The organism is Bacillus sp. 37MA, from assembly GCF_000372765.1.
Classification (GTDB): Bacteria; Bacillota; Bacilli; order Bacillales; family Domibacillaceae; genus Domibacillus; species Domibacillus aminovorans.
In genome coordinates this window covers 3539425-3597095 of sequence record NZ_KB889752.1, presented here as the reverse complement: position 1 = coordinate 3597095, position 57671 = coordinate 3539425, and the positions used below count along the sequence as shown (strand labels likewise).

At 41.3% G+C, this 57671-nt stretch carries 53 protein-coding genes, 2 tRNA genes, 1 rRNA gene, 3 pseudogenes, 1 riboswitch and 2 other annotated features (1 of these 62 running past the window's edge); of the genes and pseudogenes, 9 read left to right on the top strand and 50 right to left on the bottom strand.

Translation table 11 applies throughout. The annotated features are described in order from the left end of the window. The 27 genes and pseudogenes from zupT to nadE all read right to left on the bottom strand — a co-directional run. Positions 1 to 511: the 5' portion of a zinc transporter ZupT gene (zupT, locus tag A3M5_RS0119825; RefSeq protein ID WP_018395513.1), read on the bottom strand. It extends 299 nt beyond the left edge of the window; only the first 511 of its 810 coding nucleotides appear in the window; it begins with the start codon at positions 509 to 511; the stop codon falls past the left edge of the window. Positions 512 to 632: 121 nt separating this feature from the next. Beyond that, the gene (locus tag A3M5_RS0119820) at positions 633 to 1802 is read right to left on the bottom strand and encodes a CamS family sex pheromone protein (RefSeq protein WP_018395512.1); all 1170 of its coding nucleotides are present in this window, start codon (positions 1800 to 1802) and stop codon (positions 633 to 635) included. 12 nt (positions 1803 to 1814) lie between these two features. Further along, positions 1815 to 3824, bottom strand: a complete 2010-nt coding sequence (gene ligA, locus A3M5_RS0119815) for an NAD-dependent DNA ligase LigA (RefSeq protein ID WP_018395511.1) — start codon at positions 3822 to 3824, stop codon at positions 1815 to 1817. A 17-nt stretch (positions 3825 to 3841) separates the two neighbouring features. Continuing rightward, positions 3842 to 6031, bottom strand: a complete 2190-nt coding sequence (gene pcrA / locus A3M5_RS0119810) for a DNA helicase PcrA (protein ID WP_018395510.1) — start codon at positions 6029 to 6031, stop codon at positions 3842 to 3844. A gap of 40 nt (positions 6032 to 6071) precedes the next feature. Then, positions 6072 to 6764 (bottom strand): heptaprenylglyceryl phosphate synthase, encoded by a 693-nt coding sequence (pcrB, locus tag A3M5_RS0119805; RefSeq protein ID WP_018395509.1) that lies wholly within the window; start codon positions 6762 to 6764, stop codon positions 6072 to 6074. 191 nt (positions 6765 to 6955) lie between these two features. Next, on the bottom strand, positions 6956 to 7252 hold the full coding sequence (locus A3M5_RS0119800) for a YerC/YecD family TrpR-related protein (RefSeq protein ID WP_026221837.1): 297 nt from the start codon (positions 7250 to 7252) through the stop codon (positions 6956 to 6958). A gap of 2 nt (positions 7253 to 7254) precedes the next feature. Further along, the gene (locus A3M5_RS0119795) at positions 7255 to 8235 is read right to left on the bottom strand and encodes a DUF3048 domain-containing protein (RefSeq protein WP_018395507.1); all 981 of its coding nucleotides are present in this window, start codon (positions 8233 to 8235) and stop codon (positions 7255 to 7257) included. A gap of 35 nt (positions 8236 to 8270) precedes the next feature. After that, positions 8271 to 10007 (bottom strand): adenine deaminase C-terminal domain-containing protein, encoded by a 1737-nt coding sequence (locus tag A3M5_RS0119790; protein WP_026221836.1) that lies wholly within the window; start codon positions 10005 to 10007, stop codon positions 8271 to 8273. A gap of 229 nt (positions 10008 to 10236) precedes the next feature. Beyond that, positions 10237 to 11505 (bottom strand): phosphoribosylamine--glycine ligase, encoded by a 1269-nt coding sequence (gene purD / locus A3M5_RS0119785; RefSeq protein WP_018395505.1) that lies wholly within the window; start codon positions 11503 to 11505, stop codon positions 10237 to 10239. A 16-nt stretch (positions 11506 to 11521) separates the two neighbouring features. Beyond that, positions 11522 to 13057, bottom strand: a complete 1536-nt coding sequence (purH, locus tag A3M5_RS0119780; protein WP_018395504.1) for a bifunctional phosphoribosylaminoimidazolecarboxamide formyltransferase/IMP cyclohydrolase — start codon at positions 13055 to 13057, stop codon at positions 11522 to 11524. Then, positions 13054 to 13641, bottom strand: coding sequence for a phosphoribosylglycinamide formyltransferase (purN, locus tag A3M5_RS0119775; protein WP_018395503.1), 588 nt, complete (start codon positions 13639 to 13641; stop codon positions 13054 to 13056). The genes purH and purN overlap by 4 nt, the downstream gene beginning before the upstream one ends. After that, positions 13638 to 14663: a phosphoribosylformylglycinamidine cyclo-ligase gene (gene purM, locus A3M5_RS0119770; protein ID WP_018395502.1), complete on the bottom strand. Its 1026-nt coding sequence runs from the start codon at positions 14661 to 14663 to the stop codon at positions 13638 to 13640. Before purM ends, purN begins: the two co-directional genes overlap by 4 nt. Before the next feature lie 29 nt (positions 14664 to 14692). Then, a complete protein-coding gene (gene purF, locus A3M5_RS0119765; protein ID WP_026221855.1) occupies positions 14693 to 16105 on the bottom strand; it encodes an amidophosphoribosyltransferase in 1413 nt (470 codons plus the stop codon). Beyond that, the gene (purL, locus tag A3M5_RS0119760) at positions 16081 to 18309 is read right to left on the bottom strand and encodes a phosphoribosylformylglycinamidine synthase subunit PurL (protein WP_018395500.1); all 2229 of its coding nucleotides are present in this window, start codon (positions 18307 to 18309) and stop codon (positions 16081 to 16083) included. The genes purF and purL overlap by 25 nt, the downstream gene beginning before the upstream one ends. Further along, positions 18293 to 18976 carry a phosphoribosylformylglycinamidine synthase subunit PurQ gene (gene purQ / locus A3M5_RS0119755; RefSeq protein WP_018395499.1) on the bottom strand — a complete coding sequence of 228 codons (684 nt, stop codon included), beginning with the start codon at positions 18974 to 18976 and terminating at the stop codon, positions 18293 to 18295. The genes purL and purQ overlap by 17 nt, the downstream gene beginning before the upstream one ends. Further along, positions 18973 to 19227 (bottom strand): phosphoribosylformylglycinamidine synthase subunit PurS, encoded by a 255-nt coding sequence (gene purS / locus A3M5_RS0119750; RefSeq protein WP_018395498.1) that lies wholly within the window; start codon positions 19225 to 19227, stop codon positions 18973 to 18975. The genes purQ and purS overlap by 4 nt, the downstream gene beginning before the upstream one ends. Then, on the bottom strand, positions 19227 to 19940 hold the full coding sequence (gene purC, locus A3M5_RS0119745) for a phosphoribosylaminoimidazolesuccinocarboxamide synthase (RefSeq protein WP_018395497.1): 714 nt from the start codon (positions 19938 to 19940) through the stop codon (positions 19227 to 19229). Before purC ends, purS begins: the two co-directional genes overlap by 1 nt. Before the next feature lie 30 nt (positions 19941 to 19970). Continuing rightward, positions 19971 to 21266, bottom strand: a complete 1296-nt coding sequence (gene purB / locus A3M5_RS0119740) for an adenylosuccinate lyase (protein ID WP_018395496.1) — start codon at positions 21264 to 21266, stop codon at positions 19971 to 19973. 27 nt (positions 21267 to 21293) lie between these two features. Continuing rightward, positions 21294 to 22421, bottom strand: a complete 1128-nt coding sequence (purK, locus tag A3M5_RS0119735; protein ID WP_018395495.1) for a 5-(carboxyamino)imidazole ribonucleotide synthase — start codon at positions 22419 to 22421, stop codon at positions 21294 to 21296. Continuing rightward, entirely contained in the window at positions 22414 to 22902 is a 489-nt protein-coding gene (gene purE, locus A3M5_RS0119730; protein ID WP_018395494.1) for a 5-(carboxyamino)imidazole ribonucleotide mutase, read from the bottom strand. Before purE ends, purK begins: the two co-directional genes overlap by 8 nt. A gap of 96 nt (positions 22903 to 22998) precedes the next feature. Next, a riboswitch (purine riboswitch) is annotated at positions 22999 to 23098 on the bottom strand. A 75-nt stretch (positions 23099 to 23173) separates the two neighbouring features. Beyond that, entirely contained in the window at positions 23174 to 23368 is a 195-nt protein-coding gene (locus A3M5_RS0119725) for an NETI motif-containing protein (RefSeq protein WP_018395493.1), read from the bottom strand. After that, the gene (locus A3M5_RS0119720) at positions 23365 to 23907 is read right to left on the bottom strand and encodes a DUF2179 domain-containing protein (RefSeq protein ID WP_018395492.1); all 543 of its coding nucleotides are present in this window, start codon (positions 23905 to 23907) and stop codon (positions 23365 to 23367) included. Before A3M5_RS0119720 ends, A3M5_RS0119725 begins: the two co-directional genes overlap by 4 nt. A 98-nt stretch (positions 23908 to 24005) precedes the next feature. Beyond that, positions 24006 to 26072, bottom strand: a complete 2067-nt coding sequence (ptsG, locus tag A3M5_RS0119715) for a glucose-specific PTS transporter subunit IIBC (RefSeq protein ID WP_018395491.1) — start codon at positions 26070 to 26072, stop codon at positions 24006 to 24008. Between the two features lie 176 nt (positions 26073 to 26248). Continuing rightward, the gene (glcT, locus tag A3M5_RS0119710) at positions 26249 to 27091 is read right to left on the bottom strand and encodes a glucose PTS transporter transcription antiterminator GlcT (RefSeq protein ID WP_018395490.1); all 843 of its coding nucleotides are present in this window, start codon (positions 27089 to 27091) and stop codon (positions 26249 to 26251) included. 93 nt (positions 27092 to 27184) lie between these two features. Further along, a pseudogene (locus A3M5_RS26910) lies at positions 27185 to 27292 on the bottom strand (hypothetical protein); the annotation flags it as partial. A gap of 9 nt (positions 27293 to 27301) precedes the next feature. Beyond that, positions 27302 to 28855 (bottom strand): glutamine-hydrolyzing GMP synthase, encoded by a 1554-nt coding sequence (gene guaA / locus A3M5_RS0119705; RefSeq protein ID WP_018395489.1) that lies wholly within the window; start codon positions 28853 to 28855, stop codon positions 27302 to 27304. A 185-nt stretch (positions 28856 to 29040) separates the two neighbouring features. Next, positions 29041 to 29862, bottom strand: a complete 822-nt coding sequence (nadE, locus tag A3M5_RS0119700) for an NAD(+) synthase (protein ID WP_034299621.1) — start codon at positions 29860 to 29862, stop codon at positions 29041 to 29043. 290 nt (positions 29863 to 30152) lie between these two features. On the opposite strand from nadE, the gene A3M5_RS0119695 reads away from it, so the two are divergent. Then, positions 30153 to 30449 carry a hypothetical protein gene (locus A3M5_RS0119695; RefSeq protein WP_018395487.1) on the top strand — a complete coding sequence of 99 codons (297 nt, stop codon included), beginning with the start codon at positions 30153 to 30155 and terminating at the stop codon, positions 30447 to 30449. A gap of 249 nt (positions 30450 to 30698) precedes the next feature. On the opposite strand, the gene larE is transcribed toward A3M5_RS0119695, so the two are convergent. The 4 genes from larE to A3M5_RS0119675 all read right to left on the bottom strand — a co-directional run bounded on the left by larE (position 30699) and on the right by A3M5_RS0119675 (position 35218). Further along, positions 30699 to 31532 carry an ATP-dependent sacrificial sulfur transferase LarE gene (gene larE, locus A3M5_RS0119690; RefSeq protein ID WP_018395486.1) on the bottom strand — a complete coding sequence of 278 codons (834 nt, stop codon included), beginning with the start codon at positions 31530 to 31532 and terminating at the stop codon, positions 30699 to 30701. Positions 31533 to 31566: 34 nt separating this feature from the next. After that, positions 31567 to 32841 carry a nickel-dependent lactate racemase gene (gene larA, locus A3M5_RS0119685; protein ID WP_018395485.1) on the bottom strand — a complete coding sequence of 425 codons (1275 nt, stop codon included), beginning with the start codon at positions 32839 to 32841 and terminating at the stop codon, positions 31567 to 31569. Between the two features lie 90 nt (positions 32842 to 32931). After that, positions 32932 to 34062, bottom strand: coding sequence for a 2-keto-3-deoxygluconate permease (locus tag A3M5_RS0119680; protein ID WP_018395484.1), 1131 nt, complete (start codon positions 34060 to 34062; stop codon positions 32932 to 32934). Further along, the gene (locus tag A3M5_RS0119675; protein WP_018395483.1) at positions 34052 to 35218 is read right to left on the bottom strand and encodes a glycerate kinase; all 1167 of its coding nucleotides are present in this window, start codon (positions 35216 to 35218) and stop codon (positions 34052 to 34054) included. The genes A3M5_RS0119680 and A3M5_RS0119675 overlap by 11 nt, the downstream gene beginning before the upstream one ends. A gap of 151 nt (positions 35219 to 35369) precedes the next feature. Between A3M5_RS0119675 and A3M5_RS0119670 the strand changes: the two genes are divergently transcribed. Beyond that, on the top strand, positions 35370 to 36464 hold the full coding sequence (locus A3M5_RS0119670; protein WP_018395482.1) for a CdaR family transcriptional regulator: 1095 nt from the start codon (positions 35370 to 35372) through the stop codon (positions 36462 to 36464). Between the two features lie 66 nt (positions 36465 to 36530). Here the strand turns inward: A3M5_RS0119670 and A3M5_RS23340 are convergent, their stop codons facing one another. The 6 genes and pseudogenes from A3M5_RS23340 to A3M5_RS26245 form a co-directional block, all read right to left on the bottom strand. Then, entirely contained in the window at positions 36531 to 36746 is a 216-nt protein-coding gene (locus A3M5_RS23340) for an SDR family oxidoreductase (protein WP_026221834.1), read from the bottom strand. Continuing rightward, positions 36676 to 36822, bottom strand: a complete 147-nt coding sequence (locus A3M5_RS26705) for an SDR family NAD(P)-dependent oxidoreductase (protein WP_353643341.1) — start codon at positions 36820 to 36822, stop codon at positions 36676 to 36678. The genes A3M5_RS23340 and A3M5_RS26705 overlap by 71 nt, the downstream gene beginning before the upstream one ends. 591 nt (positions 36823 to 37413) lie before the next feature. Continuing rightward, positions 37414 to 37704 (bottom strand): hypothetical protein, encoded by a 291-nt coding sequence (locus tag A3M5_RS0119660; RefSeq protein WP_018395481.1) that lies wholly within the window; start codon positions 37702 to 37704, stop codon positions 37414 to 37416. Positions 37705 to 38136: 432 nt separating this feature from the next. Continuing rightward, a pseudogene (locus tag A3M5_RS24945) lies at positions 38137 to 38280 on the bottom strand (porphobilinogen synthase); the annotation flags it as partial. Positions 38281 to 38350: 70 nt separating this feature from the next. Beyond that, entirely contained in the window at positions 38351 to 39706 is a 1356-nt protein-coding gene (locus tag A3M5_RS0119650) for an arsenic transporter (RefSeq protein ID WP_018395480.1), read from the bottom strand. Positions 39707 to 39860: 154 nt separating this feature from the next. Beyond that, positions 39861 to 39932: pseudogene (locus A3M5_RS26245) on the bottom strand (recombinase family protein); the annotation flags it as partial. A gap of 446 nt (positions 39933 to 40378) precedes the next feature. On the opposite strand from A3M5_RS26245, the gene A3M5_RS0119645 reads away from it, so the two are divergent. The 3 genes from A3M5_RS0119645 (at position 40379) to A3M5_RS0119635 (ending at position 42865) form a co-directional block, all read left to right on the top strand. Continuing rightward, positions 40379 to 40999 carry a hypothetical protein gene (locus A3M5_RS0119645; RefSeq protein ID WP_018395479.1) on the top strand — a complete coding sequence of 207 codons (621 nt, stop codon included), beginning with the start codon at positions 40379 to 40381 and terminating at the stop codon, positions 40997 to 40999. Positions 41000 to 41330: 331 nt separating this feature from the next. Next, the gene (locus tag A3M5_RS0119640) at positions 41331 to 42416 is read left to right on the top strand and encodes a CotH kinase family protein (protein ID WP_018395478.1); all 1086 of its coding nucleotides are present in this window, start codon (positions 41331 to 41333) and stop codon (positions 42414 to 42416) included. A gap of 68 nt (positions 42417 to 42484) precedes the next feature. Then, complete coding sequence (locus A3M5_RS0119635; RefSeq protein WP_018395477.1) at positions 42485 to 42865, top strand: SET domain-containing protein; 381 nt, start codon at positions 42485 to 42487, stop codon at positions 42863 to 42865. 566 nt (positions 42866 to 43431) lie between these two features. Here the strand turns inward: A3M5_RS0119635 and A3M5_RS0119630 are convergent. After that, positions 43432 to 44931 (bottom strand): malate:quinone oxidoreductase, encoded by a 1500-nt coding sequence (locus tag A3M5_RS0119630; RefSeq protein ID WP_018395476.1) that lies wholly within the window; start codon positions 44929 to 44931, stop codon positions 43432 to 43434. Between the two features lie 674 nt (positions 44932 to 45605). Between A3M5_RS0119630 and A3M5_RS0119625 the strand changes: the two genes are divergently transcribed. Further along, positions 45606 to 45905 (top strand): hypothetical protein, encoded by a 300-nt coding sequence (locus A3M5_RS0119625; protein WP_018395475.1) that lies wholly within the window; start codon positions 45606 to 45608, stop codon positions 45903 to 45905. 457 nt (positions 45906 to 46362) lie between these two features. On the opposite strand, the gene groL is transcribed toward A3M5_RS0119625, so the two are convergent. Beyond that, the gene (gene groL, locus A3M5_RS0119620) at positions 46363 to 47988 is read right to left on the bottom strand and encodes a chaperonin GroEL (RefSeq protein WP_018395474.1); all 1626 of its coding nucleotides are present in this window, start codon (positions 47986 to 47988) and stop codon (positions 46363 to 46365) included. A gap of 51 nt (positions 47989 to 48039) precedes the next feature. Continuing rightward, entirely contained in the window at positions 48040 to 48324 is a 285-nt protein-coding gene (gene groES / locus A3M5_RS0119615; RefSeq protein WP_018395473.1) for a co-chaperone GroES, read from the bottom strand. Positions 48325 to 48533: 209 nt separating this feature from the next. Here groES and A3M5_RS0119610 point away from each other — a divergent pair, with 209 nt between their 5' ends. Both A3M5_RS0119610 and A3M5_RS0119605 read left to right on the top strand, forming a co-directional pair. After that, the gene (locus tag A3M5_RS0119610) at positions 48534 to 49271 is read left to right on the top strand and encodes a CPBP family intramembrane glutamic endopeptidase (protein WP_018395472.1); all 738 of its coding nucleotides are present in this window, start codon (positions 48534 to 48536) and stop codon (positions 49269 to 49271) included. A gap of 9 nt (positions 49272 to 49280) precedes the next feature. Beyond that, entirely contained in the window at positions 49281 to 49481 is a 201-nt protein-coding gene (locus A3M5_RS0119605; RefSeq protein ID WP_034288606.1) for a YdiK family protein, read from the top strand. 15 nt (positions 49482 to 49496) lie between these two features. Here the strand turns inward: A3M5_RS0119605 and tatC are convergent, their stop codons facing one another. The 3 genes from tatC to A3M5_RS0119590 are packed head-to-tail and all read right to left on the bottom strand — an operon-like array spanning position 49497 to position 51163. Beyond that, entirely contained in the window at positions 49497 to 50258 is a 762-nt protein-coding gene (tatC, locus tag A3M5_RS0119600) for a twin-arginine translocase subunit TatC (protein WP_018395470.1), read from the bottom strand. Positions 50259 to 50276: 18 nt separating this feature from the next. Next, on the bottom strand, positions 50277 to 50453 hold the full coding sequence (tatAY, locus tag A3M5_RS0119595) for a sec-independent protein translocase protein TatAY (RefSeq protein WP_018395469.1): 177 nt from the start codon (positions 50451 to 50453) through the stop codon (positions 50277 to 50279). A 56-nt stretch (positions 50454 to 50509) separates the two neighbouring features. Next, positions 50510 to 51163 (bottom strand): redox-sensing transcriptional repressor Rex, encoded by a 654-nt coding sequence (locus A3M5_RS0119590; RefSeq protein WP_018395468.1) that lies wholly within the window; start codon positions 51161 to 51163, stop codon positions 50510 to 50512. Between the two features lie 147 nt (positions 51164 to 51310). Here A3M5_RS0119590 and A3M5_RS0119585 point away from each other — a divergent pair, with 147 nt between their 5' ends. Further along, positions 51311 to 53239 carry an ABC-F family ATP-binding cassette domain-containing protein gene (locus A3M5_RS0119585; RefSeq protein WP_018395467.1) on the top strand — a complete coding sequence of 643 codons (1929 nt, stop codon included), beginning with the start codon at positions 51311 to 51313 and terminating at the stop codon, positions 53237 to 53239. Between the two features lie 166 nt (positions 53240 to 53405). On the opposite strand, the gene tsaD is transcribed toward A3M5_RS0119585, so the two are convergent. The 7 genes from tsaD to rrf all read right to left on the bottom strand — a co-directional run bounded on the left by tsaD (position 53406) and on the right by rrf (position 56514). Continuing rightward, a complete protein-coding gene (gene tsaD, locus A3M5_RS0119580; protein WP_018395466.1) occupies positions 53406 to 54425 on the bottom strand; it encodes a tRNA (adenosine(37)-N6)-threonylcarbamoyltransferase complex transferase subunit TsaD in 1020 nt (339 codons plus the stop codon). Next, on the bottom strand, positions 54425 to 54871 hold the full coding sequence (gene rimI / locus A3M5_RS0119575) for a ribosomal protein S18-alanine N-acetyltransferase (RefSeq protein ID WP_018395465.1): 447 nt from the start codon (positions 54869 to 54871) through the stop codon (positions 54425 to 54427). Before rimI ends, tsaD begins: the two co-directional genes overlap by 1 nt. Next, positions 54864 to 55571: a tRNA (adenosine(37)-N6)-threonylcarbamoyltransferase complex dimerization subunit type 1 TsaB gene (gene tsaB / locus A3M5_RS0119570; RefSeq protein WP_018395464.1), complete on the bottom strand. Its 708-nt coding sequence runs from the start codon at positions 55569 to 55571 to the stop codon at positions 54864 to 54866. The genes rimI and tsaB overlap by 8 nt, the downstream gene beginning before the upstream one ends. Continuing rightward, the gene (gene tsaE, locus A3M5_RS0119565) at positions 55552 to 56034 is read right to left on the bottom strand and encodes a tRNA (adenosine(37)-N6)-threonylcarbamoyltransferase complex ATPase subunit type 1 TsaE (protein WP_018395463.1); all 483 of its coding nucleotides are present in this window, start codon (positions 56032 to 56034) and stop codon (positions 55552 to 55554) included. The genes tsaB and tsaE overlap by 20 nt, the downstream gene beginning before the upstream one ends. A gap of 112 nt (positions 56035 to 56146) precedes the next feature. Then, positions 56147 to 56223: transfer RNA gene (locus A3M5_RS0119560), tRNA-Asp, on the bottom strand. Between the two features lie 4 nt (positions 56224 to 56227). Next, positions 56228 to 56301: transfer RNA gene (locus tag A3M5_RS0119555), tRNA-Met, on the bottom strand. A 97-nt stretch (positions 56302 to 56398) separates the two neighbouring features. After that, a 5S ribosomal RNA gene (gene rrf / locus A3M5_RS0119550) occupies positions 56399 to 56514 on the bottom strand. A gap of 145 nt (positions 56515 to 56659) precedes the next feature. After that, positions 56660 to 57528 (bottom strand) — a sequence feature (23S ribosomal RNA rRNA prediction is too short). Between the two features lie 56 nt (positions 57529 to 57584). Beyond that, positions 57585 to 57641: a sequence feature (23S ribosomal RNA rRNA prediction is too short), on the bottom strand. Positions 57642 to 57671 lie beyond the last annotated feature (30 nt).

Below are 57671 nucleotides of genomic sequence, written 5' to 3'. Positions count from 1 at the left end.
TGCCTTCGGGGATATTATGAATCGCAACAGCGACTGCAATGGCAATGCCAAGGTTCGGGTCCTGTATGGTCGAAGCGAACGTCGCAATCCCTTCCGGAAAATTATGAATCGCAATTGCAATTGCTGTAAAGATCCCCATCTTTTTCAAGCGTACATACTCATCATGTGTCGGTTCCGTGTGAAATTCTTCCACCGTTTTAACATTATGGGGATTCCCAACGGATGGAATGAATCGATCAATAAGCGCAATGATGACCATACCGCTAAAAAAGCCGATAACTGTCCACCAGTAACCGGCTGATTCTCCGTGTTCCTCAACTAATGCACCTTTTGCTTTCACAAATATTTCGACCATTGATACGTAAATCATGACACCTGCTGAAAATCCAAGTGACCAGGCAAGAAACTTCGTGTTTGTACGCGATGTAAAAAAAGCCAGCGCACTGCCAATACCTGTTGCCAATCCGGCAAACAATGTTAAGCCTAGAGCTAATAATACGATCTCGTCCATACACACTATCCCTTCATCTTCTTTTTTATTATTGTATTTTAAAAATTGCTCTCATATAATTTTTTATATGAGGAAATAAAAGGCCCGATTTGACGATAATGTCCAAATCAGGCTATTCTTCTTATTCATAAATATGCACATAAGGTTCCTCTGCATTGGCTTCTTTGACGATGAGCGCTTCCGTTCCGTTCATTGACGTAATGCTTACTTCGATTGGTATATACGCCGGGAAATGATCCATGACAAGTCCTGTCACAAACTGTGTAAATCCAATTGCTTCTGCCTTGCCATAAAACTGAATTGGAATTTCAATTTTCAAACTGGACAATTCACCACCGCTGTAAAGCGCACGGCCGATAACGCCATTAAAGTTATCAAAATATTTCTCCATATCCTGCTTAAAGTTCAAAAAGTATGTCGCGTCTTCTCGATGTGCTTCTTCTGCTGCAGTCGACGGAAACAGGACATATTCTTCGTTAATATTTTTCCAATCATTCGTTTCTGTTTCACCTGCATCCAGATGTGTATAGGCAATAAAATTGCCTGCTGTAACCGAGTTTTTCGGTGCCTGTTGAAATAAAGCAATCGTCACTGGCACATTTTTTGTTTTATCCATCGCCCGAAGACGCGCGGCAACTTGCGCGGCAATTTTCTTTCCTTCTTCTTCAATCGTTTCATCTGGAATCGTAAATTCATACTCTGCACCATATTGTTCTTTTTGATAATAGTGAACCGAATTTAGCGCAAGGCCGATGACAACCCCATCCAACTGCAATGAATTATCTTCTTTTTTTGTTAAATAATTTTGCTCCATAATGTGTGCCAAATAAATCGGTGCCCGTTCATTTCGTTCATCCACAGAGCCTTCACCAGTATCAATCGGATTCAATCCCAGATTCTCTTCTGCTGTCATTTCTTTTTCTGCCAGCTGAGCATCTGTATACTTGCGGCTCAGCCACGATCGAACAACATCCGCTTCAAGCGTCTGTCCATCTCGAAAGAAATGCGTCTCCGGTGAAAAGTTTTCTTGTGCAATCCTCATTAACCCCGTTTCAAATTCAACGATATCATAGCGAGTATTCAAATTAGATACAATCATCCCGCGCGCCTTTCCCTCCTCAAAAGGAACTATCGTTCGGTAAAAGTTTTCTGAAATTTGATAGCTCGGAATAATTGCTGTCTGCTCTTCACCATTTCCCTGTGTCACTTCATCTTTATTTTGCAAAGCCGGTGCACATCCTGTTACGAGCAGCATAGCGGATACTGCTGTGAGAACCCATTTTTTCTTCAAAAAAGCCACCTCTTATTTTGTAAGTTCATCCATTAATTGTTGTTCGTTCCAGACATCCACACCGAATTTTTCCGCTTTTTCAAGCTTTGAACCAGCTTCTGCACCGGCGATGACAATGTCTGTTTTTTTGCTGACGCTTCCTGCAATATTACCACCAAGCGCTTCAATCCGCTCTTTCGCTTCGTTTCTTGTAAGCTGCTCAAGCTTGCCTGTCAAGACGACAGTCTTTCCTGCAAACGGTGAATCCCCTTCTGCCACTTGAACGCGCATCGGTCCATCATACGTCATGTTAACACCGGCTGTCTTCAATTTCTCGATTAATCCGGCTACTTCTGGCTGTTCAAAATACAGAACGATCGCATCAGCCATTTTACTGCCGATTTCATGAATCGCTGTCAGATCTTCTTCAGATGCTTCTTTTAGTCGGTCAATTGTGCCAAATTCCATTGCGAGCGTTTTCGCTGCTTTGGCTCCAACATGGCGGATTCCAAGTCCGAACAATAATCGTTCAAGTGAATTTTGTTTTGATAATTCGATTGCTGCCAATAAATTATCAGCTGACTTCTCGCCCATCCGTTCAAGTTGAGTGAGAGCCTCTTTTTCTAGAGAATATAAATCTGCGACATCTTTAATTAGTTTTTCACGATAAAGCTGAGCAATGACTTTTTCACCTAAACCGTCAATATTCATTGCGTTACGCGCAACAAAATGATTCATACCTTCACGTATTTGCGCTGGGCATTGTGGATTGATACAACGAAGTGCCACTTCTTCTTCTAGCCGGACGAGTTCACTGCCGCATTCCGGACATTCAGCCGGCATGTGAAATTCCTCTTCTTCACCTGTACGGCGATCTAACAAAACACTGACGACTTCTGGAATAATGTCGCCTGCTTTTTTCACAACAACCATATCGCCTATACGAATGTCTTTTTCTCGAATTAAATCTTCGTTATGAAGCGATGCGCGTCCAACTGTCGTTCCAGCAACACGTACCGGCTGCAGTACCGCAGTCGGCGTCACAACACCTGTTCTTCCGACGCTTAACACGATACCAGTCAACTTTGTAACGACTTCTTCAGCTGGAAATTTATAAGCGATTGCCCAGCGGGGACTTTTCGCCGTAAAACCGAGCTCGTCCTGTTGGCTGAGTGAATTCACTTTGACGACAATCCCATCAATTTCATAGGGCAGCTTCGCCCGCTTTTCCGACTGTTTTTTCACATAGTTAATAACATCTTCAATCGTTTTACATACTTGACGCTCTTTATTTGTTTTAAAGCCAAGTGAATCTAACATATCAAGCCCTTCACTATGAGATTCCGCACCGATCGCTTCCGGGTTTCCAATACTGTAAAGAAAAATGTCCAAGTTGCGTTTGGCTGCAATACGCGGGTCGAGCTGGCGCAGTGATCCTGCTGCTGCGTTGCGCGGATTAGCGAATGGTTCCTCCCCGCGTTCATCTCGAATGCAATTAAGTGCGATAAACGACTGCTTCGGCATGAACGCTTCACCGCGTACTTCTATCGTAAACGGCTTTTTCAGACGGAGCGGGATGGAGTGAATCGTTTTTAAATTCGCCGTAATGTCTTCACCCGTTGTCCCATCGCCGCGCGTCGCTCCTTGCATAAACAAGCCATCCTCATATTTCAGCGCCACCGCAAGACCATCAATTTTCAATTCACACACGTATGAATAAGGTACATCACCAATCGATTGGCTGACACGCCGGTCAAAATCACGCAGGTCTGCTTCATCGAATGCATTGCCAAGACTTAACATCGGCACATCATGACGCACTTTCCGAAACACATCAAGCACTGCACCACCTACACGCTGCGTAGGTGAATCCGGTGTTTGCAACTGCGGGTACATGGATTCAATATTGGACAACTCATTTAAAAGCCGGTCATATTCCGAATCGGGAACGGACGGTTGATCGATTACATAATACTCGTAGCTATATTTATTTAACGTATCATGAAGTTCCTGCACACGCTGTTCAGCCGCTTTTACATCCATATTCGTCGTCCTTTCTATTACGCTTTTTCGATTGGTGCAAATTGAGCTAGAAGCCGTTTAATACCCGTTGGACTTGGGAATGCAATATCAAGTTCTGTACTGTCGCCGCTTCCTTTCACTGCCACGACGGTACCTGTTCCCCACTTTTTATGTATTGCTTTATCGCCCACTTTCCAGTTCAGCTGAGCAGCCGCATTTGTTTGCGGACGCATAACAGGACGGCTCTTCTGTCCAAATACAGCTGGTTTTTTCGCCTGCTGTTTTGGGTTTTCAGATTCAAGCAGCTCTTCCGGAATTTCACTAATAAAGCGGGATACCGGATTCATATTTGTCCGGCCATACAACGTCCGCATTTCGGCGTTCGTCATGTACAGCTCATTTTCGGCTCGTGTAATCCCAACATATGCTAGTCTTCTTTCTTCTTCCATTTCTTCATCATCCATTATTGAGCGGCTATGTGGGAAGACGCCTTCCTCCATACCGATTAAAAAGACGATTGGAAATTCAAGTCCTTTCGCGGAATGAAGCGTCATAAGCACAACAGATTCCGTTGATTCTTCTTCTTTTCCAAGCTTGTCTATATCTGCGACGAGTGCGAGATCCGTTAAAAAAGCAACGAGCGTTTTATCTTCGCTTGATTCTTCAAACGCTTTTGTAACAGACAAAAATTCTTCAATGTTCTCAATTCTCGTCTGTGATTCAATTGTTTTCTCAGCCGCTAACATATCCACGTAGCCTGTACGGTCAATAACTTGTTCTACAAGCTCCGAAACCGACAAATACTCTTGCTGCTGTGTGTAAATGTTAATAATGTCACGAAAACCGGCAGCCGCATTCGCCGCTTTTCCGCTAAGCCCAATAAAATCCACTTCCGAAAGGGCCTTATACATCGAAATATCATGCTCTTGCGCATAGCGGGCAATTTTATCAAGCGACGTCGAGCCGAGCCCCCGCTTCGGTACATTAATGACACGTGAAAGGCTAATATCATCATCCGGATTCGCAATAAGACGCAAATATCCAAGTAAGTCTTTAATCTCTTTTCGGTCATAGAACTTAATGCCGCCGACGATTGTGTAGTCAATATTCGACTTCATAAGCGTTTCTTCAATAAGACGTGACTGAGCATTCGTCCGGTACAGAACTGCAAATTCGGACAATTCCCTTCCTGTCGAACATATTTCTTTTATTTTTCCAGCAACAAATTCTGCTTCCGTTCGCTCACTGTCTGCACGAAAATAAGCGATTTTTTTGCCATCTGAATTTTCTGTCCAGAGCTTCTTCGGCTTCCGATTTGAATTGTTTTCAATCACTTCATTCGCTGCCTGCAAAATCCGTTTCGTTGAACGATAGTTTTGCTCGAGAAAAATAGCTTTCGCGTGGGGATAATCTTTTTCAAACGATAAAATATTGGCAATATCCGCACCACGCCAGCGATATATACTCTGATCACTGTCACCGACGACGCATAAATTTTGAAAACGGCTCGCTAGTAATTTCACAAGTGTGTATTGGGATTTATTGGTATCCTGATACTCATCGACATGAATATATTGAAATTTCCGCTGATAAAACTCAAGTACTTCCGGCACGCGCTCAAACAGACGGATCGTCAACATAATTAAATCGTCAAAATCAAGCGCTTGGTTTTTCTTCAAACGCTTTTCATATTCTGCATATACGTCAGACGTTACTTTATCTTGATATCCACCTTGCTGTTTCGCAAAAGAAGCTGCGTCAATAAGCACATTTTTCGACGAACTGATCGCCCCTAGCAAAGCGCGCGGATCAAATTTTTTCGGGTCAATGTTCAAGTCTTTTAAAATACTTTTCAACACCGATAATTGATCCGCTGTATCTAAAATCGTAAAATTCCGGCTGTAGCCGATTCGGTCAATATCACGACGCAAAATACGTACGCACATCGAGTGGAACGTTGACATCCAGATCTCTTCTGATACACCACCGAGCAGCGCTCCAATACGATCTTTCATTTCGCGTGCAGCTTTATTTGTAAATGTCAGCGCAAGAATATTATATGGATTCACTTCTTTTTCGACAATTAAGTACGCAATCCTATGTGTCAGGACGCGTGTTTTACCTGAGCCGGCACCCGCCATAATTAAAAGCGGTCCTTCTGTCGTTTTAACGGCTTCCTGCTGTTCTGGATTTAAACCTTTTAATAATCGATCTGTTAAAAATTGCATACTGCCACCACCATTCAGAACATTCGTTCTTTATTATACACTATTTTTTAACCGCTGCGACGGTTTTTAATGATTCTTCTGGAAAATCGTAAATTGCGTTGCCGACGACGATGACATCGGCATACTGTCCGACTTCTTTCGCCTGCTCTGCCGTTCGGATTCCCCCACCATATATAAATGTCGTGTCTGAATCGCGCAAAATATTTGCCGCCTTTTGAACAGCTGCTATATCACCATACACACCACTATATTCCAAATAAAATACCGGCAGCTTCAATAAATGGCCGGTCATGCGGGCATATGCGGCAACATCTTCTGCATCCAGTTTTGTTTGAACTCCTGTTAATTTCGCCGCTTTGCTGTCTAGATTGGCAATGCAATATCCTTCAACAATAAGTTCGTCTGGATTCATCAGTTCGCCATATTCTTTCATCGCTTCATAATGAAGCCCAGTAATCCAGTTGGAATCCGTACTGTTTAAGACAGTTGGAATAAAATATAAATCAAAGCCCGGCGTCACCATCTCAATTGATGACACTTCCAGTACACAAGGCACAGGGTAACGACGCACGCGCACCATTAAATCAAGTACATTTTCAAGCGTCACTCCGTCCGAACCGCCGACAACAACCGCATCAGTCCCAGACTCGCATACGCGTTCAAGCAACTCATCATCAATCTCTTTATTCGGGTCTAATTTAAACACATGCCGCCACTCACAAACATCATACATGCGTAGAAACCTCCAATCATTCAGTTACAACTTAATATTATAACATCGAAAAGCAGAGTTCGCCTTCGTAAGTAAATCTCATTTCTCGTGAACAAATTCTCTTTAGAGGGACGTAATCTCGTTTTTCGTGAACATTCATCCCTTTTTTACCTATAAAAAAGCCGTCTCTCCGAAAAGAGACAGCTTTGTCATTATTCTTTTTCATGAACACGTTTTAACACGAATTCATATCCGTCATTGCCATAGTTCAAACAACGTTTCACGCGTGAAATGGTGGCCGTTGAGGCGCCGGTTTCGGTTTCGATTTTATGATACGTTCTTCCTTCTTGAAGCATGCGTGCTACTTCTAAACGTTGTGCAAGCGATTGAATTTCATTAACCGTGCACAAATCGTCAAAAAAGCGATAACATTCTTCCATATCACGAAGCGAGAGAACCGCTTGAAACAGCTGGTCGAGTGCTTTTCCACGCAGTTTATCTATCTGCATAATCAACTTCCATTCCCTTCACCTTCATTTTCCACATCAACTGTACTATTCAGCCCTCTTGAGGCAGGTACAACGTGAATCCACGTTTGTCCTTTTTTCAGGGCAGCACCGCTTTCTTTATACGGCACAATCTGTCCATTTTTATTTTGCCACTTGACCATATTCTTGATGCCTTTTTGAATTAAAAAGGCATCACCGCCAGATGTAAGATTAATATCAAGCCGGCCCGCTGCATCAACGACACGATGGTCCGCTTCGATGACGAAAATATTGTCAGCCTTTATCTCTACACCGCCTATTGTACGATGATACGATTCCGATTCTTTATCATACTCATATGTGGCATCAAATGATTCGTTTTTCGATGAATGAACAACGACGTTCGAAGCAGGCTCTCCATTCAATGATTCTTCCTCATTCTTTGTTAAAAAAGACAGTCGTGCTGGAGAAGAATCCATGTTGTAATCTTTCTCTTTCGCCCTATCTAACGCTTTATCGAAATATACATATGAATTGTGAGGCGCCTGTCTAGATGCATCACGTTTAAAGACATCGCCATCGTGCTGAATACCGTTTAGTTGATCGACTTTCCCGTCAGATAACATTTCTTTCGCTTCAGGGCTGTACCCATGCGCTAAAAATAGTGCATCGTAGCCCATGGCAATTTCAACAAAATAGTCACGTGCGCTGCGAACTGGACCGGCAAATTCAGGATACTCACTTTGATAAATGGCCAGAAATCGAGTAATATTACCTTCTGCCAGCATTTCATATACAATATCTGCATCTTCTAACCCCGTCTGTGGACGGGCTTCTGTAGAATTGCTGATGACGACTGCCACCGCGCGCCGATCCGTATCCGCCGATTCTACACCGGTAAGCGGATTTATTTCATTTCGTTCACTATTATTGACAGACCGTGAACTTGCACAGCCGCTAAGTAATATAGATGCAGCTGCCAATGCAATCCATTTTTTTTTCATATCGACACTCCAAAAACAGTTTTTACTTTACCATTTTAACGCATTATTGTCGGAAAGAGTACCGTTTTTTTCATAACGTCATACATGCCCTGCGATGTAATCCGAATATATGGAAGATGAGTCGATGTTAAAAATAATAATGTATAAATTGGGTCATTAAATTGATATCCGCGCTGTAACAGCAATTCTTTCAATTTCAGTTCTTGCTCAACAACTGTCTCAAATGGCTGATCGGACATAATGCCGGACAATGGAAGTGGAATTTCATGAAGAATTTTTCCGTTTTCTGTAAGCACAATGCCGCCGCCAATCTCTTGCATCCGTTCAAACGCCCGATGCATTTCCTCTTTTACTGTTCCAATTAAAACGATATCCTCAGTACTTGAAAAAGAAGAAGCAAACCCTTGCACATTCGTCGCAAAGCCTTTAATCGTCGTGTTTACACGCCATTTACCTTCATAATCGAGGAGCACCAGATAATTTTGATCTTCCTCCATATAGAAATTCTCGCCTACCACATCTTTCATTACATGACACGGTTTCGTAATAACATTATTGACCATTTCAATTCCGAATGGCATTGAAAACTGCAAATCATCCTCACTCAATTCCCAATCAAAGCGCATTTTCGTATGACCGAACTGCTGCCATTGAACATCAGGGAAAGAAGATGTATCCATTCCGCTTTTTTTGACCCAGATTCCATTTGACAGAACCGCTTCCGGATTCGGATGAAATTCATCTGTTAAAATATTAACACTCGCCACCCGTCCCGGTGCAATCATGCCGTGCAGATGCTCCATCCGATAGTAGCGAGCCGCATTATAGGACGCTATATGATATGCATCGATCGGCGGAACACCGTAGTCGATGGCGATTTTGATCATTTTATCAATAACGCCATCTTCATAAAACGATGGTGACGATCCATCTGTTGTGAACATCATCATATCATATTGATCGAGATCCATTTCTTTCATTTCCGTCAACAATTTTTCAAGATCCGGACGAATCGATGAATGGCGGAGCGTCACCATCATTCCATTCATGAGTCGCTTACGTACATCTTCTCCACTCATTGATTCATGATCGCCGTCTGCACCGAACAGCGTCATTTTCGTCAATGTTTTTTCAGAAGCACCCGGGAAATGGCCTTCAATTCGTTTTTTCATTCCTCTCGTTTCCTGCATCCAGTACAACATCATATCATCGCCGTCTAAAAGCTTCGGCCACCCTGTTAATTCACCGCCTTGAATGACACTATCATGCTCAAGCCACGAATTAATCGCGCCGTTTGCAAAAATATCATCTTCATTATCAGGCTCCGTCTGTGCATCATACCGGCACCACCAGTACATCGACACCGGCTGTCGGTTCAGTTCATCAATTAAAGAAAACGCTTTCTTTTCTTCAAGTGTCAACAGCATCATTAAGTTATCATTAATGAGTGTCGTCGTTCCGCGTTTAGCAGCATATTCAGCAAACGTCTTCGGGTTATATAGCATAAATGGATGAACGTGCGGCTCTATATACCCCGGTACAATCGTTTTTCCAGTACAGTCGAAAACTTCATCAGCTGACGCCGGCATTTCATCTCCGATATAGACAATACGATTTTCATATATCCAAATGTTTCCGCTCATCCATCGTTTTAACGTTGAATGCAAGTAACGGGCATTTTGCAAAACAAGTGTTGGTGCTTTTTCGAGATTAAGAACTGCGACCTGTTCACGCAGCTGTTTATTTTTCCATCTATGTTTTAAATCAGACATGACAATCTTTCCTCTCAAAATGACATCGCTTTCAAAACGTGTGATTGCCATCATCTTATCATATATCACATGTTAACGCACTAAGGAAAAGCTGAAAGTGTGAAGAATATTTGACACTTTGGCAAGAAACTTGCATATCGTTGTTAATTGGGACATTTTATTAAAATCCTCTTTTAATAAAGTCCCGAATTCACAAAAAAAACTGCCTCAAATGAGACAGTTACTCTTTTTACAATCCCGCTTTCGAAATGGCACGGCTGCCGATATCGCTGCGATAAAAGAAATTTTCAGTATCAATGTTTTTCATTTTTACATATGCTTTTTTCTGTGCTTCAGTCGGATTCGCTCCGCTTCCCGTCACAAGCAGGACACGTCCTCCATTTGCACGGATAACGCCGTCTCCTTCTGTATACGTGCCGGCGTGAATAACAGATGCAGACTCAATGTTATCAAGTCCTTTCACTTCATTGCCTTTTTCGTATGCTTCTGGATAGCCTTTGGCAGCAAGAACAATACCTAAAACAGATTCGTCTTTCCACGATAGCTCGGGATCTTTTCCATCTAATACATCGAGCATAACCTGTATTAGGTCATTTTCAAGACGTGGCAGCACAACCTGCGTTTCCGGATCACCGAAACGAGCGTTAAATTCAATCGTTTTCGGGCCCTCTTCCGTCAGCATAAGACCGGCAAAAATGATACCTGTAAAGGAGCGTCCTTCCTGAACCATGCCTTTTGCGATCGGACGAATGATTTCTTCAACCGATTGATCATTAATCGCCTGCGAAATATGCGGTACTGGCGAATATGCACCCATGCCGCCTGTATTCGGGCCTTCATCGTTATCAAACGCACGCTTATGATCTTGTGCGGCTTCCATCGGATAAACATTTTCACCGTGAACAAAAGCCATCAGTGAATATTCTTCTCCTTGCAAATATTGCTCAACGACAACACGTGCAGACGCATCGCCAAACTTTTTATCAAGCATCATGTCTTCAAGAGATGTGAGTGCTTCGTCAAGCGTCATCGCTACTGTTACACCTTTACCCGCAGCAAGACCGTCTGCTTTTAATACAATCGGTGCACCCTCTTGCTCAATGTACGCTTTTGCTGCATCATAGTCTTCAAAAGACTGATAACGAGCTGTTGGAATGTTGTACTTTTCCATCATCATTTTAGAAAACGATTTGCTTCCTTCTAAAATGGCTGCATTTTGATTCGGGCCAAATACGTTTAACCCTTCTTTTTTCAAGTAATCAGTAATCCCGGCTTCAAGCGGGTTTTCCGGACCAACGATTACAAGACCAACTTTCTGTTCTTTCGCAAAAGACGCAATGTCTTTAAAGTTCATTTCATCAATATCAACAATGTGTGCATCACGGCTAATTCCAGCATTGCCCGGCGCGCAAAATACATTCTCAACCAGCGGGCTTTCCGCAGCCTTTTTACAGATTGCGTGCTCCCGCCCGCCCCGTCCGACTACGAGTACGTTCATATGAAGTATCCCCCTATTAATGTTTAAAATGTCTGATGCCCGTTAAGACCATCGCAATGCCATATTCATCGGCTTTTTTAATTGAATCTTCATCTTTAATCGATCCACCTGGCTGAATGATCGCTGTAATACCGGCTTTTGCTGCTGCTTCGACTGTATCATCCATCGGGAAGAATGCATCTGATGCAAGAGCGGCGCCTTTTGCTTTTTCACCCGCTTGCTCAAGCGCAATTTTTGCAGCACCGACACGGTTCATTTGACCAGCACCGACACCAAGTGTCATTTTATCGTCTGTGACGACAATCGCGTTTGATTTCACATGTTTCACGACTTTCCAGCCAAGTTTAAGTGCTGTCCACTCTTCTTCTGTCGGTTCCCGTTTCGTTGCTACTTTTACATCTGCATCTGCAAGTGACAATTCGTCAAGGTCTTGAGAAAGAAGTCCACCTTCAACAGATGTCAGCACTTTCTCACCTTTTTTGCCGTTCGCAAAATCAAGTGTTAACAGGCGAATGTTTTTCTTTTTCGATAAAACATCGATTGCTTCTTGATCAAATGAAGGAGCAACGATAATTTCAAGAAAAATTTCATGCAGTTTTTCAGCAAGCTCTTTTGAAACAGGACGATTGAGTGCCACAATGCCACCAAAAATAGACGTAGGATCTGCTTCGTATGCGCGTGAATACGCTTCTTCAATTGTCGAACCTGCGCCAACGCCACATGGATTCATATGTTTCACTGCAACCGCTGCTGGCTCATTAAATTCTTTGACGATTTGAAGCGCTGCATCAGTGTCACGAATGTTGTTATAAGAAAGCTCTTTGCCGTGAAGCTGTTCTGCACGGGCAACAGAGAAGGAAGAACCAAGCGGCTGTGCATAAAACGCTGCTTTTTGATGTGGGTTTTCTCCGTAACGAAGTGATTGCTTCAGCTCATAAGTCACCGTTAATTTTTCCGGGTTTTCAACTCCTGTAAGATCGGTCATGAAGCCGGCAATCATCGCATCGTATGCGGCTGTATGACGGAATACTTTCGCTGCCAATTTACGGCGTGTTTCAAGCGTTGTTTGCCCATCGCCTTTCAGTTCAGCAAGTACTTCATCGTAATCACTTGAATCGACGATCACTGTTACGTATTCATGATTTTTTGCAGACGCGCGCAACATCGCCGGGCCGCCAATGTCGATGTTTTCAATCGCATCTTCAGTTGTAACTTCCGGTTTTGCGATCGTTTGCTGGAATGGATACAAATTAACGCAGACGATATCAATCGGCTGAATATTATGCTCTTCTAGCTGCTTTTGATGATCAGGTTCGCCGTGTTTCGCAAGCAAGCCTCCGTGAATATACGGATTAAGTGTTTTCACACGTCCTTCTAAAATTTCTGGAAATCCCGTTACATCCGTTACACCTTTTACCGGTACTCCCGCTTCAGAAAGCATTTTCTTCGTTCCGCCTGTCGAAACAATTTCGTAGCCAAGCGCTGCAATTTCTCTCGCAAATTCTGCTACACCGCTTTTATCTGATACGCTGATCAATGCGCGTTTTGTCATCGGTTGTAATCCTCCCTATTTCCATTCAAAAGATTTGTTATGACGCTCGGGTAAAGACTGTGCTCTATTCGTTGAATCGCTTTTTGTAAATCATCACGCGTCATGCCGGAATCGACCCGAACACATTCTTGGTCAATAATCGGTCCTGTATCCATTCCTTCATCAACGAAATGAACAGTCACACCGGAAATTTTTACACCTGCATCAAATGCCTGTCCAATCGCGTCTTTGCCTGGAAAAGCCGGTAGCAATGATGGATGAATATTGACGATTCTATTTCGATACGCTTCTAGTAACGTTGGGCCAATAAGCCGCATATAGCCAGCCAAAAAGACATACTCCGCCCCCGCAGCGCGGAGACGGGATACGATGTCTGTTTCAAATGCTTCTTTTGATTCATACTCTCGCGGCAAAAAAGCAAATGTTGGAATGCCTAATTTGTCAGCACGCTCTAACACGAATGCTTCCGGTTTATCACAGACGATTAAGACGATTTCAGCCGGTACAGATCCCGCTTGCACCGCTTCTGCGATCGCTTGCACGTTACTGCCGCTTCCGGAAGCAAATAACGCTATTTTCGTCATTGAACTGTAACTCCTTCGCCGCCCGTAACACGTCCGATTGTGTACGCAGTTTCACCGGCTGCATTAAGCAATGATTTTACGTTTGTTTCTTCTTCCTGCGAGACAATTAAGACGAAGCCAATACCCATGTTGAAAATGTTATACATTTCCTCGCGGTCAAGTTCCCCATACGTTTCAAGAACGTTGAAGATATCCGGAACCGGCCATGAACCTGCTTCGATTGATGCCCCAAGTCCATCCGGTAATGCACGCGGAATATTTTCGACGAATCCACCGCCGGTAATATGCGCCATGCCGTTCACTTTTGCCTCTTTTAATACAGAAAGAACAGGCTTTACGTAAATACGTGTCGGTTCAATTAATGCTTCTCCAAGCGGAACAGACAAACCGTCTACTTTTGCGTCAACGGCGAGGTTATGCTTTTCGAAGAAGATTTTGCGCACGAGTGAGTAGCCGTTACTGTGAATACCACTTGATGCAAGACCTATTAAAACGTCGCCTTCTTTTACATCTTCACCAGTAATTACTTTGCTCTTTTCAACAGCACCGACTGTAAAACCAGCCATATCATATTCTTCTTCTTCATATAGACCGGGCATTTCTGCTGTTTCTCCACCGATAAGCGCACAACCAGCCTGCTCACAGCCATCCGCTACACCTTGAACGATTTGCTCAATTTTTTCCGGCACCGCTTTTCCACACGCGATGTAATCAAGAAAAAAGAGCGGTTCTGCTCCTTGTACGACAACATCGTTGACGCACATCGCGACGCAGTCCACGCCAATCGTATCATGTTTATCCATCATAAACGCTAGTTTCAGCTTTGTGCCAACTCCGTCTGTTCCGGAAACGAGAACCGGCTCTTTTAGATTTAAAGAAGACAGGTCAAACATGCCGCCGAAACTGCCGAGCGCACCCATGACGCCGGCCCGTTTCGTACGTTCCACATGCTTTTTCATCCGTTCTACCGCTTCGTATCCGGCTTCAATGTTCACGCCTGCTGCTTCATACGACTTTGCCATTATTGTTCCTCCTTATTTAATCCGGTGCATTAGCATTTGGTAATGGGGTGTTCCGTATCCGGATAAATTTCAGTCGGATAGATACCTGTAAAACAAGCCATACATTGTCCACACTGACCGTTTGTCTGTTCATGGCCAATCGCTTCTATTGTGCCTTCTGGACTCAAATAGGTTAATGAATCCGCCCCGATTAATTCGCGCAATTCTTCTGTTGAATAATGTGCTGCAATTAATTCTTCACTTTTCGATGTATCAATCCCGTAGAAACAAGGATGCTTAATCGGCGGTGAACTAATGCATACATGTACTTCTTTCGCACCTGCATCTTTTAGCATGGTTACAATTCGTCTGCTTGTCGTTCCACGCACAATTGAATCATCGACCATAATGACCCGTTTTCCTTCAACAACCCCTCGCACAGGAGAAAGTTTCATCTTCACCCCTTGCTCACGAAGCGATTGAGACGGCTGAATGAACGTCCGGCCGACATAACGGTTTTTAATGAGGCCCATTTCGTACGGAATGCCTGTTGCTTCTGCGAAACCAATGGCTGCTGAAATACTGGAATCCGGTACACCTGTAACGACGTCCGCTTCAATGTTTACTTCTTTCGCCAGCATTTTACCGAGACGTTTCCGAGCGCTATGAACATTAATGTTATGAATATCGCTGTCCGGACGGGAGAAATACACATATTCCATCGTACAAATCGCACTGTTTGTAGCAAAAGCAAACTGTTCAGAGTGAAGACCATCTTCATTGATCGTAATCAATTCTCCTGGTTTTACATCTCGTACAAATTCAGCACCGACAATATCAAATGCACACGTTTCAGATGCAACGACATACGCATCGCCTAGCTTCCCGATTGAAAGAGGACGCATTCCCTGCGGATCGAGTGCTATATGCATCTCATTTTCTGTCATCACGAGAAACGCATACGCACCTTTTAACATTGATAACGCTGTTTTCAACCGATCTTTCATCGAACCGAGACCGCTTCGTCGAATTAAATGAGCCAGCACTTCCGTGTCGGATGTCGTTTGAAAAATACTGCCCTGCGCTTCAAGCTCACTCTTTAAAGAAGTTGCATTGATCAGATTTCCGTTATGCGCAAGTGCAAAACTGCCTGTTTGGAAATGGAAGAGAAACGGTTGAACATTTTCATATCCACCCCCGCCTGCTGTTTTATACCGAACGTGGCCAATCGCACTCGACCCTGTCAATCCGTTGACAATATCCTGGTTAAAAATTTCGGTGACAAGTCCTTCCCCTTTATGACCGCGAAGGTGTTCGCCGTCACTCATGACGACGCCCGCCCCTTCTTGTCCGCGGTGCTGCAGGCTTTGAAGACCATAATATGTGATTTGTGATGCATTTTCATGACCGAAGATACCGAAAACGCCACACTCTTCATTTAAGCCTCTGAGTTCAGCAAGCATGGAATAGCTCCTTTCCAGGCGTCCTCAAGATTCTTGACGGATGCCTGTACCACTTCTTCTCCATTGACACGAATGGACACAACTGGCTGTGCTGTTACTTTACCGATTTGTTTTGCATCTTGTACCGCTGCTTCAAATGCTTCTTTGTTTTCTGCTTTCACTGTGACGACAAAACGGGATTGTGTTTCTGCAAACAATACTGCCGTTGCCTCGCCTTCAAGTGATACATTTACACCAAGATTTGTGCCAAATGCTTTTTCAACAAGAGCTACTGCGAATCCACCTTCTGAAATATCGTGAGCAGATTGAACGAGACCTGATTTAATGGCTGAAAGAACGGCATCTTGACGCGCTTTTTCAACTGTTAAATCAATCGCTGGTGCTTGACCGAAAATTTCGCCGCCATTCGTCATTTTCTGCAATTCACTGCCGCCAAATTCATTTAGAGCATCACCGATGACATAAACGAGATCGTCCGCTTGTTTGACTGATTGTGTTGTAATATGATCTGTATGTTCAATTAATCCTACCATACCAATAACTGGTGTTGGATAAATCGCTGTGCCATTCGTTTCGTTATATAAAGAGACGTTTCCACCGATAACCGGTGACTCAAGCGCCAGACATGCTTCACTGATGCCGTCAGCTGATTCTTCAAGCTGCCAGAATACACCCGGATTTTCAGGGCTTCCATAGTTCAATCCATCTGTAATGGCTAGTGGTTTTGCACCTGAACAAACGATGTTACGCGCTGCTTCTGCAACCGCAATTTTGCCACCTGTTTTCGGGTCAAGGTAAATATAGCGGGAGTTACAGTCTGTTGTCATGGCAAGAGCTTTATTTGTGCCGCGCAGACGGATGACCGCTGCGTCAGAACCTGGTGCGACAACTGTATTTGTCCGTACTTGATAATCGTATTGATCATATACCCACTCTTTGCTCGCTATAGTCGGCTGCTTCAAAAGGCTTACAAGTGTTTCTTTGTAATCCGTTACATTCGGTGTTGTTGATTCCATTGCTTGGAAGTCACGGAAGTATTGCGGTTCAGCTGATGGTTTATAGTAAACCGGTGCATCTTCTGCTAATGCATCTACCGGTACTTCTGCTGCCACTTCGCCTTTATGAAGAAGACGGAGCATTTTGTCGTCTGTGACAACGCCGACCGACGCCGCTTCAAGATCATATTTGGCAAATAAGTCTTCGATTTCTTTTTCGCGTCCTTTTTCTACCACGATAAGCATGCGTTCCTGTGATTCGGATAACATCATTTCGTATGGTGTCATGCCTGTTTCACGCTGCGGGATCAAATCAAGATTCATTTCCATACCTGAACCAGATTTGGATGCCATTTCAGCGGAAGAACTTGTGAGACCTGCTGCACCCATATCTTGAATACCCACGAGGGCATCATTATTAATAAGCTCGAGACAAGCTTCAAGAAGCAATTTTTCCATAAATGGATCGCCTACTTGAACAGCCGGGCGTTTTTCCTCAGAGCTTTCGCTTAGTTCTTCAGAGGCAAATGTTGCTCCATGAATACCATCGCGTCCTGTTTTCGCACCAACGTACATGACCGTGTTCCCAACGCCTTTTGCCTGCCCTTTTTGAATATCTTCATGAGCAATTAAGCCGACACACATTGCATTTACAAGTGGATTGCCTTCATAAGATGGATCAAATCCGATTTCGCCGCCAACTGTCGGAATACCGATACAGTTGCCATATCCAGCAATACCGGCAACCACTTCTTCAAACAAATATTTCACACGTGCCGTTTCAAGCTCACCGAAACGAAGCGAGTTTAAAATTGCAACCGGACGTGCACCCATTGAAAAAACGTCGCGGATAATACCACCTACACCTGTTGCTGCACCTTGATACGGTTCAATTGCAGACGGGTGATTATGGCTTTCAATTTTAAATACGACCGCTTGACCGTCACCAATGTCAACGATTCCTGCGCCTTCACCTGGCCCTTGAAGAACGTGCTCGCCTTCAACTGGGAATTTGCGAAGAACTGGCTTTGAGTTTTTATAACTACAGTGTTCAGACCACATAACCGAGAAAAGACCTGTCTCTGTATAATTTGGCATACGTCCAATAATTTCTGTTGCTTTATCGAATTCTTCGTCCGTCAAGCCCATCGTACGGTACAGCTTTTCATCTTTAATTTGTTGCGCGTTTGGTTCAAGCGTTAACGACATGAGAGTCCCTCCAGTGTTTCACAATTGATTGGAAAAGTTTAAGTCCGTCTGCGCTGCCAAGAAGATCGTCAACAGCACGCTCCGGATGCGGCATCATGCCGAGTACGTTACCTTTTTCGTTTGTAATGCCTGCAATGTCAGAAAGACTGCCATTCACATCGCTCGCATACGTGAATACAATTTGATTGTTTTCTTTTAATTTCGCCAGCGTTTCGTCGTCACAATAGTAGTTGCCTTCACCATGTGCAATCGGAACCTGGATTTTATCGCCTTTTTCGTACGAAGACGTAAACATTGTTTCATTATTCTCAACCGACAGCTCAACTGTCCGGCAAATGAATTTCAAGTTTTTATTGCGAAGCATCGCACCTGGGAGAAGTCCAGACTCAAGCAAAATTTGGAATCCATTGCATACACCCAGAACAGGCTTGCCTGCCTCAGCCGCTTTTTTAATGGCATTCATGACAACTGACATATGTGCAATCGCGCCTGAACGAAGGTAATCGCCGTACGAGAAGCCGCCTGGAATTAAAATCCCGTCATATTGATCAAGGTTGTCGGCGTCGTGCCACACTAAATCCACTTGCTCACCAAGCTCATCTTTTACTGCATGATACATGTCCACATCACAGTTGGACCCTGGAAATACGATGACTGCAAATTTCACTGTTTCGCACTCTCCTCGATTTCATATCTGTAATCTTCAATAACCGGGTTAGACAATAGCTTTTCGCAAACTTCTTTCACAGTTCCCTCTACATCTGTTACTGTGTCGTCAAACTGAAGTTCCATGTATTTTCCAATACGTACATCTTCTACACCATTATAACCAAGGCTTGATAAAGACTGCTGTACTGCTTTCCCCTGTGGATCCAATACACTTTCGCGAAGTGTGACGTAAACTTTAACTTTATACATTAGATTGTTCCTCCAAGTCGTTTATAAATTTCAGTATATGCTTCTGTTAATCCACCGAGATCACGGCGGAAAAGGTCTTTATCTAATTTGCGGTTTGTACCTTTTTCCCAAAGACGGCATGTGTCCGGTGAAATTTCATCCGCAAGTAAAATATGACCGTTTTTATCTTTACCTAGCTCGATTTTAAAGTCGATCAGCTCAATATCTATTTCACTGAAAAGCGGAACAAGCACATCATTTACACGCAATGCTTCTTTTTTCAAAAGTTGTAATTCTTCAGGCGTTGCAATATCGAGAATTTTCACATGATCTTCTGTCAGAAGCGGATCGCCAAGTTCATCATTCTTATAATAAAACTCAACAATTGGCTCTTTAAAAGGAGTTCCTTCTTCAAGGCCGAGACGTTTTGCAACGCTGCCTGCCGCAATGTTACGGACAACGACTTCAAGTGGAATAATCGTTACATGTTTCACAAGTTGCTCATTTTCAGAAATTTGTTCAACGAAATGGGATTCGATCCCTTTTTCTGCAAGTTTCTGAAAGAGAAGTCCCGTAATTAAGTTGTTTAAACGGCCTTTACCTTCAATTTCAGCTTTTTTTTCACCATTGAATGCGGTCGCTGAGTTTTTATATTCAATCCAGACAACATCTTCTTGGTCAGTTGCATAAATACGTTTCGCTTTTCCTTCATAAAGCTGTTTACCCTTGTTCATATCCGGTTCCTCCCGATTTAGGAATAAGCATTACTTTAGACCAATGCGGTCAAAGATTGTGTCAACGTGCTTCAAATGATAGTTGTAATCAAAGCAGTCTGCAATTTCTTCAGCGGATAGTTTCGACGTAATCGTTTCATCTGCTTCTACAAGTGAACGGAATTGAACTTGCTTATCCCATGCTTCCATCGCTCTCGGTTGAACAGTATCGTACGCTGCTTCACGCGCCATGCCTTTGTCAATCAATGCAAGTAGAACGCGCTGTGAGTAAATAAGGCCCAATGTGCGATCCATATTGCGCTTCATATTGTCAGGGAATACAGTCAAGTTTTTCACGATATTGCCGAAACGATTCAGCATGTAGTTCAAAGCAATCGTCGCATCCGGTAATATCACACGTTCTGCTGATGAATGCGAAATATCGCGTTCATGCCAGAGCGAGACGTTCTCATACGCTGTGACCATATGACCACGAATCACACGCGCCAAGCCAACCATATTTTCTGAACCGATCGGATTGCGTTTATGCGGCATTGCTGAAGATCCTTTTTGGCCTTTAGCGAAAAATTCTTCTACTTCACGTGTTTCTGATTTTTGCAAACCACGTACTTCTGTTGCAAACTTTTCAATGGATGCGGCAACGAGTGCAAGTGTTGCCATATAATGAGCATGACGATCACGCTGAAGCGTCTGCGTTGATACTGGAGCCGGTTTCGTCCCAAGCTTTTTGCAAACATACTCTTCAACGAACGGATCAATGTTCGCATACGTGCCGACTGCGCCAGAAATTTTGCCAAACTCAACAGTTTCTGCAGCATCATTAAAACGCTTGAGATTCCGTTTCATTTCTTCGTACCAAAGCGCCATTTTAAGACCGAATGTTGTTGGTTCTGCATGAACGCCATGCGTGCGGCCCATCATGACCGTATGTTTATGTTCAATCGCTTTATTACGGAGGATTTCGATGAATGATTCAATGTCTTTACGTAAAATATCATTTGCCTGTCTGAGTAAGTAAGACAATGCTGTATCGACGACATCTGTTGACGTTAATCCGTAATGAACCCATTTACGCTCTTCACCAAGTGTTTCTGATACCGCACGTGTAAAGGCTACAACATCATGGCGCGTTTCAAGTTCAATTTCGTTTATTCGGTTAATATCGAAGCTGGCGTTCTCGCGAAGCTTCTTTACATCTTCTTTCGGAATATCGCCAATTTCCGCCCATGCTTCACATGCAAGAATTTCAACTTCAAGCCATGCTTTAAATTTGTTTTCTTCTGTCCAGATGGTGCCCATTTCCGGTCGTGTATAACGTTCAATCATTTTTTCATCCTCCGATATGTGTACGTCTTAGTTTGCCCAAATTCGACTTTCATCTATATCTTGCAGCGCTTCTTCAACTGTATCAGCTAAAATGGTCACATGTCCCATCTTGCGTTTTTCTTTCGCTTCATCTTTACCATATAAATGAATCGACCATTCCGGCTTGCTAAGGATCGCTTGAATGACCCCATCTACATGTTCACCGAGTATATTTACCATCACGGCTGGCTTTAACAATTCTGTACTTTTGAGCGGCCAGTTACAAATGGCACGAATATGCTGTCCAAACTGTGAAATACCGCAAGCTTCAATTGTATAGTGCCCTGAATTATGTGGCCGCGGTGCAAGTTCATTAATATAAATTTCACCATTTTTCCCAATAAACATTTCTACAGCAAGCGTGCCGACAAGCGACAATGCGGACGCAATTTTTTCTGCTGCTTTAAATGCAGCCTGCTTTGTTTCATCAGAAATTCGAGCAGGTACAATGGATTCATGCAAAATGTTGTCAACGTGAATGTTTTCTGCTGCTGGGAAATACGTCGTTTCGCCTGCCGGGTTACGCGTAATAATAACGGAAATCTCTTTTTCAAACGGTACCCATTGCTCAAGGACACATTCTCCATGTGTTAAAAGAGCAGATGCTTCATTCGCTTGTTCAGCTTCTTTCAATACGAATTGTCCTTTTCCATCGTAGCCGCCCGTTGCTGTTTTCAGCACAGCCGGTAACCCGAGATCTTCCATGCCTTGCTTAAGATCAGCTTCTGTCCGGATTACACGGTACGGAGCAACTGGCACACCTGCATTCGTAATCGCTTCTTTTTCAAAAACACGATTTTGCGTAATGCGGATCAGTTCTGCTCCCTGCGGCACATACGCTTCTTTCATTAACTCTTTTAATCCTTCGTAATCAATATTTTCAAATTCATACGTAATGACGTCACTTACATCAGAAAGTCTTTTTAAGGCAGCCTGGTCATCATATGGTGCTTGAATGACAATATCGGCTGTTTGTGTACATGGTGCACCTTCTGTTGGCTCCAGCACAGCAATACGAAAGCCTGCTTCTTTCGCCGCGAGCGCCATCATCCGACCAAGTTGTCCTCCACCAATAATGCCAATCGTTTTGCCTGGTTCAATGATTTTTCTAGCCAAGTTGATCACTGCTTTCTAACACCGTTTTTTCTGTTTCTTTTCGACGAATTTCTAATTTTTCGGCAATTTTCGCATCAGTAATAGACAAAATTTGCGCAGCCAGCAGTCCGGCATTCGTTGCACCTGCTTTGCCAATCGCTGTCGTCGCAACCGGTACACCACCTGGCATTTGAACAATTGATAATAAAGAGTCAAGCCCATTCAATGCTTTTGATTGTACGGGAATGCCGATAACCGGCAATGTCGTTTTCGCCGCAGTCATACCCGGCAAATGAGCCGCTCCGCCCGCGCCGGCAATAATCACTTTAATGCCTCTTTCACGTGCAGACTCGGCATATTCAAACATTAAATCAGGTGTACGATGTGCGGATACGACACGCTTTTCATACGATACTCCAAGTTCATCGAGTACGTCACATGCATGTTTCATCGTTTCCCAATCAGATGTACTGCCCATAATAACGCCAACTTCAATCGTCATATTGATCCTCCAATGTGAGATTATTTTACATAAAAAAAAGCGGACAACCTACTTTCCCCGTTGAAGGAGAAAGCGATTCGTCCGCAGCCGATCGAGATTCCGAATGCTTTCACCCATAGTCAGCTGTTTAAGGCAGCCGGTAGAAACTCGCAGGCCATATCCCCGCTATTATATGAGGTGCTTTATTTGTCATTTACATATTAACAACGACGCGGAGCAGTTGTCAATAAAAATCGAACGATATTCATTGTGTTTATTTAAACGTTCGTATTTATGTTACTTTCTTACCCTCAAAAACGATTTCACGGCCAATTGGGACATGAATCGTCTCTCCATTTTGCTTTTTCTCTTCAAAAACAGGCTTTTCCATTCGCCGGACCGGGACGTATCCTTCATCTTTCATCCGGTTCAGACAATGATCAATCGTTTCCTCTGCTTCAACTCGGAATATTTTCTTTTTGCTCATTTCATTAGCATTCCTTTTCTCACTGTTTTTACCCAGAACCCACCGTGAATTGTTTTTGATTCATACGCGATAATAAACGCTTTCGGATCAAGTTCTTGTATTTTTTGATAAAGCTTTAATTCATATTTTCTTGGTGTTAATATTTGCAGAACCATCCGTTCACCTTCAAGACCGTTGGCTGCCCAGTTTGTCACACCGTATCCTTCTGCACGAAGCTGCCTCGGCAAATCTTTGTCGTACTCTTTCGTGATCACATTGACCATCATATAACCGAGCGCCAGCTTCTCTTCAATTTTCATTCCGACGATGACACCAAGGCCATAACCCACGGCATATGCAATCAAGTTTTGAATTTCATTTAAATCGTCAAGAACAAGTCCGAGGCCGACGACGTAAATGACAACTTCAACGGTACTGACAAAAGCAGCTGTATACCGATATCCTTTCAATGTCAAAATCATCCGAATCGTGAAAAACGACACGTATACAACGTTAATTAATAATATGATCACAACCATAAAAATGGCGCTATCTATCATTGATTTTTCCACTCCTCTTTGACGGCAGTGTACCATACACTCATTAAATAAAAAAGCCTCAAACAGTCCGCAATAGACTGTTTGAGGCTGATCACTTCTTATTTAATAGTAATAATGTTCTCGTCACCGAATTTCACTGAGCCCGGTTTATCGACAACGACTGATTCACCTTCAGCAAGGTTTGTAAAAATAATCGGCGTGATCGTTGAAGTTGCATTTTCGGCAATGTAACCAAGATCCACTTTGAGAAGAGGCTGGCCTGCTTTCACTATATCTCCTTCTGAAATAAGTGATTCGAACCCTTCACCTTTCAATTTCACCGTATCAATCCCGAAATGAATCAATACTTCACGGCCATTATCCGACACAAGACCGATCGCGTGTTTTGTCGGGAAAATGTTCACGATTTTGCCGTCAACCGGTGAGACAACTATACCGTCGGAAGGCTTAATCGCAAAACCATCACCCATCAGTTTCCCTGAGAAAACAGGATCTGGTACTTCTGTAATCGGAAGTAACTCACCCGTGATTGGCGCCACAAATCGGCTTTCCACATCATTACGGATGGCGGATGGCACCGCTTGTTCTACTTCCTTTTGTACTTCCTGATCCGGCTTCACTGCAGTCGGACGCGGAGAATTTCCTTTCATAATATCCGCCATTTGGTGACGTAAGCTGTCTGAACGAGGACCAAAAATGGCTTGAATGCTGTTGCCAACTTCAAGAACACCGGCAGCGCCAAGCTTTTTCAACCGTTTTTTATCAACATGGGCACTGTCATTAACTGATACGCGAAGACGTGTAATACATGCATCCAGGTTGGCAATGTTTTCTTTGCCTCCCATTGCTTCTAATATTTCAAACGGAAGCTCACTTGCAACAACCGCTGGTGCATCGTTGTCTGCATCTTCATTTTCCGACTCACGGCCTGGTGTTGCCAGGTTAAACTTACGAATCGCAAAACGGAAACCAAAGTAGTAAATTACGGCTAGCACAAGACCAACCGGAATAACGATCCACGCATTCGTTTGCGGGTTAATCGCACCGAATAAAATATAATCGATCAAACCACCAGAGAAGGTCATCCCAATTTTAACGTTTAGAAGATGCATCGTCATAAATGAGAGGCCTGCAAAGATTGTGTGAATGGCAAACAACACGGGTGCAACGAACAAAAATGAGAATTCAAGCGGCTCGGTAATTCCTGTTAAGAAAGAGGTCAGAGCAGCAGAACCCATAATACCTGCAACGACTTTTTTACGTTCCGGACGTGCCTCATGATAAATCGCAAGCGCTGCAGCCGGAAGACCGAACATCATGAACGGATATTTACCTGTCATAAATGTACCGGCTGTTAAGTTTTGAACGCCATCTTTAATTTGTGCCTGAAAGATCGTGTTATCACCACGCACAACTTCCCCAGCCTGGTTTACATACGAACCGAACTCAAACCAGAATGGTGTATAGAATATGTGGTGCAAACCGAATGGAATTAATGCACGTTCAATGACACCGAACACGAAAGCCGAACCGGCAAGATTCCAATTTAAAACGAAATGAGAAAATGTATTTAAACCACTTTGAATGGTCGGCCAGATGAAGATCATTAAAAGACCGAGCACAACCGCTGATGCAGCTGTTGCAATTGGAACAAACCGTTTACCTGCAAAGAAACCGAGATAAGACGGCAATTCAATGTTAAAGAATTTATTGTACATATACGCCGCGAGAACACCGACGATAATCCCGCCAAATACACCCGTTTGAAGGGACGGAATACCTAGGATTAAGGCATATGCAGGATCTCCGCTTTGCAAAACAGCCATTTTTTCAAGACCAAGAGCTGTTCCCATTGTGGCATTCATAATTAAATATCCAACTAACGCAGCAAGACCGGCAACACCATCTCCTCCTGCAAGGCCTATAGCGACACCGAGAGCAAATAGTATCGGCAAGTTACCAAACACAATATCCCCTGAATTTTCCATAACCGCAGCTACTTGTACAATCCAGTTTAATTCAAGGAATGGAGCAATTTCGACAAGTGTCGGGTTTTGAAGTGCATTACCGAATGCAAGAAGTAGACCGGCTGCCGGCAAAATTGCAACAGGGAGCATGAGTGCTTTACCAATTTTTTGTAAAACACCGAAAAGTTTTTTAAACATATGTTTTCCTCCTTCATCACTCTTATTATGAGCTTCTCAAAGAAAAAACAGACAAACACGAAAAAAGGCATGAGAAAAGAAGACAGTAGAAAACAGAAGTGGTTATAACCTCTGTTTCCCCTAAATCTCCTTTACTCATGCCTGATCGTATCAGTAACACGTAAAGAACGAATAATTTATTTCATTTTTGTCTGAATCCGTTGCAGATGCATCGTCAAGTAAACCGCTTCCGCATCGTACACTGGCTTTTTTAATGTCTGCTGCATTACTTTGATTAGCTTCCACGACAAATTATAGCATATTGGATATTCCGTTTTCAAGAGACTTGCTATTTTTTCTGGTTCATCCACTTTTTCGCCGCGGACAACCCGTTCAATCGTATAACGGATATGACGAACAAGCCGCATATAATCAATACTTTCTTTATCAAGCTTTACATCTAGCTGCACTTCAATCAGTTGAATAAGCGTTGCCATTAGTTCTGAATAACGGCTTAAATCACGAACCGCCTTATTCGTAATCGCGCTATGTATATGAAGTGCAATAAAACCTACTTCACCTGGCGGCAACGCGACTGTCAGCCGCTGATTAATGAGCTTGGTTACTGCTTCTGCCACTTCATATTCAAACGGATAGAGCGCTTTCGTTTCCAACAAAAAGGGATTGCGTATCCCAATCCCCCGGATCATCCGATTGACAGCGAACAAAAGATGATCGGTGAGGCCGACGTGAATATGCTCGTTTAACGTTTGCCCTACACGATCACGAATTAATTCGACTGCTGCAATAATCACTTTTAATGTTTCATCATCAATATTCGGCAGCAACTTTTTATATTGCTCCTGCTCATTCCGATCGGTCAGCACGAACAGCTTTTCAACAGATTCCCGAACAATTTCGTCTCCTTGACGCCGTCCGAAACCAATTCCCCGGCCAATGAGCACCACTTCGACACGATCTTCTCCTGACGCGATGAGCACATTATTATTTAATACTTTTTTTACAAAAAATTTACCCACGGTGATATCCCCATTGTTCTTCGTTTTTTTACAGTATAGCATGAGGACCTGTCCAAAAAAACACCTCCCTATTTATAGGAAGGTGTGAATCGCTTATTTAATAAAAATAAAGTAAAGAACAAATACAATAAACAAGAAATACATAATGGGGTGCACTTCTTTTGAACGACCTTTTACGATCATCATAATGGGATAGAAAATAATTCGCCTTTATTCCCACTCGATCGTTGCAGGCGGCTTGCTTGTAATGTCATACACGACACGGTTTACATGGGCCACTTCATTTACAATACGAGTTGAGATCACTTCAAGCACTTCCCAAGGAATACGTGCCCAATCAGATGTCATACCATCAATCGATGTCACCGCACGAATGCCAATTGTATAATCGTACGTACGCGCATCACCCATCACACCAACGCTGCGGATATCCGGAAGGACCGTAAAGTATTGCCAGATTTCACGCTCAAGTCCATGGTTACGCACTTCTTCACGTAAAATCGCATCCGATTCGCGGACAATTTCCAATTTTTCTTCAGAAATTTCCCCAAGAACACGAATGCCTAAACCAGGTCCTGGAAACGGCTGGCGCCAGACGATATGATCTGGAATACCGAGCTCAGAACCGAGCGCTCGCACTTCATCTTTAAACAATGTGTTAAGTGGTTCAATTAATTGGAATTGCATATCTTCTGGCAGGCCACCGACGTTATGATGCGATTTAATCGTTTGTGCGGTCGCTGTTCCACTTTCGATAATATCCGTATAAAGTGTCCCTTGTGCAAGGTAATCAATACCTTCTAGTTTCGACGCTTCATCGTCAAATACATAAATAAATTCATTACCGATAATTTTGCGTTTTTTCTCTGGATCAGAAACACCCGCAAGTTTACTCAAGAAGCGGTCTTTCGCATCCACTTTAATAATGTTGATATTAAATCCATTTGCAAATGTATCCATCACTTCTTCTGCTTCGTTTTTACGCAGAAGACCGTGATCGACGAAAATACATGTCAGTTGATCACCAATTGCTTTATGCATCAATACCGCGACCACGGATGAATCAACACCGCCTGACATGGCACAAAGAACATTTTTGTCACCGACTATTTGACGAATTTTTTCCACTTCAACTTCAATGAAGTTTTCCATTGACCAGTCTCCCGTGCAATCGCAAATGCCAAAGACGAAATTTTTCAAAATATCATTGCCATAAACAGAATGTTTTACTTCTGGATGGAATTGAACAGCGTAAAGATTTTTTTCTGCATAGCTCATCGACGCAATCGGGCATGACGGATTCACTACATCAACGGTAAATCCTGCTGGTGCTTCCGTTACAAGATCGCTATGACTCATCCAGACAACTTGCTCTTTCGGAAGATCGGCGAAAAGCGCGGATTCTGTTTGCACGTTAATCGCTGCTTTGCCGTATTCACGGTGAGACGCGGATTCTACTTTGCCGCCATAATATTTTGTCATCAACTGCATGCCGTAGCAAATGCCGAATATCGGAATATTCAAGTCGAAAATACGCTCGTCACATCCAAATGCACCTTCCGCATACACACTGTTTGGACCGCCGGAGAAAATAATCCCTTTTGGATTGATTTCTTTAATTTCCTCCACCGTAATTGTGTGTGGATGAAGCTCACTATATACACCAAATTCGCGAATGCGTCGTGTAATTAATTGATTATATTGACTACCAAAATCAAGTACGAGAATCATTTCCTGATTTTGTAATTCTGATTTTCCTGTCATCATATCTACTCCTCTTTCTTCAACTTTCTTCAACAATTCCGTATTATAGGAAACAATCCTCTATTATTTGTTCGTGTTCACACATTTCGACCTCATTTTATATGTATACAGCTGGTCGGTCAAGGCGTTGGAGTTTTTATTGAAAATTCAGATTTAAAAAACTTCCTGGCAGAAGCCTGAAAGCATTATTTTTTCCAATAATCATCAAAAACGGTAATGGGAAGATGGCGTTTATGTGCTGATTTTTTAAAGAGGTCTTCAATTCGTTCCGCTGCTGCATCCGGTACCTCTCTTCCTTCCAAGTAATCATCGATATGTTCGTACGAGACGCCAAGTGCTACTTCATCCGGCAGCTGCGGACGATCTTCTTCAAGGTCGGCTGTCGGTACTTTCGTATACAGATGCTTCGGACAGTCTAATTCTTGCAGCATTTGACGCCCTTGTCGTTTATTTAAACGAGAAAGCGGAATAAGATCAGCGCCCCCGTCACCGAATTTTGTATAAAAACCGGTTACTGCTTCTGCTCCATGATCCGTGCCGATGACAACCGCGTTTTTCATGGCGGCAATGCTGTACTGTGCTTTCATTCGTTCGCGTGCTTTTTCATTTCCTTTAATAAAATCCGTTAACTCAATACCGTTTCCCATCAGAGCTGCTTCGCTCGCTTTAACAGATGGTTTGATATTAATCGTATATATTTCATCCGGCTGGATAAAATCAAGTGCATCCTGACAGTCATCTTCATCCTTTTGAACACCGTATGGAAGGCGTACAGCAAAAAAAGCATAGTCGTCAGAACCTGTTTCTTCTTTTAATTCGTCGACCGCCATCTGTGCAAGTTTACCAGCAAGTGTTGAATCCTGACCGCCGGAAATACCGAGCACAAATCCTTTTAAAAAAGAATGGTGACGCAAATAAGCTTTCAGAAAATCAACACTTCGTCTAATTTCTTCCGGTGCATTAATCTCCGGTTTTACTTTTAGCTCTTCAATAATTTTTTTTTGCATGTCACGCACAACTAAAAATCCCCCTTCCGTCTCTCATACATTTGTCATTATTGTACCACTTCTATATCCACGTTGCCGATTACATTCACTTTGATTATACGAAAGAAAATAATAACTTAGTGAAAATTTGTAAAGATACGTAAATACGGAATCGTCATTGAACAAATTATATTCAATTGTCGGAAAATATTCAAAAAATGATGTTTACAAGCGATACATAAAGGGAACAACATAGCATAGCTTTAAAGAAGGGATACAATTGAATAAAATAAAAGAAAGGATTGATTTAGATGAATCCCTCGGAAAAAATAAAGTGTGATTTATCAAGCTCAGTAGAAACAATAAGAAATATATTATCTAGTAGGCCTTTTGACTACAAAGACGTTCATTTCGTTGAAGAAGAGTTTTTGCCTGGAGAAGGAAAAGACTACATTGGGTTTATCTATGATGTAAAAGGCAAATGCAAAAACTATGGGGATTACAAAAACTATGAAGTTAGCGTGTTTTCTCGTGATGGATTGCAGTTCGAAGTAAGAAAAGATAGCGATCAAGGGTTTGATGATTTAGAGGATAGATTTACATTATAATAGTGAAGATTATAATAGTGAATCTTCATTCTTGAAGATTCTTTTTTTCGTTTAGCTCATTATTATAAGGGTGCAAATTCTACACTCAAATTAACAGAAAGAAGACTGCCTAGCAGTAAGTCAACATTTAGGACCTCTTCAGACAGCTTCATTTAACTGGATCATCACTACTTTTAATAAAAAACAAACCATTTTATAGATAAATTGGATTCGTTTCGTTCCATACAAGTCTAACTCTTTGACCAATCATCATCCAAATTCCACCTTCATTACATCCTCAGACAATACTTCATTCATGCTTCCGGTACGGTAACCACGCAGGTCGACTGACACATAATTAAAGCCAAGTGATGTTAGTTTTAAATCTATTTTATCCCGATGCTTTAATAATTCGTTAATTTCCTCTGGAGTCACCTCGATACGAGCAACATTGTCATGATGGCGTACACGTACCATATCGAATCCAAGTTTTGCAATGAATTTTTCTGCCTGATTGACTTGTTCAATTTTACGTTTATCTAGTTTCGTTCCATATGGGATTCTGGATGCGAGACTGCATGATGCAGGTTTATTCCAGACAGGAAGCTCAAGCTCTTTAGAAAGCCTACGGACTTCCCGTTTGTATAAACCCGCTTCCTGTAATACACTACGAGCTCCTGCTTCTGTTCTTGCTTTCATGCCAGGGCGAAAATCATCCATATCATCCATGATCATTCCGTCCAGTACATAATCATAACCTAGTTCTTTAGCAAGCTGATTTAAATGAAAATAAAGTAATTTCTTACTGTAATACCAGCTATCAGGAGTATTCGCCATAACCCCTTCATCTTCCAATTCCTTAATTTCAGTTTGGTGAACGTTTACGCCCATTTTTTCTGCAAGATTAACAGCACCCTCAAACTCTTCTTTACGGAATAATTCTGATGCAACGACAACAGCAAGAACATTGGAAGAGCCTAGTTCCTGCTGTGCCCTTTTCAACACTAACGTACTATCAACTCCGCCGGAAAAAGCGACAATAACGCGATTCATTCCAGAAAGGATTTCACCAAGCTGCTGGTTTTTTTCAATTATTTTATTCATATTTTGCGCCTCATTTTATTTTAGTATTTTATAATTAAACGAATTCTTTCTCCTCAACATAAGGGATCGATAAAGGACCTAGAGGAAGGACAGCTATTGTCATATCTTCACCATACTTTTTCTTTAAATCATCTATTGTCTTCTCGATATCATGAGTTGGTTTTAGCATCGTTCCTTCAACCTGTTCATCTGTAAGCTTGGAGTACACATAAACATCTGCCCAAACTTGGATGACTGCCTGTTTTTGTACTTGCCATTGGTCAAACATTTTAAACTCAGGATTGTTGATCATATCGAGTAAATCTTGAGGCGTGTCTGCCATTTCGAAGATCTTCGAATAGTTTCCGTGATCTGGCAAACCATCTGAACATTCTGATGCAATAATAATAGATCCTCCTTCTTTGACAATTTTATGTGACGCGCTCATTCCTTTTACCGTTTGATAAAGATTTTGATCAAGCGGGTAGCCGGAGTTTGAGGCGATCACGACGTCAAATCGCTTATCACAGCGGAACATTGTATGTTCTTTGACAAACGCACAGCCTTTGTCATGCGCTTCATAAAGCTCTCCTGCAAAAATTTCTGTAATTTCTTTTTCACGATTTAGCGTGACATTTAACATAAAATCAGGTTTGCACATTCCATTTATTTCACGAGTCATGTCCTGAACAGGATTGTTAACCATATTGCCCCAAGTAGAAAGAGGATCCCCAATCATTCTTGCATTATGAAAGGTCATAATTGTTTCAATTCCGGCAATTCCTGGCATTATTCCTTTTGGCCCTCCTGAAAAGCCTGCAAAAAAGTGTGGTTCAATAAAGCCTGTTACAATACGAAAATCTGTTTCTACATAATCTTTATTCAAATAAACGTCACAGCCGAATTTGCTTTTACCGATATTTACAAGTTCTTCTTTATTATGACATTGATTATTGACAATACGAATATGATCGACGACCCACTCACCGAGCATTTGGACAAACTCTTCCCTCGTTTGATCACGGTGTGTTCCAGTACCATTAATAATCACAAAATTCTCCAAAGGAACGTGGCTTAATTCTTCTATTAATAAGGGGACTAAAATATGATTCGGTGTAGGTCTCGTTATATCACTGATTACAATCGATACAGTGTCTGTCGATTTTACCGATTCCTTTAATGGCGGTGCACCAATCGGATTTCTTAATGCCTGTCGAATTGCTTCTTCCTCATTCTCTAATTTAGGTAAATTTTTCGGTTCGATGATAAATGAATGATCCGGTAAATCTAATGAAATACCTTCTTTTCCATAAAGTAATTCTGTATTCATGCTACATACACCCCGCCTTTTTAATAGTAGATATTTCTATTATAAGATAACGTTTTCCCCCTTTGAATTGAAAAGGGGGTAAACGATTAATTAGTTACTTGCTGCTTGTTTCGTTTCTGTTTTGCTTTCCATTCCCTTTAGTCCAAGGTCTTCTCGGGTGCCATCAATACCTCTTTTCCTTTGATACTTATCCATTAGAATAACCCCTAGTGGGCAGAGTAGAGACGTTGTGATTGTCGATACGGAAATTTGTGCCGTAGCAATCGGAACAATGTTCTGTATCGCTTCGAACTCCGCTGCTGTCATAGCCCCTGACCCTACTGCCACTGAAGCTGCCGCTGCTATTGCTGCAGGTGTAGCGGCTGCATTTCCTGCTGTAGACGCTTCCGCAAGTGGAGCAATGTAACTTTTTTCTTTAAATAATTTAAATACAAGTATACTCATTCCACCAGTAAGAACAAACGTAAGGATGGCAAGTGTTAACCCGCCTGCAAGTACAGCAGGATTAAAGAAGTTCGCCAAATCCATTCCGGCGCCTAATGCAAATGCGAAGAAGGGGATCGTTAACGATTCACCTGGCTGCAAAAATTCACGTATTTTCGGATCAAGATTTCCTAAAAGCATTCCAATACCGATTGGCAATAATACGGCAATGAATGCAATCAATGGGAAAGCAGTTCCTAAAATCCCTAAAGATACCAGCGTTAAGAAAGGTCCATCATTAATGGCGAGAATAGACAGTCCACCTACGTCTGATCTATTACCGTATTGTCCGGTTAAAGCAGCATACATTCCGCTGTTACTATTTGTCATCCCAGCAATAATGGCTAAGGTAGACAACCCTAATATTCCACTCCATGGATCAAAGAAAAATCCGAACGCCATACCGACTGCCAGACCAGTCAAATATTTCGTGCTAGTGAGCAGTACACCTTTTTTCAAAGCAACTCCGCCTACTTTTAAATTCATCTGGCTTCCTACACAAAATAAAAATAAGGCGATAAGTACAAGGGCACTATCTTTAAATAATTCCTGGGAAAATCCGCCGACTCTTAAAAATTCATAATAACCATCATCTGTTGGCGCTGTACCGAGAGCTTTCAGAACATTCATTACGACTGGTATATGCATTTGATCAATTGTATTCAGTGTAGCTCCCAGTAAAAGAGGAACGACCATCAAGCCTCCTGGTACTTTTTCAATAGTATCTTTAATTCTCAAGCGAATGACCTCCTTTTTCTTTTACACTTTGATAGAAATAAGAACGAACAACTTGTTCAGCACTTGATTCTAGTAATTCCTCTGCATGTTCCATGGCTTCTTTTAAGGACATCGGATTATTTATAATACTGTTCACGCTTACAACGCCGAAATCATAAAGTACTTCAATACCCTTTCCGATAGATCCTGTCATAAGAATGGTTGGAACATTTCGATTTTTTGCTGCCTGAGCAACCCCCATCGGGGTTTTCCCGAATACTGTTTGACTATCAACCCTTCCTTCTCCTGTGATGACAAGGTCAGCATTCGTCAATTCCTCATCCAATTTAATGTAGTCAAGAACGACATCTATTCCTCGTTTCGCTTCAACAGGGAAAAAGGCTTGAAATGCTCCTCCGATACCACCAGCTGCACCTGCGCCTGGTTGATCGTGAAGTTTTATGCCGGTTGCTTGTTCAATCTCATCTGCCCAATTAGTGAGATTGCTATCCAACAATTCCACATCCGCTGCTGTGGCCCCTTTTTGAGGACCGAAAACATGAGAAGCCCCATCAAGTCCGATCAACGGATTTTGGACATCGGAAGCAATGATAAACTTGCTGTCTTTTATTCGATTATCGAAAGAATGTAAGTCAATCCTCTTAACTTTGTTTAGTTCACCACCGCCATGGCCGATTTCATTTCCTTGTCCATCCAAAAGCTGCATTCCTAGAGCTTGAAGCATTCCGGCTCCTCCATCATTTGTCGCCGATCCTCCTAAACCAATAATGAAGGAAGTAAATCCGTCATCGAGAGCATGTTGAATCAATTGCCCAGTGCCGTAAGTAGTGGCTTGTAGAGGAGACAGCTTCTCTTCAGGTACCAAGTGCAATCCTGATGCAGATGCCATTTCAATCACACACGTTTCACTGTCGCCCAATATTCCATATGCTGCTTCGACCTGATTGCCTAATGGACCCGTAACGGATACCGTTCTTATTTCTCCTCCTGTAGCAGCAACCAAGGTTTCCATCGTTCCTTCGCCGCCATCACCTACAGGAAGTAATACTGTTTCAGCTTCCTTAAACGCCTTTTTAATGCCCCTGTTTATCGCATTTGCTGCTTCGATCGCACTTAGACTCCCTTTAAATGAATCTGGTGCTATAATAATTTTCATAAAATCTCCCCTTTAGAAAACGCTTTCAATTACTTAATGTAAATTATAAGAATCTTGATTATATTTGTCTATGGCTATATTGTATAAAATAACTATAAAAAACTAACTTATTTTTGTATATTTTAACTAAAAGACAGAAGAGGAAATGACTATGCTAACAGAAAAAATTGCAAGTGAAATTGTAAATGAGACTTCCCTGCGTCTTCATCGCAACGTCAATATCATCAATATGGAAGGTGTAATTATTGCAACAAAGGATAAATCCAGAATAGGTTCCGTTCATGAAGGAGCAATCGAGGTTCTTAAAAGCGGGAAAACACTTATGATTCATACGGATGAAAATGAGCATTGGGAAGGTGCTCAGCCCGGAGTCAATCTTCCAATTGTTTTTCAGGAACAAATTATAGGTGTCATTGGTATTACCGGAGATCCCGATGAAATGGGGGACATTGGGGAACTAGTTAAAATGACTACGGAACTAATGATTAAGCAGGAATTCATGGTCTCACAGATGGAATGGAAGCAGCGAACAAAAGAGGTGATCATTGAACAGTTATTGAAAAGTGATCCTTCTGCTACCAGCATTGACCGAAGTCTTAGCTTACTCGGCTTGCATCTTATTCCGCCTTTTACGACAATTATTATCCAAATAACAGAGCGATCCATTTCAAACCGAACATTTATTCAAAAGTTAGAAAAAACAATTGGAAAAGAAAATGGAATTGTTGGTTTTATTAATGTTAACCGAATATTTATAGCTATTTACGGCATAAATGAGAAAGAAATAGACCTAAAGATAAACTGTGTTTATGATTTATTAAAGAAATTAAATATAGTATTCCGAATGGCTTATAGCCTTCCTTTCAATAATCTGGATAATTTCAGCCAATCTTACAAAGAATGTGAAATAACCTTGAAAATAAGTGAAATCGAAAAAGATTTTGTTTCATTTGCTCAAATTGAAGCGAAGGCTTTAATCTATCAAGTTGATGAAATAGTGGCTGAGCGTTTTTCTCATCGGGTATTGAAAAACTTTGATAAGAATAAAGCAAGAACATTGGAATCTTTCTTCGTTAATGATCTTAATATCCAAAAAACAGCTGACGATTTATATGTGCATAGAAACACGTTAATTTATCGTCTGAACAAAATTGTAGAAGAAACAGGTTATGATCCTAGAAGATTTAAGGATGCGTTGATTTTGCAGGTCGCTTTGTGGATTTTTCAGAAAGCGGAGGAACAATAAAAAGAGACTGATATCCACAAGTACGCTTTTAGCGAACTTATGGGTCAGACTCTTTGCTTCACTTATTTAACCGATTTCTTTTGTTCTTTCCATTGTGTACCCACCATCGATTGGAATCATCGCTCTGTTCATAAACTTAGATTCATCAGAAGCTAAGAAAACAGCTAGTTCAGCTACTTCGTCTACCTGTCCGAATCGATTCAATGGAATTTTATCCGTAGGTCTCGCTTTTAACATTTCCTCTGTCATTGGTGTAGAAGATGGTACCTGGGCAAATTGCATTGACTTTAATACCGTGTTTAGAATACACAGCAGCAATGTGTTTTGTATACCCGATTACACCATGCTTGGAAGCAATTGTAGCATAGATGATTCAAATCAAGCTGTCTTGTTTTTCTGTTTGCCTTATCAAAAAGGTTCGTTAGCATAAGTAAACTTTTATGAAATAGTTATCATCATTGCAGCTTTGTATATCGGATGAGTATGGCTGGTCTCTTCGTCCCATTTTGGATGCCTTGTGCAGCTGGGGAGAAGGACACATCGCATTGACTGGTGAGGAAGTTGTAAATTAACTATCATTAAAAAAGGATTCGAATGCTATAAGCAACGAATCCTTTTTTATTTGCTTAACTTTTCGAATGGAACAACTTTGTTGTCACTCAACAAAATTTCAAAAGTACTAGGCTACGTTTAACTTTGGCTCTAACCCATTTGGAAAGCGAAATATAAATAACAATAAAGTTGTTTAAAATTGCAGAAAAACCCTAAATAGTCTAGAGAACTATTTAGGGTCATATTAATTTTAATCTTCTAAAATTCTTATTTCTTGAGCATTTCCTCCATATCATGAGTTAGAAAGCCCATCCATATCATGGGTAACAATTACTTTCTGTCCGATATGGAGAGAGGAAATAACCAACAATTTAATGATAAAAACATTCTTCAAAAATTAACTTAATATAGCTTCTTTAATTTTCCGATTAAACAAGCTCCGGTTTTTCCAAATAAATTGAACAAAATCTTTATCGAGCAAACTTTGTTCATCTTGATCACAATAATTCAAGCCTTTACCATGAAGGGTCCATTGGCTATCTGAATATTTCATCAGTGTCCAATCCCCTCCTCGTTCTCTATCTTCAATCACAAGGTAATGCTTTTGTCCAACATCATCATATGAAGCTATTAATTCAAACTTTTCAATGAAGTCTTGAATATCTAATTTTTTCTTAATAATATGCATGATGTCCCGCCCTTCTATTCACTGTACCGTTTAAAGCAAATGCATTATTTACTGCTTATGATAAAACATATTATATCATATGAAGCGTATAAGAAAATCCAAATTTGTTTTGTCTGTAAATGCTCATATTTAACAATCTATGTGCCGATTATCTGTTATTATTGGGGAATTTTAAACTGGCATTAGTGGGTATATGGTTCTTTCATTATTTTTATGAAGCCTTTGATCAGGTCGTGTGACCGGTTGCGCTATTTTTTTGATAGCGAGCCCATAAATAGAAAAGAGACAGGAATTATTTCCTGTCTACAGTCTGAAACCACTTCTGAAGAATAGTCTTTTCTAATGAATCCCTTTGTTTAGAGGGAATTTCGATGGTTTGGTACCTGTTAATGTAAAAAACTCCAACAGTGACATTAGGGTTTACAAAGCTGTTTATTCCAACAACCATCGAGCAACATCTTTAACATGATAAGTAATGATTAAATCACTACCTGCACGTTTCATAGACATTAATACTTCTAATACTGTTTGTTTCTCATCAATCCAGCCATTTATCACCACAGCCTTAATCATATTTTATGAACGGGCTTTTTTGTGTTGAAAATAGCTATTTTTCTGTTCTTTTTTCCTGTGAAGAGATAAAACATCAGGCAAAAACCATCTGCACCCAATAGAATAACAAGAATAACGTCACAATCGTTGTCAAAGGTATAACAATCAATGATAGGCTTAAATAATCTTTCCAGGTGACTTTGATCTTATTCTTCCTTAAAATATCTATCCAAATAAGAGAGGCGAGCGTTCCAATAGGCAATAACAAGGAGCCCATATCACTGCCAATAATATTCGCGAGATAAATCGTCTTTAATGTGACAGGGTCCAGTCCCATTTCGGTTAAGGTAATGGTTCCGATCATTAAGGCAGGGTGATTATTGAAAAAGTTGGATAAAATCGAAACTAATCCGCCCATCATAAAGCTCGCCTGGAGCAGTCCCTGATTGACGATGGGTTCACATGCTTTTACAAGCATGGCCGTTAATCCTGCATTGTGGAGCCCATAAATCATGACATACATGGAAAAGGCAAAAATTAAAATGTGCCACGGGGTCTTTTTCAAAATATCCAGCGGGTTTGTTCGTAAATGATACCATCTCCATGCAAGCAACATGAGTGATCCGAGCACTGCCACAATTTCAATTGGAATGGAGAGATAGGACGCCACAAAGAGCAGACAGCGTATCACAAAGACAAACAGTAAAAGTCTTAACATAAATTTCGTGCGTTGATTTTTTGTTTCAACAGACAGTGTCCCTTTTAATAGATGGAATTTTTCAGTGAAAAAGGTTTCTTCTACATCATATAAGGAAGCGGGCAGCGTCTTCGGTAATTTCTTCTTTACAACAACAAACATTAAATAGGACATGAACAGTAATCCAAGTGTTCCAGGTACAAACATCATGGCTGTATGCATATAAAGAGTCATATGAACAATTTTCAATGCTATTAAATTGACAATATTGCTTACGCCAATAGGTGCGCTGGAAGCGGTCGCAATGAGAGCCCCACTTAAAAGATATGGGAGCTGTTCATGTAGTTTCAGCCGAAGGTTTTTAAGCAGTAGAATTAAAATTGGAGTCGTAATCAAAATGCTGCCATCATTGTTAAATAAAAGGGTCATTAAGAAACATAAAAGCTGAATGTACCAATACAGGCGATAACCAGATCCTCTAGCTAAATTTGCAAGTCGTGCAGCTGCCCAGTGGAAAAAACCGAAACTTTCCAAGATGACAGCCATGACGATCGTGGCCATAATAGTGACAGATGCGCCACCTATCTTATGGATAATATCCATAACATCTTCATGTGATACAATCCCCGTTAGTAAAATAATGCCTGCCCCGACCGATGCTGGCCACGCTTCATTAATACCGCCTGGCCTCAAAAATATGACAAACATTGTCATGATAAACACCAAAATAGTCAATCCAATTTCCAAGCTCATTATCCCTTTCCCCTTTTTGAAGAGCCATGGGTCAAATGCCTTTTCTTGTCCGTTTATTATTATATTTATATTCACCTCTGACAGAATGTAACTGGGCAACGTACCTAATCTTTGAACTTATTCCGAAAGAAGTCTCCTACTTCTAAGCGTGAAGCTCATCAAATCCCAATTTTTTCATGGCCTCCAGCTGTCGTCCTTCATTTTGATCTTTGCTGCTGACTCGTATGTATCCAAATTTTCAAACGTCGATCATCTTTCTCCTTTTACAGAGCGTCTGTTCTTTTGTTATATCAAAGCGTTCGTAAAGTGATTTTAGACTTAAAAGAACGCGAAAATCGATGTTTTTTGCATAGTCTATTCAAGTGAGATAAACCCTTACGTGTATCAACCCTTTTAAGCCCTCATATTTATTCTGAGTGCTTAGACAAATTATTTTTTTTGATTACCTCGTTTGTAGAACCCAGATCCAACATCTAAAATTCCTCGTCATTTTACCACCTCTTTTATGATAAAATATTCCTTTTTTTAAAAAAAATATTGAATAAGTGCTCCTTTGGTTCATATTTGTGACCAACTGAATACACTGTATTTGTATTCACTTAATCCGTTGGTTCATATTTGTAACCAATTGAATACACTGTATTTGTATTCACTTAAATGGGAGGGATATTTGTGGGAGAATTTGGAACCGATGAAAGAAAGAACATGACCACTGGTTGCACTACAACTGATTGTAGTTGTACTACAACCGATGAAACGACTACTGGTTGTAGTTGTACTACAACCGGTGAAACAACTACTGATTGTACTACAACCAGTAAAACAACTACTGATTGTCATAAGAAAAAGAAAAAAAAGAAAAAGAAAAAGAAAAACCGGACGACTACTGATTGTACTACAACGGATGAAACATCAACTGATTGTCATAAGAAAAAGAAAAAAAAGAAAAAGAAAAAGAAAAACCGGACGACTACTGATTGTACTACAACAGATGAAACATCAACTGATTGTACTACAACTGATTCTCATAAGAAAAAAAAGAAAAAGAAAAAGAAAAAGAAAAACCGGACGACTACTGATTGTACTACAACGGATGAAACATCAACTGGTAAAAAGTCAACTGGTAAAAAATCATCCGGTAAAAAATCATCCGGTAAAAAGTCAACTGGTAAAAAATCATCCGGTAAAAAATCATCCGGTAAAAAATCATCCGGTAAAAAATCAACTGGTAAACGTAAAGGAAAAGGTCCTAAAGGAAAAGGTCCTAAGGGAAAAGGTCCTAAAGGAAGATAATAACAGAAAATATAAAGCAAACAGATACTTCCGCTTGATTAAGCGGAAGTATTTAATTCTTAAATAGGACATCAAAAGATCATCCAAAAAAGTGAGTGCAATACTAAATTTGATTTGAGATCATCTAAATAGAAAAACCTCTTCAAGATTAAACAACTAAATATTGTATAAAATTTAAAACCAAGGACACAATCCCTAGGTTTTTATTTGTAGATAATAAATTAAGTTTATGTCCTTCATTCTTCAATAGCTGCTTACAATGGTGATATTAACAGTGAAAAAAGATAATACGTGAGCGCATCGGTGTTATCAAAGAAAGGACAGAGAGTATATGTCTTATCTAATTCCATCTTATTTTTTGATAATCGAAGAAAGTAATCTAGATGATCTAAGGAGCGATATATGGAGTGATACTCCTGTTTCCGCCTATTTAAAAGTGAAAAACATCACCTATACTATTGACATTGCCTACCGGGGATCCTATACGCGGAAATTTCGCAAAAGATCTTTCCGGATTGAGTTCATCAATCCAAATAGATGTTCCGGGGACCGCATAATTCATCTCAATGCAGAATATAGGGACCCGTCCCTTATGCGAAATAAACTTTCTTTTGATTTTTTCCAGGATCTTGGTGTTCTATCACCAAATAGTCATCATATAAATTTAACGCGAAATGGCTCTTTTAAAGGGGTCTATTTGCAATTGGAATCCGTAGATGATTTGTTCTTGAAAAAGAGGGGCCTTCCTTCGGGTCCTATTTATTATGCGGTCAACAATAATGCTAATTTTTCTCTAACAAGAGATAAGAAGAAAAAAAAGTCACTGCTTTCGGGGTATAGACGAGTGTTAGGAACCAAATCAGACGATGATCTCCTTCATGAATTGATATACAAAATCAATACTACTTCCTTATCTGATTTTCCTAATGAAATTCCCCACCATCTCAATATTGATACTTTTTTACGCTGGCTCGTTGGAGCTGTTTGCACAATGAATAATGACGGGTTTACTCATAACTATGCGCTGTACCGGAATAATGAAACTGGTTTGTTCGAAATTATTCCTTGGGACTACGATGCAACATGGGGACGAAAAGTCGACGGTGGACTCATGAAGCACAATTACGTTCCTATTAAAGGAAAGAAGGACAACCATCTTTGCCGTCTTCTCCTGAAAGTACCAGAATTCCGTAAACTTTACCGCAACATATTGGAAGAAACTTTGGAAACTAAGTTTACAGTCAAATACTTAGAGAATAAGGTGATTTCGCTCCATGAGTCCCTTCGGCCACACATTCTTCTAGATCCTTATAAAAAGAAAACGATTGATACATTCGATGAAGAACCTGAGTTTATCTTTCAATTCATTCGGAAACGCAACAGCTATTTAAAAAAGCGTCTAAATAAACTTGACTAGAAGAATAATCGTCATCTCGATCTTGCCACTCGGGAAGCGTTTGAGCATTCGGAAAGGGGTAAACAACTTTGGATTTATTATGCATAAAAGATAGTGGAAAGTACGGTAGAGGGATATATGCTACACGTGATATTAAAACAGGTAAATGTATTGAAGTGTCACCTGTTATAGTATCACCCCCAACCGAATGGAAGTATCTGAAGAAGACGGTACTTTCTGAATACTACTTCACTTGGGGTGAAAATTACGAGCATAAAGCGCTTGCTCTGGGATATGGGTCGCTATTTAATCATTCATATACTCCGAATGCGACGTTTGTTTATAAACCAGATATTTTATCGATAGCATTTTTTACAATATCTGATATTAAGAAGGGTGAGGAAATCACTATAAATTACAACTGGTACCCTGAAGATAAATCCCCATTATGGTTTGATGTAATTGATTAACAAGTGATGTGGCTAATAAACAGGATAGCGCAATCGCTAAAGGAGTCTCCAGGGGCCAAATAGATATTACTTGCTTCATCAAGAGCCCAAAAAGCAAACCGGATAATCTTTAGCTGATTCAGTAAAAAGGAATCAAAAAAGCATTATGAGGAAAAGGCCTCCCATCAGTTCAATTATACTGATGGGAGGCCTTTAACTTTAAAGTTATTTACATGTTAAGTGAGCATTTATTTCTAAATACACCGCAAATCCTTATACATCTAGGATTTTAGTTCTTCTTACTTACTTTTAGAGTTTACCATCACTTGTGATACGGTTCTCCGTAGCCTCTCTAACTGCGAATTTTTAAAAAAAGAACCTTCAATCTATAGATAGATCAAAGATTCTATGTGTTATTTTTAATGATATTCTATTATTTACTCAATTCTTTAAGTAAATTTTTTATTGTATCTCTGTTTTTTTAATCATTGCCTTTTCAATCTCTTCATCATAGAAACGATTGTCCATTGATGAAAAATGTTGCTTAAACTTTTTCATTAAATACCTTTGTTTCTACATCCAAAGAATTAACTATAAACTAGCTCTTTTTCACTTAGAGCAAGCGTCTCTGCTGTTGAAGTATGAATTTCGTGCAGAAGCTCTGGATTTTCCATTAGTGACACGCCATAAGAAGAAATCATTTCTTTGATTTTTGGTTCCCACTCATTCATATGTTGCGGGAAGCATTTTTTAATTATCTCGAGCATAACGTGAACAGCAGTAGAAGCACCTGGAGAAGCACCTAGTAATGCTGCAATCGAGCCATCAGCTGCAGTAATAACTTCGGTACCAAATTGAAGCGTTCCTTTGCCGCCTTCAGCCGTATCTTTGATAACTTGTACACGTTGGCCTGCTACTACTAAATCCCAATCCTCGCTCTTAGCGTTCGGGATAAACTCTCGCAACTCTTCCATACGCTGTTCTTTCGATAACATAACCTGCTGGATCAGGTATTTTGTCAATGACATTTCTTTTGCGCCTGCTGCCAACATCGTTAAGACATTATTTGGTTTTACGGAAGTTACTAAATCGAACATTGAACCTGTTTTTAAGAACTTTGGTGAGAAGCCGGCAAACGGTCCAAATAGTAACGATTTTTTATTGTCGATATATCTTGTGTCAAGATGCGGAACAGACATTGGAGGAGCTCCAACCTTAGCTTTGCCATATACTTTTCCATGATGCTGCGCTATAACTTCCGGATTATTACATACCATAAATATTCCGCTTACTGGGAATCCGCCAATATGTTTTCCTTCCGGAATACCGGATTTTTGCAGTAAATGCAGGCTTCCTCCCCCGCCTCCAATAAAGACGAATTTTGCAGTATGGCGTTCGACGTTACCGCTGTCGTTTCGTACTTTCAATTCCCACGAGCCATCGCTAGTGCGTTTAATATTATCAACACTATGTTTGTATTTGATATCGACATTTTTATTCTTTAAGTGGTCAAACAACATGCATGTTAAAGCACCAAAGTTAACGTCTGTACCAGAGTCGATTTTTGTTGCCGCAATAGGGTCATTCAATGGACGGTTTTGCATAATAAGCGGAATCCATTCCATCAGTTTTTCCGGGTTATCGGAAAATTCCATGCCTTTAAACAAGGGATTGTTTGAAAGCGCCTCAAAACGCTTCTTTAAAAACGCTATATTTTTTTCTCCTTGTACCATACTCATATGAGGCAATGGCATGATAAAGTCCTGCGGATTATTAATTAGCTTACTTTTTACAAGATAAGCCCAAAACTGCATTGAAACTTGGAACTGTTCATTAATTTTAATAGCTTTGTTAATATCTATAGATCCGTCTGGTTTTTCAACAGTATAGTTAAGCTCACACAGTGCCGCATGCCCTGTTCCCGCATTATTCCATTCGTTAGAGCTTTCCTCTCCTGCGTTTTCGAGCTTCTCAAACACTGTAATTTCCCATTCCGGTACTAACTCTTTCAGGAGCGTACCTAAAGTCGCACTCATGATTCCAGTGCCAATTAAGATGACGTCTGTTTTAGTTTTTCCATTGCTCATTTTTACCATCCCTATACCCTAAAATTTGCAGAAAGGATGCAGGCGCTCCGGCTTAGGCGTCACACACCTTTTCTGTTTCAATTATAACTATATCATAGTGTATTACAATTATTTATAGATTAAAATATCTACTATTATCTAATATTTATAAGCTATTTACAAGCTGGTAAAAAGTGAGAATTCCGTCCACAAGTCCCTAGGAACACACAAAAACCAAGGCCTTAACCCAGCTTCTTGCAAGGATTAAGGCTTTGGTTTGCGGTTACCAGTGAACCGCCACCATCTAATTTTCGCCGTTACTTGTGGTACGGTTCACCGTAACGGTAAACAAGGTAAGTTAAAAGATTTTGTTTTCTTATAAAAGAAGAATAAAACTAGAAATAAAAATTATGACAGGACTTTTCTAAACAAGTAATAGAATTGTTGCTTCTGCATTCGGCTATGGCATGGTTCTGAAAATGTATTCTGTATAAAAAATTATTTACCTAAAATAAGCAATAATGAAATGGGGTTGTTACTCCTTTGGTTTTGACGCAGTCCTGTTATCTTCTTTTAATAAAAATAAGTTGTTATGTAACTGTATAGAAAAGAAAATGCAACGATAAATTGATAAACTTATAAGAAAAGCTTTTTGATTAGTATACATAATGAAGTTGAATAAAGGGAGATGAACCATGGAGGCGCATGTAAAGAAGTCTTTAGAAGAATGGAAAGAAGAAATTTGTGGTTTATTACATGAAATAGATAAAGAATATGAAGAAGTAAAACGTGAGCTTCAGGTTTATTCCTATAAATTCAGCATCACTAAACAGGTTGTACAATCTACAATCAATGATGAGATTATCCGCAATATCCGTGAACTTTATCATAAGCCATTTGAACAAAGATTTAACCAATTGAAAGAAGAAATAAAAGACCTGGAAGAAAAGAAAAAAGTGTTTCAGATGTTTGTAGATAAAATTGATAAAGTATAAGAAAAAGAAGAAGTAAAACCATATGCATCTGCTCAATAGTCCGAAGGTAAGCAGCGCAATAAAGAGTGAAGTTTATAGGACGGATAATAGATTAGCCTCCCTTTAGAACATGTTTCCTAAGGGGAGGCTTTTACATGTAAAACCCATTAGGCTTTGTTAAAACAAAAAATCAGACAATGATAAACAGATTGTTACTGTATGCTGCCTTCTGAAGATAAATAACTTTTTTATAGGGACACATAATGATTCTAATTACCGAACATGGCTATACGTAATGTCTTCAACGTTTACTACTTGGTTCTCAATGCAATAATACGCAAATTTTAACAACACAAAAAACCACTCCCTAATTTTTATAGGAAGTGGTTATTGCTATTGATATAAATTATTTACATGACTACTTCTCAAAATGGGGGAAAATAGTTTTTACTATTTTCAAATGCAGGGCTTAAAAGCCTTACATCATGCCGCCCATGCCGCCCATATCAGGCATTGATGGCATACCGCCGCCTTCTTCTGGCTTGTCCGCTACAACTGCTTCAGTTGTTAAGAACATGGCTGCAACAGATGTTGCATTTTGAAGTGCTGAACGTGTTACTTTCGTTGGGTCTACGATACCCGTTTCGATCATGTTTACCCACTCGCCAGTTGCCGCGTTGAAGCCGATACCGAGTTCTTCTCGTTTCAGGCGTTCCACAATAACGGAACCTTCAAGACCTGCATTGTGCGCGATTTGACGAACTGGTTCTTCAAGAGCGCGGAGTACAATTTTCACACCTGTTGCAAAATCGCCTTCGCCTTCTACTTCAGCTACTTTATTGTATACATTCACAAGTGCTGTACCACCACCGGATACGATGCCTTCTTCAACAGCTGCACGTGTTGCATTCAAAGCATCTTCAATGCGAAGTTTGCGCTCTTTTAGTTCTGTTTCTGTTGCCGCTCCAACTTTGATGACAGCAACACCGCCAGCAAGTTTCGCTAGACGCTCTTGCAATTTTTCGCGATCGAATTCAGACGTTGTATCTTCAAGCTGCGCACGGATTTGGCTTACGCGGCCTTGAATGTTTTGAGACTCGCCCGCACCTTCAACGATTGTTGTGTTTTCTTTCGATACTACAACTTTCGATGCACGGCCAAGTTGTGTAATATCCGTTGATTTCAAGTCAAGACCAAGCTCTTCTGTAATGACTTCAGCACCAGTTAAAATCGCAATGTCTTCAAGCATCGCTTTACGACGGTCACCGAATCCAGGTGCTTTAACTGCTACTGCGTTAAATGTACCGCGTAGTTTATTGACAACAAGTGTTGCCAGCGCTTCGCCTTCTACATCTTCGGAAATAAGAAGAAGCGGTTTGCTTTGTTGAACAACTTGCTCAAGAACAGGAAGAATTTCTTGAATGCTTGCAATTTTTTTGTCTGTGATTAAGATATATGGGTTTTCAAGCACTGCTTCCATTTTATCTGAATCAGTAATCATGTAAGGAGAAGCATAACCGCGGTCAAATTGCATACCTTCTACAACATCAAGCTCCGTCGTGAAGCCTTTTGACTCTTCGATTGTAATAACACCGTCATTTCCAACGCGCTCCATTGCCTCAGCAATAAGTTGTCCCACTTCTTCATCGCCAGAAGAAATCGCTGCAACTTGAGCAATCGACTCTTTTCCTTCGATTGGTTTTGAAATGACTTTTAGTGATTCAAGCGCTGTTGCGACTGCTTTGTCCATTCCTTTACGAATGCCGACAGGGTTTGCACCAGCTGTTACGTTTTTCAAACCTTCACGGATCATCGCTTGCGCAAGAACCGTTGCAGTCGTTGTACCGTCACCAGCAACATCATTTGTTTTGCTTGCTACTTCTGCAACCAATTTTGCACCCATATTTTCGAATGCATCTTCAAGTTCGATTTCTTTTGCGATTGTTACACCGTCATTTGTAATAAGCGGCGAACCGAATTTTTTCTCAAGAACGACGTTACGTCCTTTTGGTCCAAGCGTTACTTTAACTGCATCTGCAAGCTTGTCTACACCAGCAAGCATCGCGCGGCGTGCATCTTCACTAAATTTAATATCTTTAGCCATTTTAAAGTGCCTCCTCTAAATTTTATATTTATATGTTTTTATGTGTAATGATTAGCCGATAACAGCTAAAATATCGTTTTCGCGCAACAATAAATATTCCACGCCTTCGTATTTTACTTCTGTACCTGCGTATTTTGAGAAGATGATGCGATCGCCTTCAGCTACTTCAAGTGCTACACGCTCGCCGCTTTCTAGAACACGTCCTGTTCCAACTGCCACAACTTTGCCTTCCTGCGGTTTTTCTTTCGCAGAATCAGGAAGTACAATTCCGCTGGCCGTTTTTTCTTCAGATTCTACTAGTTCGATTACTACGCGGTCACCTAGTGGTTTTAACAAGTGAAACCCTCCTCAAAAAATAGATAATTAAATTTTATTAGCACTCTACTCAGACGAGTGCTAACACAACTATTATAATAAATGAAATTGGCTTTCTTTTGCAAGTGTAAAGCAAAAAAATTTTCAAACAGAGCGAGACTGCTTATTTGAAGGGCTCCATCTTTATTAGTACAATGAATAGTAAGTGAATCGAATAAAGGAGTTTTTATGTGAAAAAAGAATATGGGTTTATTTTAATTACGTACATTTTAATGCAATTTTCCGGTTATATTGGTATTCCTCTTCTTTTTAAGTTCGGTGTTTCGACCGGCGTGGAACAGAATGAGATGGAGATGCTGGCTATAGGTTATTGGACAGTGATTAGTTTCGCCCTTGCGACAGTCATCATTCTACTTATTTTGCGAAAATCTGCGTATGTAAATAAAATTGAAAACCAGATATCACTATCTACTGGAAAATTAATTTTCTGGTCAATCACCGGCGTTTTTCTAGCGTTTTCTGCGCAATATGCGGCGATCATCATTGAAACAGCGCTCGGTATTGGGCAAGGCTCTGAAAATACGCAAGACATTATTCAACTCGTTGAATGGGTTCCGCTTACAATGCTGTCCGTCGCCCTATTCGGTCCGATTTTGGAAGAAATCGTGTTCCGGAAAATTTTATTCGGCTCATTATATGAACGGATTCCTTTTTTCTTCGCCGCACTCATTAGTGCATTTATATTCTCTATTGCACACAGAGAATTAGAGCATTTTTTATTATATGCGGCAATGGGATTTACATTCGCATTTCTTTACGTAAAAACAAAGAGATTAATCGTACCTATTGTGGCGCATGTATCAATGAACTCAATCGTTGTACTGATGCAGTACGTATTTGCGGATGATATTGAAAAAATGATCAAGAAAGCTGAACAAGCGCAACAATTTATTTTGTGGTTTTCGTAAGGAGGTATAATGATGAGACAGTCACCACTAGCTGCAGGGATTTTTTATAATATACTCGGCGGATTTTTCGTGTTTCTAGCCGTACAGGACGTAAATGTGAATGGCTTCAGGTTTTTCAACTATGTGCTTATTTTGCTGGCGACATTCGATATCGGCACTGGTCTCCGGTTAATGTTGATTCACTTCAAAGTAAAAAACAGCCAGAATTAATAAAATCCGCCCAGTTTATTGGGCGGATTCTTCTTGTTCAAGTGTAGCACGGGCTTCTGCCTGCTGCACTTTTTTATAGCCAATTTTCGAAACAAAAATACTCACTTCATATAAAAGAAATAATGGAACACTCACCATCATATGTGAAATGATATCCGGTGGAGTAATGAGTGCCGCAATGACGAGTAAGACAAAATACGCATAGCGGCGAATCTGACTTAAAAATTGTGGCGTGATAATGCCTAACCGTGTCAAAAACAGCGTCACAACTGGAAGCTGAAATAAAAACCCAAATGGAATCGTCGTCTGAAATAAAAATTGGAAATATTCATTAATGCCAATGACCTGTTCAATATTCAAATCGCCGGACAGTTTCATCATAAAATGAATAATGTACGGAAATAAAATGAAATATGAAAAAGCGAGTCCCCCTAAAAACAGAAGAACCGATGCGGGGATGTAACTAAGCGTCGCTCTCCGCTCTTTCTCATGCAGACCGGGACTGACAAATGCCCACAATTGATACAAAATGACTGGCGATGTCAAAATAATCCCTATTACAAACGCCATTTGAAAATAAATCTTTAGCGGATCAGTTACCCGAAATGCGTTCATCGACAGCGCCGCCGCTTCATCTGCATGCTGCAAATAGTGGATGATTGGCTTTGCAAGAAAAAGCCCTCCAATGGCAGCAATGAAAAAGAAAACGACGACAATCATAAGCCGTTTCCTGAATTCTTCCAGGTGTTCATATATCGTCATGTCTTGTAGACTCATTTATCATTCATCCTAACATCACTTGGACTCTTTCTTGTCCTCTTTTCGATCATCATCATCCGTTAATCCTTTTGTTGAACTTTTAAATTCTCTCAATGTATCACCGGCTGCTCGTCCGAGTTCCGGAAGCTTTTTCGGTCCAAAAATAAGCAATGCTACAGCGCCAATTACGACCATGCTGCCAACACCTATCATTGGCACACACCTCCCTTTTCCTTCATCATAACTGATTTACCCGTTAAATACTATGATCATTTTTCGACAGATTGATCCGGATAATTTTTCAAGAAGTACACGAGCGACTGCAATTCAATCGCCAAATCAATATGATGAACGCGAATAGCTGAAGGCACGTTTAACCGTGCCGGTGTAAAATTCAAAATCCCTTTTATATTTGCCTGGACTAAACGATCCGTAATGGATTGTGCTGCAGACTGTGGAATCGTTAAAATCGCTACCGGCACTTTCAGTTGGGCTAAAGTTTCTTCCAACTCATCCATATGATAAATAGGTACCTCTCCAATAGTTGTCCCGACTTTGCTCTCTTCCACATCAAATGCAACTAGGATCTTCGTGTTATTATTTTTCAAAAAATTATAATTTAAAAATGCCGTCCCTAAATTCCCAACACCGATCAACGCAACATTTGTCAATTCGTCCTGATCGAGCGTTTTGCGAAAAAAGGATAGCAAATAGCTCACATTGTAGCCATATCCTTTTTTGCCAAGCGCACCGAAATAAGAAAAGTCTCTCCGGATCGTAGCCGAATCTACTTTTACTGCTTCACTCAATTCTGCCGATGATACACGCTGCTTGCCTGACGAATGCAAATTTTGAATAAATCGGTAATACAAAGGCAGTCGCTTCGCTGTTGCTTGTGGAATTTTCACCGAATCGCTGTTCATTTTTATCCCCCTTACATGATGCCGCTTCCACATTTCATTTTTTCTTATAGTATAATCATAAATCTTTGTCACCTTTTTCACAAGAACTGCTTCTTTTCCATTGCTCGCTTACTCTTCCTCGAGTAAAGTGAAGGTGAGGTGAAAAACATGATACTTCTTCAAGTACAGCAGCTCTCGAAATATTTTGGAGCTGAACTTATTTTATCGAATATTAAGCTTGAGGTGCAGTCAGGCGATCGGATCGCACTTGTCGGCCGAAATGGTGCGGGCAAATCAACGCTCTTAAAAATCATTGCTGGACAGCTTTCACATGAGTCTGGTGCGATTATAAAACCGAAAGACGTCACCATTGGATATTTGGCGCAAGATACCGGTCTTGAATCGAACCTTTCCATCTGGGATGAAATGAATAGCGTTTTCGACAATCTTCGGGAAATGGAGCAGCAATTGCGAGGTCTCGAAGCGGATATGGCCAATCCAGATGTATATGATGATCCAAAGCTGTACGAGCAGGTGATGACCTCTTACGACCAACTTCAAAATGAGTTTAAAGAAGCTGGCGGTTATCAATATGAAGCAGATTTACGCTCCGTTTTACATGGGTTTAACTTTCAAGATTATGATTACGATACACTTATTTCCACATTAAGCGGTGGACAAAAGACGCGTCTTGCTCTTGCAAAGTTACTGTTAGCAAAACCTAGTATTTTAATTCTTGATGAACCGACGAACCATCTTGATATTGATACGCTTTCCTGGCTCGAACATTACTTACAAGGATACGCCGGCGCAATTTTAATTGTCTCTCATGATCGCTACTTCCTTGATAAGACTGTTAATCAAGTATACGAGATGTCTCGAAACAAAATTCGCAAATACACTGGCAACTACAGTAAATATTTAATTCAAAAAGCTGATCAATACGAGCGGGAAATGAAACAATTTGAAAAACAGCAGGAAGAAACCGCAAAGCTTGAAGCATTTATTCAGCGCAATATCGCCCGTGCTTCTACCACAAAACGGGCGCAAAGCAGACGAAAACAACTTGACCGGATGGACATGATCAAAAGACCAGGTGGTAATGAAAAGCCACCAAGTATGTTGTTTGATATCGACCGGCAAAGCGGCAATGAAGTATTGAAAATTGACAGTGTGTCTATTGGCTATGACGAACAGACAATTGTTTCTGATCTGTCATTTGATGTATTCAGAGGCGAAAGCATCGCGCTCGTCGGTCCAAACGGTGCTGGCAAATCGACTTTGCTGAAATCGATCACCCGTGCATTACCGCTTCTAGCCGGTGAGATCCGACAGGGGGCTGGTGTCGAAATCGGTTATTATGACCAAGAACAGTCTCATTTAAACCGGTCAAAAACGGTACTAGCTGAACTGTGGGACGAGTATCCTGGTACTCAAGAAAAGGATATACGAACGATTCTTGGTACCTTTCTTTTTTCAGGTGATGATGTGTTAAAACCTGTTGCAGCACTGAGTGGTGGTGAAAAAGCCCGTCTTGCACTCGCTAAATTGACGATGCAAAAAGCAAATTTACTTATACTTGATGAGCCGACAAACCATCTTGATCTCGACAGTAAAGAAGTGCTTGAAAATGCATTAATCGATTATCCTGGTACCCTCTTATTCGTCTCTCATGACCGTTATTTTATTAATCGAATCGCCACACAAGTAGTGGAACTTGATAAAACAAAAACAGGTGTCACCGTCTATCTCGGAGATTACGACTATTATGTAGAAAAGAAAAATGAACAGGAAGAACTGGCTGCTCTCGAAACAGTAAATACGATTTCAACCATAGCAAAACCGGCAGCTGCTGATTCGTATAAAACCGATAAAGAGCAGCGAAAACGGGATCGTCAGCGTCTTCGCCGAATTGAAGAAATCGAATCAGAAATTGCTGGCCATGAGGGAATTATAACAGAAGTAGAAGGGTTGCTCTGCCTACCTGAAATATACGAAGATCATTCAAAATCACTGGAATTGCAGCAACAATTGGAACAAGCAAACAGTGCTATTGAATTACTAATGGAAGAATGGGAATCATTGCAGGAAGAATAAACAAAGCACGATGCTATCCACAGCATCGTGTTTTTTTATCCCCATTTCTATTTTATTAAAAAGCTTTTAAAAAAGCTTTCCACAGGACTTATCCACATTGTCCACAGAAATTAACTATTTTTGTCCACATTATCCACAATAAAAAAGACAGGCATCTGCCCGTCTGTTAAAATTCCTCAATATCTAATCCCGGATGACCGTTCATATCCAGCCCATCCCGTTTTCCCTGTTCAAACAAAATAGTCCCTGCCGCTGCAATCATCGCTGCATTATCCGTACAAAGCGATATAGGCGGAATCATGATATCAATGTTCTCTATTTCGCCAAATGCATTCTCAAGTGACGCACGAAGCCCTTTATTAGCCGCCACACCACCAGCTAATAATACTTGCTTCACATCATATTCTTTCGCTGCTCGTACTGTTTTTTCTGTCAGCACGTCCACGACACTCGCTTGAAAACTCGCAGCCAAGTTTTCCGGATTAATCTCCTCACCGCGCTGCTCCGCATTATGAACCGTATTAATAACCGCTGATTTCAATCCGCTAAAACTGAAATCGTATGATCCTTCTTCTAGACGAATGCGCGGCAATGAGTACGTATCCTGTCCTTCAGCTGCCAGCCGATCAATGTGTGGGCCGCCCGGATAAGGTAAACTCAATGTACGGGCTACTTTGTCATACGCCTCGCCAGCTGCATCATCACGCGTCTCGCCGATCACTTCAAATGAGCCATGTTCTTTCATATAGACAAGTTCCGTATGTCCGCCAGAAACAACGAGTGACATAAGCGGGAACGACATCTCCTGAACTAACCGGTTCGCATAAATGTGCCCTGCAATATGATGAACACCAATGAGCGGCAGATCATGTGCAAACGCAATCGCTTTCGCTGCATTGACACCGACTAAAAGTGCCCCGACAAGACCCGGTCCCTTTGTTACTGCAATAGCATCCATGTCCTGAAATGTTAAGCCTGCCCGCTCCAGTGTTTCCTCAAACACGGCAATAATTTGTTCTACGTGATGACGCGATGCAATTTCCGGTACGACGCCACCGAATCGTTTATGGCTTTCAATTTGTGATGAAACGACATTTGCGATAATGTCCGTTCCATTTTTAATAACTGCGGCTGCTGTCTCATCACAGCTCGTCTCAATTCCAAATATAAATATATCTTTTTTCATCATAAATTCACCCACATCACTAAAGCATCTTCTAAATCATCGGTATAATACTGCTTCCGGATTCCACCCGGCTGCAACCCGAATTTTTCATAAAGCGACCGTGCTGGTGTATTACTCACTCTCACTTCTAAAGAAAGTACTTTCCCCCCATGAAGCCTCGCCTCATTGATCACAAAACCGAGCAATTTTTCACCATAATGATTGCCACGATATTCGGGCAAAATCGCAATATTTGTCACCTGTACTTGGTCATATACAATCCACATACCGCAGTAGCCAATCACTTTGCCCTCGATTTCAGCTACATGGTAAAGAGCAAAACTATTTGAGGTAATTTCTCGTTCTAATGCTTCTCTTGACCATGGAACTGTAAAACTAACCAATTCTACTTCATATACTGCAGAAACATCATCCAAAGTCATCTTCCGCACAAAAAACTCACTCATCAGACTTCTCCTTCTTTTCATTCGCTTTACGCCAATTCGCCTCTGCCTCAGCTAGTCGTGCATAGTTCGGCACAACTTGAGACGGATCTTGCTCCATTCCTGATGCAAGTGAAAGAAGAGCAGCAGGACGTGTATATGGAACCGATTTCCCCGCAAATGCTGCAGCACTGCCCATTATCTCTGCTATGACCTGCTCATGTATAATGCTTTCCTGTCCAACAAATAAAACAGGCTCCCCAATCTTAAGAAGCTCCTGACACCAGTCCACAACAGGAACATTCTGATCTTCTTTCACCGATTTCACTAACCCGTTCGACAACCGATACAGTCCCGTGAACACCTGTCCTCTACGTGCATCAAACATTGGGCAAACAAGACCTTCAATTAATGGAGCAGACGCTGCAAGAGACGCCAGCCCAGATACAGCCGTAATAGGAATATGTAACGTCCATGCTAATGTTTTCGCAATCGTGACGCCGATTCGTACACCTGTATAAGAACCCGGTCCATTCGCTACCACAATTTTGTTCAAATCAACTGGTTTCATATCCACCTCACTCATGAGCGCTTCAATGGCCGGCATCACCCTGATCGAGTGATTTTTTTTCACATTTGTTACCTGCTCCGCAAGTATGACATCACCATCAGACAAACCGATCGACAATGTATATGTAGACGTATCAATTGCTAGTATTTTCAAAATCAATCACCTTCTCACTTATTCGATCGTAACGATCACCTTCTATAGTTAAAACTATTTCTCGCTGACCATCAACTCCTGTATGATAAATATTAATTTTTATATATTCATCCGGCAGTTGTCCTTCAATTAAATGTGCCCATTCCACAATCGAAATACCTTCCCCATAAAAGTATTCGTCAAAACCAAGATCTTCTTCTGAATCTGGACCAAGCCGATACACATCCATATGATACAACGGATACTTTCCTTTATATTCTTTAACAATTGTAAATGTTGGGCTATTGACGTTTTTTTTCACGCCTAAAGCAGCCGCAATTCCTTGAGTAAATGTTGTTTTCCCTGCGCCTAGATCTCCTTCAAGCAAGACCACATCACCAGGTACAAGCAACGCAGCAATATGCGCAGCAAAATTTTTCATTTCTTCTGTATTATCAATGATGAATTTATAAGAAGATGTCACAAATATTTACCTTCTTTCCTCGAAAAAAAACCTTAGGATATATGATCCTAAGGTTTCCTATTTTATTATATCGAATATGTTTGAATAAAAAAAGAATTCTTCTTAATAAAAATGGCGGTCCGGACGGGACTCGAACCCGCGACCTCCTGCGTGACAGGCAGGCATTCTAACCAACTGAACTACCGGACCGAGATTGCGGGGGCAGGATTTGAACCTGCGACCTTCGGGTTATGAGCCCGACGAGCTACCGAACTGCTCCACCCCGCGACGATAAAAAATTTCATGAATATCTAAGCTATAGTGCCCCAAATCGGCAATTATAAACTATCAAGACTATGCGGATAAAGAATATCACTTCAGCTTTGCCAGGCGGCGTCCTGCTCTCACAGGGGGAAACCCCCAACTACCATCGGCGCTGAAGAGCTTAACTGCCGTGTTCGGGATGGGAACGGGTGTGACCTCTTCGCTAATGCCACCTGACTATGAAGTTCGAAAGAAAGATGTTCTTTCAAAACTGGATATAAGGGATTCGTATGATACGCATAACACCAAGTGTTGTTTCGTGTTGTCCAGCCCCAGCCAGCCCAAATGGGTCAGCTGGCACTTTTCGTTATTGGTTAAGTCCTCGATCGATTAGTATTCGTCAGCTCCATGTGTCGCCACACTTCCACCCCGAACCTATCTACCTCGTCATCTTCAAGGGATCTTACTTACTTGCGTAATGGGAAATCTCATCTTGAGGGGGGCTTCATGCTTAGATGCTTTCAGCACTTATCCCGTCCGCACGTAGCTACCCAGCGATGCCTCTGGCGAGACAACTGGTACACCAGCGGTGCGTCCATCCCGGTCCTCTCGTACTAAGGACAGCTCCTCTCAAATTTCCTGCGCCCGCGACGGATAGGGACCGAACTGTCTCACGACGTTCTGAACCCAGCTCGCGTACCGCTTTAATGGGCGAACAGCCCAACCCTTGGGACCGACTACAGCCCCAGGATGCGATGAGCCGACATCGAGGTGCCAAACCTCCCCGTCGATGTGGACTCTTGGGGGAGATAAGCCTGTTATCCCCGGGGTAGCTTTTATCCGTTGAGCGATGGCCCTTCCATGCGGAACCACCGGATCACTAAGCCCGACTTTCGTCCCTGCTCGACTTGTAGGTCTCGCAGTCAAGCTCCCTTGTGCCTTTACACTCTGCGAATGATTTCCAACCATTCTGAGGGAACCTTTGGGCGCCTCCGTTACACTTTAGGAGGCGACCGCCCCAGTCAAACTGCCCACCTGACACTGTCTCCCACCCGGATCACGGGTGTGGGTTAGAAGTTCAACACAGTCAGGGCAGTATCCCACCAGCGCCTCCACCGAAGCTGGCGCTCCGGCTTCCAAGGCTCCTGCCTATCCTGTGCAGACTGTGCCAAAATTCAATATCAGGCTGCAGTAAAGCTCCACGGGGTCTTTCCGTCCTGTCGCGGGTAACCTGCATCTTCACAGGTACTATAATTTCACCGAGTCTCTCGTTGAGACAGTGCCCAGATCGTTGCGCCTTTCGTGCGGGTCGGAACTTACCCGACAAGGAATTTCGCTACCTTAGGACCGTTATAGTTACGGCCGCCGTTTACTGGGGCTTCAATTCAGACCTT

Bases quoted from the DNA above. Each gene is read 5' to 3' on its own strand.
- ligA (WP_018395511.1), bottom strand. From the start codon at position 3,824: ATGGATGTAAAAGCGGCTGAACAGCGTGTGCAGGAACTTCATGATACG.
- pcrA (WP_018395510.1), bottom strand. From the start codon at position 6,031: ATGCAATTTTTAACAGATCGATTATTAAAAGGTTTAAATCCAGAACAG.
- pcrB (WP_018395509.1), bottom strand. From the start codon at position 6,764: ATGTATGATGTTTGTGAGTGGCGGCATGTGTTTAAATTAGACCCGAAT.
- A3M5_RS0119800 (WP_026221837.1), bottom strand. From the start codon at position 7,252: ATGCAGATAGATAAACTGCGTGGAAAAGCACTCGACCAGCTGTTTCAA.
- A3M5_RS0119795 (WP_018395507.1), bottom strand. From the start codon at position 8,235: ATGAAAAAAAAATGGATTGCATTGGCAGCTGCATCTATATTACTTAGC.
- A3M5_RS0119790 (WP_026221836.1), bottom strand. From the start codon at position 10,007: ATGTCTGATTTAAAACATAGATGGAAAAATAAACAGCTGCGTGAACAG.
- purD (WP_018395505.1), bottom strand. From the start codon at position 11,505: ATGAACGTACTCGTAGTCGGACGGGGCGGGCGGGAGCACGCAATCTGT.
- purH (WP_018395504.1), bottom strand. From the start codon at position 13,057: ATGACAAAACGCGCATTGATCAGCGTATCAGATAAAAGCGGTGTAGCA.
- purN (WP_018395503.1), bottom strand. From the start codon at position 13,641: ATGACGAAAATAGCGTTATTTGCTTCCGGAAGCGGCAGTAACGTGCAA.
- purM (WP_018395502.1), bottom strand. From the start codon at position 14,663: ATGGCAAAGTCGTATGAAGCAGCAGGCGTGAACATTGAAGCCGGATAC.
- purF (WP_026221855.1), bottom strand. From the start codon at position 16,105: ATGCTTGCTGAACTCAGAGGCTTAAATGAAGAGTGTGGCGTTTTCGGT.
- purL (WP_018395500.1), bottom strand. From the start codon at position 18,309: ATGTCGTTAACGCTTGAACCAAACGCGCAACAAATTAAAGATGAAAAG.
- purS (WP_018395498.1), bottom strand. From the start codon at position 19,227: ATGTATAAAGTTAAAGTTTACGTCACACTTCGCGAAAGTGTATTGGAT.
- purC (WP_018395497.1), bottom strand. From the start codon at position 19,940: ATGAACAAGGGTAAACAGCTTTATGAAGGAAAAGCGAAACGTATTTAT.
- purB (WP_018395496.1), bottom strand. From the start codon at position 21,266: ATGATTGAACGTTATACACGACCGGAAATGGGCACCATCTGGACAGAA.
- purE (WP_018395494.1), bottom strand. From the start codon at position 22,902: ATGACGATTGAAGTTGGCGTTATTATGGGCAGTACATCTGATTGGGAA.
- A3M5_RS0119725 (WP_018395493.1), bottom strand. From the start codon at position 23,368: ATGAGCAAAAAGAAAATATTCCGAGTTGAAGCAGAGGAAACGATTGAT.
- A3M5_RS0119720 (WP_018395492.1), bottom strand. From the start codon at position 23,907: ATGATAGATAGCGCCATTTTTATGGTTGTGATCATATTATTAATTAAC.
- ptsG (WP_018395491.1), bottom strand. From the start codon at position 26,072: ATGTTTAAAAAACTTTTCGGTGTTTTACAAAAAATTGGTAAAGCACTC.
- guaA (WP_018395489.1), bottom strand. From the start codon at position 28,855: ATGACAGGAAAATCAGAATTACAAAATCAGGAAATGATTCTCGTACTT.
- nadE (WP_034299621.1), bottom strand. From the start codon at position 29,862: ATGCAAAAAAAAATTATTGAAGAGCTAAAAGTAAAACCGGAGATTAAT.
- A3M5_RS0119695 (WP_018395487.1), top strand. From the start codon at position 30,153: ATGAATCCCTCGGAAAAAATAAAGTGTGATTTATCAAGCTCAGTAGAA.
- larE (WP_018395486.1), bottom strand. From the start codon at position 31,532: ATGAATAAAATAATTGAAAAAAACCAGCAGCTTGGTGAAATCCTTTCT.
- larA (WP_018395485.1), bottom strand. From the start codon at position 32,841: ATGAATACAGAATTACTTTATGGAAAAGAAGGTATTTCATTAGATTTA.
- A3M5_RS0119675 (WP_018395483.1), bottom strand. From the start codon at position 35,218: ATGAAAATTATTATAGCACCAGATTCATTTAAAGGGAGTCTAAGTGCG.
- A3M5_RS0119670 (WP_018395482.1), top strand. From the start codon at position 35,370: ATGCTAACAGAAAAAATTGCAAGTGAAATTGTAAATGAGACTTCCCTG.
- A3M5_RS23340 (WP_026221834.1), bottom strand. From the start codon at position 36,746: ATGCAATTTGCCCAGGTACCATCTTCTACACCAATGACAGAGGAAATG.
- A3M5_RS0119660 (WP_018395481.1), bottom strand. From the start codon at position 37,704: ATGCATATTATTAAGAAAAAATTAGATATTCAAGACTTCATTGAAAAG.
- A3M5_RS0119650 (WP_018395480.1), bottom strand. From the start codon at position 39,706: ATGAGCTTGGAAATTGGATTGACTATTTTGGTGTTTATCATGACAATG.
- A3M5_RS0119640 (WP_018395478.1), top strand. From the start codon at position 41,331: ATGTCTTATCTAATTCCATCTTATTTTTTGATAATCGAAGAAAGTAAT.
- A3M5_RS0119630 (WP_018395476.1), bottom strand. From the start codon at position 44,931: ATGAGCAATGGAAAAACTAAAACAGACGTCATCTTAATTGGCACTGGA.
- A3M5_RS0119625 (WP_018395475.1), top strand. From the start codon at position 45,606: ATGGAGGCGCATGTAAAGAAGTCTTTAGAAGAATGGAAAGAAGAAATT.
- groL (WP_018395474.1), bottom strand. From the start codon at position 47,988: ATGGCTAAAGATATTAAATTTAGTGAAGATGCACGCCGCGCGATGCTT.
- A3M5_RS0119605 (WP_034288606.1), top strand. From the start codon at position 49,281: ATGATGAGACAGTCACCACTAGCTGCAGGGATTTTTTATAATATACTC.
- tatC (WP_018395470.1), bottom strand. From the start codon at position 50,258: ATGAGTCTACAAGACATGACGATATATGAACACCTGGAAGAATTCAGG.
- tatAY (WP_018395469.1), bottom strand. From the start codon at position 50,453: ATGATAGGTGTTGGCAGCATGGTCGTAATTGGCGCTGTAGCATTGCTT.
- A3M5_RS0119590 (WP_018395468.1), bottom strand. From the start codon at position 51,163: ATGAACAGCGATTCGGTGAAAATTCCACAAGCAACAGCGAAGCGACTG.
- A3M5_RS0119585 (WP_018395467.1), top strand. From the start codon at position 51,311: ATGATACTTCTTCAAGTACAGCAGCTCTCGAAATATTTTGGAGCTGAA.
- tsaD (WP_018395466.1), bottom strand. From the start codon at position 54,425: ATGAAAAAAGATATATTTATATTTGGAATTGAGACGAGCTGTGATGAG.
- rimI (WP_018395465.1), bottom strand. From the start codon at position 54,871: ATGAGTGAGTTTTTTGTGCGGAAGATGACTTTGGATGATGTTTCTGCA.